The sequence below is a fragment of the Streptococcus infantis genome (assembly GCF_047464415.1).
Classification (GTDB): domain Bacteria; phylum Bacillota; class Bacilli; order Lactobacillales; family Streptococcaceae; genus Streptococcus; species Streptococcus infantis_AE.
The window spans coordinates 173,014-230,684 of record NZ_JASHBX010000001.1 but is presented as its reverse complement, the minus strand read 5'-3'; the positions used below and the strand labels follow the sequence as shown (position 1 = coordinate 230,684).

General features: G+C 37.6%; 61 protein-coding genes, 1 tRNA gene, 1 pseudogene and 1 other annotated feature (2 of these 64 only partly in view). Of the genes and pseudogenes, 10 read left to right on the top strand and 53 right to left on the bottom strand.

What is annotated here, in order from left to right:
* Window positions 1–538: the 5' portion of a DNA gyrase subunit A gene (gene gyrA, locus QM460_RS01175; protein ID WP_223141089.1), read on the bottom strand. Its footprint begins 1,931 nt before the window's first position; 538 of the gene's 2,469 nt are visible here — the first part of the coding sequence; it begins with the start codon at window positions 536–538; the stop codon falls past the left edge of the window.
* Between the two features lie 195 nt (window positions 539–733).
* Between gyrA and QM460_RS01170 the strand changes: the two genes are divergently transcribed.
* Window positions 734–1,720, top strand: a complete 987-nt coding sequence (locus tag QM460_RS01170) for an L-lactate dehydrogenase (protein WP_070461050.1) — start codon at window positions 734–736, stop codon at window positions 1,718–1,720.
* A 57-nt stretch (window positions 1,721–1,777) separates the two neighbouring features.
* Here the strand turns inward: QM460_RS01170 and sdbB are convergent, their stop codons facing one another.
* The 10 genes from sdbB to QM460_RS01120 all read right to left on the bottom strand — a co-directional run bounded on the left by sdbB (window position 1,778) and on the right by QM460_RS01120 (window position 9,568).
* Window positions 1,778–2,341 (bottom strand): thiol-disulfide oxidoreductase-associated lipoprotein SdbB, encoded by a 564-nt coding sequence (gene sdbB, locus QM460_RS01165; protein WP_414288899.1) that lies wholly within the window; start codon window positions 2,339–2,341, stop codon window positions 1,778–1,780.
* A gap of 12 nt (window positions 2,342–2,353) precedes the next feature.
* The gene (gene ccdA2, locus QM460_RS01160) at window positions 2,354–3,061 is read right to left on the bottom strand and encodes a thiol-disulfide oxidoreductase-associated membrane protein CcdA2 (protein ID WP_414282712.1); all 708 of its coding nucleotides are present in this window, start codon (window positions 3,059–3,061) and stop codon (window positions 2,354–2,356) included.
* A gap of 126 nt (window positions 3,062–3,187) precedes the next feature.
* A complete protein-coding gene (locus tag QM460_RS01155; protein ID WP_049525847.1) occupies window positions 3,188–4,048 on the bottom strand; it encodes a methionyl aminopeptidase in 861 nt (286 codons plus the stop codon).
* A 14-nt stretch (window positions 4,049–4,062) separates the two neighbouring features.
* Window positions 4,063–5,340 carry a CBS-HotDog domain-containing transcription factor SpxR gene (gene spxR / locus QM460_RS01150; RefSeq protein WP_045763437.1) on the bottom strand — a complete coding sequence of 426 codons (1,278 nt, stop codon included), beginning with the start codon at window positions 5,338–5,340 and terminating at the stop codon, window positions 4,063–4,065.
* A complete protein-coding gene (locus QM460_RS01145) occupies window positions 5,333–5,884 on the bottom strand; it encodes a GNAT family N-acetyltransferase (RefSeq protein ID WP_414288897.1) in 552 nt (183 codons plus the stop codon). Before QM460_RS01145 ends, spxR begins: the two co-directional genes overlap by 8 nt.
* Before the next feature lie 16 nt (window positions 5,885–5,900).
* Entirely contained in the window at window positions 5,901–7,160 is a 1,260-nt protein-coding gene (locus tag QM460_RS01140) for a UDP-N-acetylglucosamine 1-carboxyvinyltransferase (protein ID WP_045763439.1), read from the bottom strand.
* Between the two features lie 457 nt (window positions 7,161–7,617).
* Complete coding sequence (gene rpmA / locus QM460_RS01135; RefSeq protein WP_000916509.1) at window positions 7,618–7,911, bottom strand: 50S ribosomal protein L27; 294 nt, start codon at window positions 7,909–7,911, stop codon at window positions 7,618–7,620.
* 16 nt (window positions 7,912–7,927) lie between these two features.
* On the bottom strand, window positions 7,928–8,272 hold the full coding sequence (locus QM460_RS01130; protein WP_049503223.1) for a ribosomal-processing cysteine protease Prp: 345 nt from the start codon (window positions 8,270–8,272) through the stop codon (window positions 7,928–7,930).
* Between the two features lie 15 nt (window positions 8,273–8,287).
* Entirely contained in the window at window positions 8,288–8,602 is a 315-nt protein-coding gene (rplU, locus tag QM460_RS01125) for a 50S ribosomal protein L21 (RefSeq protein ID WP_000109141.1), read from the bottom strand.
* A gap of 35 nt (window positions 8,603–8,637) precedes the next feature.
* Window positions 8,638–8,817 (bottom strand) — a sequence feature (ribosomal protein L21 leader region).
* A gap of 64 nt (window positions 8,818–8,881) precedes the next feature.
* On the bottom strand, window positions 8,882–9,568 hold the full coding sequence (locus QM460_RS01120) for a YoaK family protein (protein ID WP_320692092.1): 687 nt from the start codon (window positions 9,566–9,568) through the stop codon (window positions 8,882–8,884).
* Between the two features lie 145 nt (window positions 9,569–9,713).
* Here QM460_RS01120 and QM460_RS01115 point away from each other — a divergent pair, with 145 nt between their 5' ends.
* Together QM460_RS01115 and QM460_RS01110 are read left to right on the top strand one after the other, a co-directional pair.
* Window positions 9,714–10,691: a Gfo/Idh/MocA family protein gene (locus QM460_RS01115; RefSeq protein ID WP_414288894.1), complete on the top strand. Its 978-nt coding sequence runs from the start codon at window positions 9,714–9,716 to the stop codon at window positions 10,689–10,691.
* Window positions 10,688–11,770, top strand: a complete 1,083-nt coding sequence (locus QM460_RS01110; protein WP_414288893.1) for a DEAD/DEAH box helicase — start codon at window positions 10,688–10,690, stop codon at window positions 11,768–11,770. The genes QM460_RS01115 and QM460_RS01110 overlap by 4 nt, the downstream gene beginning before the upstream one ends.
* A 112-nt stretch (window positions 11,771–11,882) precedes the next feature.
* Here the strand turns inward: QM460_RS01110 and QM460_RS01105 are convergent, their stop codons facing one another.
* Window positions 11,883–12,260 (bottom strand): DUF1934 domain-containing protein, encoded by a 378-nt coding sequence (locus QM460_RS01105; RefSeq protein ID WP_414288891.1) that lies wholly within the window; start codon window positions 12,258–12,260, stop codon window positions 11,883–11,885.
* A gap of 71 nt (window positions 12,261–12,331) precedes the next feature.
* Between QM460_RS01105 and QM460_RS01100 the strand changes: the two genes are divergently transcribed.
* Both QM460_RS01100 and yidA read left to right on the top strand, forming a co-directional pair.
* Complete coding sequence (locus tag QM460_RS01100; protein ID WP_049504521.1) at window positions 12,332–13,636, top strand: HD domain-containing protein; 1,305 nt, start codon at window positions 12,332–12,334, stop codon at window positions 13,634–13,636.
* Window positions 13,637–13,648: 12 nt separating this feature from the next.
* Window positions 13,649–14,455 (top strand): sugar-phosphatase, encoded by an 807-nt coding sequence (gene yidA / locus QM460_RS01095; protein WP_414288890.1) that lies wholly within the window; start codon window positions 13,649–13,651, stop codon window positions 14,453–14,455.
* 39 nt (window positions 14,456–14,494) lie between these two features.
* On the opposite strand, the gene QM460_RS01090 is transcribed toward yidA, so the two are convergent.
* From QM460_RS01090 to QM460_RS01040, 11 genes are all read right to left on the bottom strand, one after another.
* A complete protein-coding gene (locus QM460_RS01090; RefSeq protein WP_075227672.1) occupies window positions 14,495–15,097 on the bottom strand; it encodes an AbiV family abortive infection protein in 603 nt (200 codons plus the stop codon).
* 346 nt (window positions 15,098–15,443) lie between these two features.
* The gene (locus QM460_RS01085) at window positions 15,444–16,229 is read right to left on the bottom strand and encodes an ABC transporter permease (protein WP_003013947.1); all 786 of its coding nucleotides are present in this window, start codon (window positions 16,227–16,229) and stop codon (window positions 15,444–15,446) included.
* Window position 16,230: 1 nt separating this feature from the next.
* The gene (locus QM460_RS01080) at window positions 16,231–17,025 is read right to left on the bottom strand and encodes an ABC transporter permease (RefSeq protein ID WP_003013825.1); all 795 of its coding nucleotides are present in this window, start codon (window positions 17,023–17,025) and stop codon (window positions 16,231–16,233) included.
* The gene (locus QM460_RS01075; protein WP_003010129.1) at window positions 17,022–18,008 is read right to left on the bottom strand and encodes an ATP-binding cassette domain-containing protein; all 987 of its coding nucleotides are present in this window, start codon (window positions 18,006–18,008) and stop codon (window positions 17,022–17,024) included. The genes QM460_RS01080 and QM460_RS01075 overlap by 4 nt, the downstream gene beginning before the upstream one ends.
* 532 nt (window positions 18,009–18,540) lie before the next feature.
* A complete protein-coding gene (locus QM460_RS01070; protein WP_075227674.1) occupies window positions 18,541–18,744 on the bottom strand; it encodes a hypothetical protein in 204 nt (67 codons plus the stop codon).
* 202 nt (window positions 18,745–18,946) lie between these two features.
* Window positions 18,947–19,018, bottom strand: a tRNA-Arg gene (locus QM460_RS01065).
* Window positions 19,019–19,060: 42 nt separating this feature from the next.
* Window positions 19,061–19,408: a 50S ribosomal protein L19 gene (gene rplS / locus QM460_RS01060; RefSeq protein WP_001068670.1), complete on the bottom strand. Its 348-nt coding sequence runs from the start codon at window positions 19,406–19,408 to the stop codon at window positions 19,061–19,063.
* Window positions 19,409–19,526: 118 nt separating this feature from the next.
* Window positions 19,527–19,856: a fluoride efflux transporter CrcB gene (crcB, locus tag QM460_RS01055; protein WP_414288888.1), complete on the bottom strand. Its 330-nt coding sequence runs from the start codon at window positions 19,854–19,856 to the stop codon at window positions 19,527–19,529.
* Window positions 19,850–20,224, bottom strand: a complete 375-nt coding sequence (gene crcB, locus QM460_RS01050) for a fluoride efflux transporter CrcB (protein ID WP_414288887.1) — start codon at window positions 20,222–20,224, stop codon at window positions 19,850–19,852. Before crcB (QM460_RS01050) ends, crcB (QM460_RS01055) begins: the two co-directional genes overlap by 7 nt.
* A complete protein-coding gene (locus tag QM460_RS01045) occupies window positions 20,221–20,487 on the bottom strand; it encodes a chorismate mutase (protein WP_320692123.1) in 267 nt (88 codons plus the stop codon). Before QM460_RS01045 ends, crcB (QM460_RS01050) begins: the two co-directional genes overlap by 4 nt.
* 115 nt (window positions 20,488–20,602) lie before the next feature.
* Window positions 20,603–21,046, bottom strand: a complete 444-nt coding sequence (locus tag QM460_RS01040; RefSeq protein WP_001162134.1) for a flavodoxin — start codon at window positions 21,044–21,046, stop codon at window positions 20,603–20,605.
* A 103-nt stretch (window positions 21,047–21,149) separates the two neighbouring features.
* Here QM460_RS01040 and QM460_RS01035 point away from each other — a divergent pair, with 103 nt between their 5' ends.
* Both QM460_RS01035 and QM460_RS01030 read left to right on the top strand, forming a co-directional pair.
* A complete protein-coding gene (locus QM460_RS01035; protein WP_414288886.1) occupies window positions 21,150–22,085 on the top strand; it encodes a DHH family phosphoesterase in 936 nt (311 codons plus the stop codon).
* Window positions 22,086–22,181: 96 nt separating this feature from the next.
* Complete coding sequence (locus QM460_RS01030; protein ID WP_000710764.1) at window positions 22,182–22,424, top strand: type B 50S ribosomal protein L31; 243 nt, start codon at window positions 22,182–22,184, stop codon at window positions 22,422–22,424.
* Window positions 22,425–22,467: 43 nt separating this feature from the next.
* On the opposite strand, the gene QM460_RS01025 is transcribed toward QM460_RS01030, so the two are convergent.
* The 5 genes from QM460_RS01025 to QM460_RS01005 all read right to left on the bottom strand — a co-directional run bounded on the left by QM460_RS01025 (window position 22,468) and on the right by QM460_RS01005 (window position 26,915).
* On the bottom strand, window positions 22,468–22,788 hold the full coding sequence (locus QM460_RS01025) for a heavy metal-binding domain-containing protein (RefSeq protein ID WP_000587311.1): 321 nt from the start codon (window positions 22,786–22,788) through the stop codon (window positions 22,468–22,470).
* 343 nt (window positions 22,789–23,131) lie between these two features.
* A complete protein-coding gene (locus QM460_RS01020) occupies window positions 23,132–23,407 on the bottom strand; it encodes an HU family DNA-binding protein (protein ID WP_001284633.1) in 276 nt (91 codons plus the stop codon).
* Window positions 23,408–23,513: 106 nt separating this feature from the next.
* Window positions 23,514–24,350: a DegV family protein gene (locus QM460_RS01015; RefSeq protein ID WP_414288884.1), complete on the bottom strand. Its 837-nt coding sequence runs from the start codon at window positions 24,348–24,350 to the stop codon at window positions 23,514–23,516.
* A 182-nt stretch (window positions 24,351–24,532) separates the two neighbouring features.
* Window positions 24,533–25,762, bottom strand: coding sequence for a tetratricopeptide repeat protein (locus QM460_RS01010; RefSeq protein WP_414288882.1), 1,230 nt, complete (start codon window positions 25,760–25,762; stop codon window positions 24,533–24,535).
* A complete protein-coding gene (locus QM460_RS01005) occupies window positions 25,752–26,915 on the bottom strand; it encodes an AI-2E family transporter (RefSeq protein ID WP_281334925.1) in 1,164 nt (387 codons plus the stop codon). Before QM460_RS01005 ends, QM460_RS01010 begins: the two co-directional genes overlap by 11 nt.
* A 209-nt stretch (window positions 26,916–27,124) precedes the next feature.
* Here QM460_RS01005 and QM460_RS01000 point away from each other — a divergent pair, with 209 nt between their 5' ends.
* A complete protein-coding gene (locus QM460_RS01000; RefSeq protein ID WP_414288880.1) occupies window positions 27,125–28,132 on the top strand; it encodes a lactonase family protein in 1,008 nt (335 codons plus the stop codon).
* Between the two features lie 41 nt (window positions 28,133–28,173).
* Here QM460_RS01000 and QM460_RS00995 read toward each other — a convergent pair whose 3' ends face one another.
* From QM460_RS00995 to QM460_RS00935, 13 genes are all read right to left on the bottom strand, one after another.
* Entirely contained in the window at window positions 28,174–28,593 is a 420-nt protein-coding gene (locus QM460_RS00995) for a F0F1 ATP synthase subunit epsilon (RefSeq protein ID WP_049503620.1), read from the bottom strand.
* A 10-nt stretch (window positions 28,594–28,603) separates the two neighbouring features.
* Window positions 28,604–30,010, bottom strand: coding sequence for a F0F1 ATP synthase subunit beta (gene atpD / locus QM460_RS00990; protein WP_000094353.1), 1,407 nt, complete (start codon window positions 30,008–30,010; stop codon window positions 28,604–28,606).
* 81 nt (window positions 30,011–30,091) lie between these two features.
* Window positions 30,092–30,970 carry a F0F1 ATP synthase subunit gamma gene (locus QM460_RS00985; protein WP_045763457.1) on the bottom strand — a complete coding sequence of 293 codons (879 nt, stop codon included), beginning with the start codon at window positions 30,968–30,970 and terminating at the stop codon, window positions 30,092–30,094.
* Window positions 30,971–30,985: 15 nt separating this feature from the next.
* Window positions 30,986–32,491, bottom strand: coding sequence for a F0F1 ATP synthase subunit alpha (gene atpA / locus QM460_RS00980; protein ID WP_414288878.1), 1,506 nt, complete (start codon window positions 32,489–32,491; stop codon window positions 30,986–30,988).
* 14 nt (window positions 32,492–32,505) lie between these two features.
* Window positions 32,506–33,042 (bottom strand): F0F1 ATP synthase subunit delta, encoded by a 537-nt coding sequence (locus QM460_RS00975; RefSeq protein ID WP_000359024.1) that lies wholly within the window; start codon window positions 33,040–33,042, stop codon window positions 32,506–32,508.
* A complete protein-coding gene (gene atpF / locus QM460_RS00970) occupies window positions 33,042–33,536 on the bottom strand; it encodes a F0F1 ATP synthase subunit B (RefSeq protein ID WP_000366310.1) in 495 nt (164 codons plus the stop codon). The genes QM460_RS00975 and atpF overlap by 1 nt, the downstream gene beginning before the upstream one ends.
* Window positions 33,537–33,554: 18 nt before the next feature.
* Window positions 33,555–34,271, bottom strand: coding sequence for a F0F1 ATP synthase subunit A (gene atpB, locus QM460_RS00965; protein WP_000392935.1), 717 nt, complete (start codon window positions 34,269–34,271; stop codon window positions 33,555–33,557).
* A 32-nt stretch (window positions 34,272–34,303) separates the two neighbouring features.
* Entirely contained in the window at window positions 34,304–34,504 is a 201-nt protein-coding gene (locus QM460_RS00960; RefSeq protein WP_001054551.1) for a F0F1 ATP synthase subunit C, read from the bottom strand.
* A 229-nt stretch (window positions 34,505–34,733) separates the two neighbouring features.
* Window positions 34,734–35,045: a CHY zinc finger protein gene (locus QM460_RS00955; RefSeq protein WP_414288876.1), complete on the bottom strand. Its 312-nt coding sequence runs from the start codon at window positions 35,043–35,045 to the stop codon at window positions 34,734–34,736.
* A 13-nt stretch (window positions 35,046–35,058) separates the two neighbouring features.
* The gene (locus QM460_RS00950) at window positions 35,059–36,345 is read right to left on the bottom strand and encodes a peptidase U32 family protein (RefSeq protein WP_006148665.1); all 1,287 of its coding nucleotides are present in this window, start codon (window positions 36,343–36,345) and stop codon (window positions 35,059–35,061) included.
* Between the two features lie 125 nt (window positions 36,346–36,470).
* Window positions 36,471–38,690, bottom strand: coding sequence for a ComEC/Rec2 family competence protein (locus QM460_RS00945; RefSeq protein WP_414288874.1), 2,220 nt, complete (start codon window positions 38,688–38,690; stop codon window positions 36,471–36,473).
* Window positions 38,674–39,315, bottom strand: a complete 642-nt coding sequence (locus tag QM460_RS00940) for a helix-hairpin-helix domain-containing protein (protein ID WP_414288872.1) — start codon at window positions 39,313–39,315, stop codon at window positions 38,674–38,676. The genes QM460_RS00945 and QM460_RS00940 overlap by 17 nt, the downstream gene beginning before the upstream one ends.
* Window positions 39,316–39,381: 66 nt before the next feature.
* Window positions 39,382–39,951, bottom strand: a complete 570-nt coding sequence (locus QM460_RS00935) for a GNAT family N-acetyltransferase (RefSeq protein WP_414288870.1) — start codon at window positions 39,949–39,951, stop codon at window positions 39,382–39,384.
* Window positions 39,952–40,120: 169 nt separating this feature from the next.
* Between QM460_RS00935 and ald the strand changes: the two genes are divergently transcribed.
* Window positions 40,121–41,233: an alanine dehydrogenase gene (gene ald, locus QM460_RS00930; RefSeq protein WP_414288868.1), complete on the top strand. Its 1,113-nt coding sequence runs from the start codon at window positions 40,121–40,123 to the stop codon at window positions 41,231–41,233.
* A 344-nt stretch (window positions 41,234–41,577) separates the two neighbouring features.
* Here ald and QM460_RS00925 read toward each other — a convergent pair whose 3' ends face one another.
* Window positions 41,578–48,156, bottom strand: a complete 6,579-nt coding sequence (locus QM460_RS00925) for a S8 family serine peptidase (RefSeq protein WP_414288866.1) — start codon at window positions 48,154–48,156, stop codon at window positions 41,578–41,580.
* Window positions 48,157–48,428: 272 nt separating this feature from the next.
* On the opposite strand from QM460_RS00925, the pseudogene QM460_RS00920 reads away from it, so the two are divergent.
* Window positions 48,429–49,366 (top strand): annotated as a pseudogene (locus QM460_RS00920) (transposase); the annotation flags it as partial.
* Window positions 49,367–49,372: 6 nt separating this feature from the next.
* On the opposite strand, the gene QM460_RS00915 reads toward QM460_RS00920, so the two are convergent.
* The 11 genes from QM460_RS00915 to proC all read right to left on the bottom strand — a co-directional run.
* Window positions 49,373–50,359 carry a PhoH family protein gene (locus tag QM460_RS00915; RefSeq protein ID WP_075228694.1) on the bottom strand — a complete coding sequence of 329 codons (987 nt, stop codon included), beginning with the start codon at window positions 50,357–50,359 and terminating at the stop codon, window positions 49,373–49,375.
* A 154-nt stretch (window positions 50,360–50,513) separates the two neighbouring features.
* Window positions 50,514–50,729, bottom strand: coding sequence for a YozE family protein (locus QM460_RS00910; RefSeq protein WP_414288865.1), 216 nt, complete (start codon window positions 50,727–50,729; stop codon window positions 50,514–50,516).
* A 7-nt stretch (window positions 50,730–50,736) separates the two neighbouring features.
* Window positions 50,737–51,591, bottom strand: coding sequence for an RNA-binding virulence regulatory protein CvfB (gene cvfB, locus QM460_RS00905; RefSeq protein ID WP_414288864.1), 855 nt, complete (start codon window positions 51,589–51,591; stop codon window positions 50,737–50,739).
* Between the two features lie 60 nt (window positions 51,592–51,651).
* On the bottom strand, window positions 51,652–52,209 hold the full coding sequence (gene frr / locus QM460_RS00900; RefSeq protein ID WP_006152642.1) for a ribosome recycling factor: 558 nt from the start codon (window positions 52,207–52,209) through the stop codon (window positions 51,652–51,654).
* A gap of 9 nt (window positions 52,210–52,218) precedes the next feature.
* Window positions 52,219–52,956: a UMP kinase gene (gene pyrH / locus QM460_RS00895; protein ID WP_004253279.1), complete on the bottom strand. Its 738-nt coding sequence runs from the start codon at window positions 52,954–52,956 to the stop codon at window positions 52,219–52,221.
* 83 nt (window positions 52,957–53,039) lie between these two features.
* Complete coding sequence (trmFO, locus tag QM460_RS00890) at window positions 53,040–54,374, bottom strand: methylenetetrahydrofolate--tRNA-(uracil(54)-C(5))-methyltransferase (FADH(2)-oxidizing) TrmFO (RefSeq protein ID WP_414288863.1); 1,335 nt, start codon at window positions 54,372–54,374, stop codon at window positions 53,040–53,042.
* A 237-nt stretch (window positions 54,375–54,611) separates the two neighbouring features.
* A complete protein-coding gene (gene rsmI / locus QM460_RS00885) occupies window positions 54,612–55,490 on the bottom strand; it encodes a 16S rRNA (cytidine(1402)-2'-O)-methyltransferase (RefSeq protein WP_414288862.1) in 879 nt (292 codons plus the stop codon).
* Between the two features lie 2 nt (window positions 55,491–55,492).
* Window positions 55,493–55,810: a DNA replication initiation control protein YabA gene (gene yabA, locus QM460_RS00880; protein WP_001034369.1), complete on the bottom strand. Its 318-nt coding sequence runs from the start codon at window positions 55,808–55,810 to the stop codon at window positions 55,493–55,495.
* 24 nt (window positions 55,811–55,834) lie between these two features.
* Window positions 55,835–56,731 (bottom strand): DNA polymerase III subunit delta', encoded by an 897-nt coding sequence (locus tag QM460_RS00875; protein ID WP_414288860.1) that lies wholly within the window; start codon window positions 56,729–56,731, stop codon window positions 55,835–55,837.
* Window positions 56,728–57,366 carry a dTMP kinase gene (gene tmk / locus QM460_RS00870; RefSeq protein ID WP_045763718.1) on the bottom strand — a complete coding sequence of 213 codons (639 nt, stop codon included), beginning with the start codon at window positions 57,364–57,366 and terminating at the stop codon, window positions 56,728–56,730. The genes QM460_RS00875 and tmk overlap by 4 nt, the downstream gene beginning before the upstream one ends.
* 119 nt (window positions 57,367–57,485) lie before the next feature.
* Window positions 57,486–57,671, bottom strand: partial view of a pyrroline-5-carboxylate reductase gene (proC, locus tag QM460_RS00865; RefSeq protein ID WP_414288859.1) — the end only. The gene runs 612 nt beyond the window's last position; the window shows 186 of its 798 coding nt (coding positions 613–798); its start codon lies off the right edge, out of view — the gene reads right to left on this strand; its stop codon occupies window positions 57,486–57,488.

The following is a 57,671-nucleotide window of genomic DNA, read 5'->3' as shown; positions in this document are numbered from 1 at the left end:
TATTGGTTGCCATACCAACAGCAATCCCTGTAGCACCATTGACCAAAAGGTTTGGGAAACGAGCTGGGAGAACCAGGGGTTCACGTTCATTGGCATCATAGTTATCTACAAAATCAACGGTATTTTTATTGATGTCGCGAAGCATCTCAAGAGCAATCTTACTCATACGTGCTTCAGTATAACGCTGAGCTGCGGCACCATCACCATCCATAGAACCAAAGTTCCCATGCCCATCTACAAGCATGTATCGATAACTCCACCATTGCGCCATACGAACCATAGCTTCGTAGATAGATGAGTCACCGTGTGGGTGGTATTTACCCATGACATCCCCTGTAATACGAGCAGATTTCTTATGAGGTTTATCTGGTGTCACACCCAATTCGTTCATACCGTATAGAATACGACGATGAACTGGTTTCAAACCATCTCGAACATCAGGAAGGGCCCGCGATACGATAACACTCATGGCGTAGTCGATAAAGCTGGTCTTCATCTCCTTTGTCAGATTGACATTCACTAAATTTTTATCTTGCATTAACAAATGCCTCATTTCACTATTAGTAACTAGATATATTATACCATAGTTTGTCTCTTATTTCAGTGTTACAGTATGACTAAAACGTTTACATGGCTAAGTGGATGTTATATTCGTGACAAAGCTATTTAAAAGTGATAGAATGAAACTAAACAGGGTATTACCCTTAAAAAAACAAAGGAGATGTTTAGACTAATGACAGCAACTAAACAACACAAAAAAGTTATCCTCGTTGGTGACGGTGCCGTAGGTTCATCTTACGCTTTCGCTCTTGTTAACCAAGGAATTGCCCAAGAACTTGGTATCATTGAAATTCCTCAATTGCACGAAAAAGCTGTTGGTGATGCGCTTGACCTTAGCCACGCCCTTGCTTTCACTTCACCTAAGAAGATTTATGCAGCTGAGTACGCTGACTGTGCGGATGCTGACCTTGTTGTAATTACTGCAGGTGCCCCTCAAAAACCAGGTGAAACTCGTCTTGACCTTGTTGGTAAAAACCTTGCAATCAACAAATCTATCGTAACACAAGTTGTTGAATCAGGATTTAACGGTATCTTCCTTGTAGCTGCTAACCCAGTTGACGTTTTGACATACTCTACATGGAAATTCTCAGGATTCCCTAAAGAACGCGTTATCGGTTCAGGTACTTCACTTGACTCAGCTCGTTTCCGTCAAGCCCTTGCTGAAAAATTGGATGTAGACGCTCGTTCAGTTCACGCCTACATCATGGGTGAACACGGTGACTCAGAATTTGCCGTTTGGTCACACGCTAACATTGCTGGTGTTAACCTTGAAGAATTCCTTAAGGACACTCAAAATGTTCAAGAAACTGAATTGATCGAATTGTTCGAAGGTGTTCGTGACGCTGCTTACACAATCATCAACAAAAAAGGTGCTACATACTATGGTATCGCCGTTGCCCTTGCTCGTATCACTAAAGCAATCCTTGATGATGAAAATGCAGTACTTCCACTTTCTGTATTCCAAGAAGGCCAATACGGAATCAATGACGTCTTCATTGGTCAACCAGCTGTTGTTGGAGCACACGGTATTGTACGTCCAGTGAACATCCCATTGAACGATGCTGAACTTCAAAAAATGCAAGCTTCTGCTAAAGAATTGAAAGCTATCATTGATGAAGCTTGGAAAAACCCTGAATTCCAAGAAGCTTCTAAAAACTAATTTAAGTTAGAAAAAATGTCTAGACGGTTTGTCTAGACATTTTTATATTTCATTACTTTATTTCATTTGAGCAAAAGCTGCTTCTGCATCTGCGTTACTAATCGCACCTAATTGAATCTTAGCAATTTTACCCTGTGAATCAATTAGATACTCTGTAGGGATGCTTCGAATTTGATAATCTTGAAAAACAGCTCCTTTTGTATCATACAAAACTGGGATGTCTTTATAACCTTGTTCTTCAAACCACTTTGGAAATTGGTCTATCGTTTTTTCACCTTGAAGCCCTGGCGCAATGACAGATAAAATTTCGAAATCACGATCTTCCTTAGCAGCAAGCTCCATCAATTCTGGCATACTCTTCTTACATGGTCCACACCAAGATGCCCAAAATTTAAGATAAACTTTTTTACCTTTAAAATCAGATAATTTCACTTCTTTTCCATCCATTGATTGAAGCGTAAAATCAGGTGCTTCTGCTCCTACAGCCACTTGCTTCACAGTTGCTTGCTGCTGTGTCTGAGTCGTTTTGTTTTCTTGACTCGATTTTTTCTCTTCCTTGCCACAAGCAATCAGAAGAAAGAGAGACAAGAAACTAAGCCCAAAATAGATAATTTTTTTCATAGATAACTCCTTTTATCCTAATATTCCAGATAAGACATTTAACTGTCCCAACATTAATAAAATTCCCATGAGAATAATCAATAAACCACCAATTTTCTTCAATAAAAGTATGTGGGATTTGATTCTACTAAAATAAGGCATGACAAGACCTGATGCCAAGGCCAAAACTAAAAATGGAAGCGCCATTCCGAGAGTGTAAATGAGGGTTAATAAGGCCCCCTGAAGAGCTCCATTTCCCCCTGAGGCAGCCAATGCTAAAACAGAACTTAAAACTGGGCCTATACATGGAGTCCAGCCAAAGCTGAAGCTGATACCCAGTAAAAAGGCCGACAAATATTTGCTAGACTGTTTTTGCTTAAATGTTACTGTTTTTTGTACCTCTAATTTTTGTAAGTGAAGAATTTCCATCTGATGCAAACCCAGTATAATAATCATGATTCCCATAACATAACGGAACCAGTCAGCATAAAGTAAATTCCCAAGGAATCCTGCTCCAAATCCAAGAATAAAGAAGATGAGAGAGATACCCGCAATGAAACAGAGTGTCCGAATCAATCCTGACCAGGCAACATCTTTACCCAAAAAACGAAATGTCCTTGACTCCTCTTGATCATCTAGCAGAACACCTGCGTAGACTGGTAACAAGGGAAAGATACAGGGAGAAAAGAATGACAAGACCCCAGCTATAAAGACAGAAATAAAAAATAAAATACTTTCCAATTAAGAACCTTCTTTCATATAGTTATCTTTTATTTTACTATAAAAGAAAACGTTTGTAAGAAATCCGCTACGCAAATTTATTTTCAACTTGAAAGAATCAAAAAAGGAGCTCAGCTCCTTTTTTGATTAATAAGTTCCCTCTTCACCTTGACTTGTCAAGATTACAGGCCCATCTTTAGTAATAACAAACTGATGCTCGTACTGACATGATAGTCCACCATCGATTGTTTTATGTGCCCAACCTGTTTTCATATCTGTATCGATTTCCCAATCACCTGTATTGATCATAGGTTCGATTGTCAAAACCATGCCTTCACGAAGGCGGAGACCGCGACCTGCGATACCATAGTTAGGAACCATTGGTTCTTCATGCATAGTTGGACCAACACCGTGTCCTACAAGATCACGAACAACGCCGTAACCACGACTTTCAGCATATTCCTGAATAGCAGCTCCAATATCTCCAATACGGTTTCCTACAACAGCTTTTTCAATACCAATGTACATAGCTTCCTTGGTCACGTCCATTAAGTTTTTAACTTCTTCTGACGGTTTTCCAACAGCGTATGCCCAACAAGAATCTGCCAAGCCGCCCGTAAAGTTTTGAGTATATTTTTTCATCTGCTCAACGTTGTTAAAGTTGAGTTTAGAAACATTGAGGTCAGACTTAGCGATTGGCCCACCAAGAACCATATCAACCTTCAGCAAATCGCCTTCCTTCAAAATATAGTGGCGTGGAAAAGCATGGGCTACTTCGTCATTGAGCGAACAGCAAGTGGCATAAGGATAATCCATCATTGCCCCATCAACACCGATTTGTAGTGGAAGGAAATTTTCTTCTTTACAACGACGACGCACATATTCTTCTACTTCCCACATATCTACACCTGGTTTGATGATGTCACGCAAACCGATGTGAATACTGGCAAGAAAATCGCCAGCTTTATCCATTGCTTCGATTTCTCTAGCTGATTTTAATGTAATCATGTTTTCTCCTAGTTTTAATTAATTTTTACAGTAACATTTGCTTTTGATACGATTTGATGATTGATATAAATGTCATAGTCAATAATAGCTGACCTTCTCGTATGATGAATAATTCTAGCCTGAATCCGCAAGGTATCATCAATCTGAACAGCTTGTAAGAAATAAATCAACATTTGTTCAATGATGAGGTTACGTCCGCTATTCACAACCAGATCTTGCGTCATATGGGTCAATATTTCTGAAAGAACACCATTTGCAAGGACTCCATTTTTTTCCAACATAAATGGTTCAACCGTAATGACAACTTCGTCATGGTGGTAAGATAACTTCTGACCAACCTGTTCTGAAAATGTTGGTAAAGCTGAAACTTGAGAGCGACTCATCTTTTCCATGACATCCCGTCTAGTAATGACACCAAGTAAGGTTTGATTGCTTCTCACAACAGGTACCATTTCAAAGTCTTCAGCAATCATTCTCTGACTAACGTTAGCGATATTTGTCGCTAAACCAGTCATATAGACTGTCCTTGTCATGACCTTATCTATCGTTGTACCAGGTGATTTATCTCCAGCATCACGCATAGTAACTACACCAACAACAACCTGATGCTGATTGATAACAGGGAAACGGCTCGTTCTATTCTTACGAACCAAGTCTAAATAATCTTTGACAGTATCCGTTTCCTGTAGAAAACCATATTCATGACTGGTACGATAGATTTTTTCAACCGTCAAAATATCTGTCTTAATCTGAACATTAGACAAAGCTCTGTTGATCATAGTCGCAATTGTAAATGTATCATGCTTACTGCGCAATACTGGAATATTTTTTTTATTAGCATGGTTCAAAACATCTTCGTGAACTTCAAATCCACCTGTTACCAAGACAGCATTTTCATTTTCAAGTGCTAATAACTGAATACGTGTTCGATCTCCTACGATAAGTAAGCCACCATCATGAAGATAAGAAAGAATATTCTTTTCAGTCATCGCTCCAATGGAGAATTTACTAAATTCTCTATCCAATCCAGCTTGACCAGCTAAAACTTCCGAGCCTGTAACTTCTGCAATTTCTGCGAACGTTAATTTCTCAATAGCTACTTTTTTGGACTTTACACGTACTGTTCCACTTCGAGGACGTGTTTCAACAAGTCCCCTATTTTCAGCTTCTTTGATAGCCCGATATGCCGTACCATCACTTACTCCCAGCCGATTTGAAATACTACGAACACTGACACGCTTCCCAACTGGTAATTCTTCCAAGTAGGCTAATATTTCTTGGTGTTTACTCATTTAAATTTCCTTTTGTATAACGGAATTCTAGATAATCCCGCATCTTTCGGGTATAACGATCGCTTCCTTTAAAACGACGATAAAGAACAAAATCTGATTTTTCTGCTACTTTCTGACTAGCAACATTTTCTAGATGTGTCACAATCGAAAGTTGCTTCAAGGCAAACTCGTTCATGGATAAATCTCGTAATTTAGTAACTGCTTCAGTCATATAACCCTGAGACCAATAGTCTTTCTTTAAAAAATAGCCAATTTCTGCTTCTTTCTTAATTTCATCAAGTTTTTCAAACTTGATAGCTCCAATCATTCTTTGCTCTTTTTTATCACAAATAGCCCAAATCCCCAAAGGTGATTTCATAAAATAATTGGCAAGAGCATACTGACTTTCTTCAATACTTGCTTGTGTAGGAAAGATAAATTGAAGATTTTCAGGATCTGATGCAAGTTGATGAAAATCATCTACATCTGTAAAAAAGAAGGGACGGAAATATAAACGTTCCGTCTCATAGAAAGAAAATTTTGCTAATTTAGTCCAGATATTCATTGCAATCCTCAAATTACTAATCTTCGATTAGCTCAATATCTGCTCCAAGATTACGCAATTTTTCGATAATATTCGAGTAGCCTCGAAGGATGAATTCAACATTGGTAATCTCTGTTTTTCCTTCAGCCATCAAGCCAGCAATAACTAAGGCAGCTCCAGCACGTAGATCTGTTGCCTTAACTTTTGCACCCTGCAATGGATTTCCACCCTTATAAAGTATGTGGTCGTTTGTTGTTGAAATATCTGCATTCATTTTGGCTAATTCAAAAACATGGTTGACACGTTTTTCATAGATTGTATCAATCAATGTGCCACGACCTTCTGCTTTTAATAGCAAGGGAGTAATAGGCTGTTGAAGATCTGTTGCGAAACCTGGATAAGGAGCTGTCTTAATATTAACAGCCTTTAGATTTGTTTGCTCTTCGACGAAAATACTGTCTTCAGAAACAGTCATGTGAACACCCATTTCTTCAAGTTTAGCAATAAATCCTTCTAAATGCTCATAAAGTACATTATTAATTCGAATCCCATGACCTACTGCAGCTGCCATTGAAATATATGTACCTGCTTCGATACGGTCAGGGATGACTTGGTGGCGTGTCCCGTGCAAGCTATCCACACCATCAATTGTAATCATATCTGTACCTGCTCCACGAATGTGAGCTCCCATATTATTTAATAATGTAGCCACATCAATGATTTCAGGTTCGCGAGCAGCATTTTCAATAACTGTTCGACCTTTAGCTTTTACTGCTGCTAGCATTGTATTAATAGTTGCACCAACACTAACAGTATCCATATAGATATGCGCACCATGTAGACTTGATCCTTGGGTTGAGAGATTCATATTATCTCCCTCGTAGGTTGTCTTAGCTCCCATAGCTTCAAATGCTTTTAAATGCAAATCAATAGGACGTGGTCCTAGGTCACACCCTCCAGGCAAACCTACAGTTGCTTCACCAAAACGTCCTAAAAGACTACCATAGAAATAATAAGACGCACGCAAGCTATTAATTTTACCATAAGGCATTGGTTTATTTTGAACACCACGAGGATCAATCTCAAGAACATCGTCATAACGCTTGACACTAGCTCCCATGATTTCCATAATCTCAATAAGACTAGCTACATCAGAGATGTCCGGAACACAATCCAAAATCACAACATCATCTGATAAAATAATGGCAGGAATCAAGGCAACGACACTATTTTTAGCGCCACTAATCGTAATTTCACCTTTCAATGGTCTCCCACCGTTAATGACAATTTTTTTCATTTTATACTCTTTCACTATTTATTAAGAAGGTCTCACCCTATATTATACCATATTTCTTATTAATAGCCAATCCTATAAAAAAATTAGGCCCAGAACTATCTTGATATTAAAGACGATAACTGTGGTTATATCAGTTAGAATTATCTTACTTATCAAAGCTAGTAAAAATCTTCCTAGCCTGTAATTTTAAGGCTTGCAACAAAATTTTTACTATACATTTTTTGTTTGCGATTGGGTAAAGAAAGACAGGTTTAATAAGTATATCAATAGTATTCAACTTTTAAAAATAAGAAAATAAACCGATGATATTGTACAAAAATTTTACATAAAAATCATTTTGGGTACCAAAACAAAAAAATAGGCTCTCCGAAAACTCGGAAAGCCTTATTTAATGCTAATTCTAGCTTCCTCGCCTTTACATTTCAAGGCTCGGGATAAAAAGGTTCACTGGACCTTTTTATTTTGCGATTGGGTAAACAGAAACTTGTTTTTTATCGCGACCTTTACGTTCAAAGCGTACTACGCCTTCAACTTTAGCGAATAAAGTATCGTCTCCACCACGTCCAACGTTTACACCTGGATAGATGTGTGTACCACGTTGACGGTAAAGGATTGATCCACCTGTTACAGTTTGTCCGTCAGCTGCTTTAGCTCCAAGACGTTTAGCTTGTGAATCGCGTCCGTTTGATGTAGAACCTCCACCTTTTTTGTGGGCGAAAAGTTGCAAGTTGTTAAGAGTCATTTTTAACATAATGTTTTCCTCCGTGTTAGTTTTCTGTGATAACTCTGGTTTGGACGAACTCAGAAGAGTCCTCCGATAAGGTTGCCATACCTAAGAAAAATGATTCAAAGAATAATTGTGTCATTTCTCTCTGGTGAGAAGGAAGATCTCTGGGAATTTCAACCATAAGATAGCCACCTTCATCTTCGTTTAATTTTAAGATTGGTTCATAGCCTGCAAATTTCTCAATGGAATTGATAAAGTTAATGGCAAGCGTAGAAACCGATGCACACACGACATCAAAGCCGTATTCGCCACTCTCGGCGTGTCCAGTAATTTCCGCACTCCTCAGCTCGCCATCTTCGGCTCTCTCAAAGACTGCTTGTATCATGTGTTCTCCTTAAAATTAAGCGTTGATTGCGTTGATGACAACTTTTGTATATGGTTGACGGTGACCTTGTTTACGGTGGCTACCTTTTTTAGGTTTGTACTTGTAAGTAACAACTTTCTTTTGTTTTCCTTGTTTTTCAACAGTTCCAACTACAGTAGCTCCAGCAACAAGTGGAGTTCCGACAACAGTGTTTTCACCACCAACAAGAACAACTTCGTTAAAAGTAACTTCTTGACCAGCTTCAACGTTCAATTTTTCTACGTAGACTGCTTGACCAACTTCAACTTTAACTTGTTTTCCGCCAGTTTTGATAATTGCGTATGTGCTCATTATGCACCTCCTATGATTTTTTGGGGTTTCCCCGTATTTTTGTGAAGACTCGCCTAGCATCGTGGGACGAACCACTTAAAAGAAGAGCTCTAAGTATAACAAAGAATAAACTAGGAATTAAGCCGAAGACATAACTTACGTTAGGCAAGGCGATAATGACGAAGTTTAAATTTGTTATACGACGAGCAACGATGTTCGTGCGGTTGCACAGGACTGTGCATAGTCAACTCTTCAAGTATAGCATGATTCCTAATTTTTGACAAGTATTAATCATCGAATTTAAACTTTTTCTCCAACTTTTTTCCTCCAAGATGCAAAAAGCATACTTAGATAAAAAATACTCATCATGATTGGAATCCCTAAAATTGTTTTTTCTTTATAAGAAATACTCAGATAAGCTGATACAATAACTCCGAGAACGAAGCTAGATAGTAGACTGACAAAGATAAGACCTTCTCGTAAAAAAGGAGTATGTTTTGTGCGAACATATTCCCCAAACGCTAACATGGTTCGTTTGATATTACCAGTCATAAAAGCATTGTTATATGCGATTCCTGAAACTTCTCCAAATGCTGTTGTTACAAGTCCCATACAAAAGGCTAATGGTGGTACTATGTATATATTATCAACCGTCAAGGGAACAAATCCTATAATTAAAGATAAAATTGCTAGTGGAATAAGGGATAGAATTGGTTTTCTTACAATCCGTAACTTTTCTTTATAGACTGTCAAGAGGAAAACACCTACCATAAAGGAAATCAAGGTCATTACCTTGACACTGGCATCTGAAACATTGTCTTGAATGAGACCAACGGAAAGGAAAACGACATTCCCCGTTTGACCTGCAACTAGAGTATTCCCACGTATGATAAAGGTATAGGCATCTACATAACCCGCACAAAAAGTCAAAAAAAGCGCCAATCTTTTTGAATGACGAGAAATTTTTCTCATAGGTAATAATCTCATACTACACTCCTATTTTTTCTGAATCTATTGTACCATTTTTTGATGAAAATTCGAAGTGTCAAATAAAAGAATTGTCTCCCTTTGGCTAGTTTAGGCTATCTGTGATATAATGAAAGCAGTTATTACTTGTAAAAAAGGAGATTTCATGCTAAATCTTGGTATTATCGGCACTGGTGCAATCAGTCACCACTTTATAGATGCTGCCCTTTCTAGTCAGGAATTCCAGCTGATAGCTGTTTATTCAAGAAAGCTCACGACTGCCCAGCAATTTGCTAATTCCTATACAGATGTTAGTCTATTTGATAATTTAGAGGATTTTTTCCAATCTGAATTTGATGTTGTCTATATCGCAAGTCCAAATTCTTTGCACTATTCTCAAGCCAAGGCTGCCTTATCTGCTGGTAAACATGTTATCCTTGAAAAACCAGCTGTGACTCAACCACAAGAATGGCAAGAGTTAATTCAAATAGCTCAGGAGAATCATCGTTTTATCTTTGAAGCTGCTCGTAACTATCATGAGGAAGCCTTCACAACTATTAAAAACTTTTTAGTAGATAAGGAGGTTTTAGGTGCAGACCTCAACTTTGCCAAGTATTCTTCTAAGATGCCAGACCTTCTTTCTGGAAATACTCCGAATGTCTTTTCAGACCGTTTTGCTGGTGGGGCTCTCATGGACTTGGGAATTTATCCGATCTATGCTGCGGTTCGCTTGTTTGGTAAGGCACTTGATGCGTCCTATCAAGCTCAACAACTTGACAACACCATTGATTTAAATGGAGATGGTATCTTATCTTATCCTGAATATCAAGTTCACATCAAGGCTGGTAAAAACATTACTTCTAATCTGCCTTGTGAAATATACACAACAGATGGAACCTTGACGCTCAACACCATTGAACATGTTCGCTCAGCTATTTTTACAGATCATCAAGGTAATGAAACACATCTACCTATTCAACAGGCACCTCATACCATGACTGAGGAGGTCGCTGTTTTTGCTAACATGATCAAGCAGCCAAACCCAGAACTTTACCAAGCTTGGTTAGAGGATGCATCACACGTCCATAACCTAATTTACACTATGCGCCAGACTGCTGGCATTAGATTTGAGGCAGAAAAATGAAAACCAAACTACCTAAAGAATGGCTAGAGCTAACCGAAAAACTCGGATTTCAAGAATTCACACCCATTCAAACTCAGCTTTTTGATCCAATTTTAGACGGTCAAACCCTTCTTGGAGTTAGTCCAACTGGTACAGGTAAGACTTTAGCTTATCTCCTACCAAGTCTTCTTCGTCTCCAAAAGAAAAAAGCGCAGCAACTATTGATTTTAGCACCAAATACTGAACTGGCTGGTCAGATTTTTGAGGTAACTAAAACCTGGGGTGAAGCAATTGGCTTGACTGCTCAACTATTCCTTTCTGGTTCGAGTCAGAAACGTCAAATCGAACGACTTAAAAAAGGCCCAGAAATCCTTATTGGAACTCCTGGTCGTATCTTTGAACTGATTAAATTGAAGAAGATCAAGATGATGAACGTGGAAACGATCATTCTTGATGAGTTCGATCAGTTGCTAGATGATTCTCAGATTCACTTTGTCGAAAAAATCACCCACTACGCACCTCGTAACCACCAACTCATCTATATGAGTGCCACTACCAAGTTTGACCAAGATAAGATTGCGCCTAACACGCGCACCATTGATCTATCAGACCAAAAGTTGGACAACATTCAACACTTCTACATGCAAGTAGACCAACGACATAGAGTTGATATGCTTAGAAAACTGGCACATGTCGAGGACTTCCGCGGACTGGTATTCTTTAATAGCTTATCAGACCTCGGAAGCGCTGAGGAAAAATTGCAGTATCGCGATGTTTTAGCTGTTTCACTAGCTAGCGATGTCAACGTTAAGTTCAGAAAAGTTATTCTCGAAAAATTCAAAGACAAGCAACTAACACTGCTTCTTGCAACAGACCTTCTAGCTCGTGGTATCGACATTGACAGCTTAGAATGCGTGGTTAACTTTGACGTTCCTAGAGATATGGAAACTTACACTCACCGCGCTGGCCGTACAGGACGTATGGGCAAAGAGGGCTATGTAATCACACTTGTAACGCATCCCGAAGAAATCAAAAAGCTGAAGAAATTTGCAAGTGTACGTGAAATTGTCTTGAAAAATCAAGAACTGTATATCAAATAGAGGCTGGGACAAAAATCCCAACCTCATTTTTTATTAGCAAAAAACTTTGACCTGCTAGTTGATTTGAAACTAGGAAATCGAAACTTTATCTACTGATTTCTCCTCCACTTTTTTATCCCCAGGTAATTTCTAAGCGATAGTTTGCAAATGGATTTCCTTCTTTGTTTTGTAGTTGATAAGCTAGTTCAATCTTTTGTTGTTCAACTTGATAATGGCTTGTTTGGATGATAAACTCCTGTATCCCCATTGGTGTAGGAATATAGGATAAACTATCAACTTCCTTCAGAAAACGCATGATGGTCTTAGGATTGGAAAATCGAGACATCACCAACTCTGTATCATTAAACTTGAGTACCACTTTTTCTTTCTCTTCATTGTAAAAAAGGAGATAGGAAAAATCACCTTTCTCACGTAACTCAACGTCATAAAGTTGGTCAATCACTTCCAATTGTTCATCAAATTGGATGGTATTTCTCATTCGAATCTTCACTTCAAGTCCTCTTTCTTCACTCTTATCCTACTATTTTACCAAAAACTGTGGCTTTTTGCTATAATGGTTTTATGAATGAAAAAGTATTTCGTGACCCTGTTCACAATTATATCCATGTTGATAATCAGATTATCTATGACTTAATCAATACCAAAGAATTTCAACGACTTCGTCGTATCAAGCAGCTCGGAACATCCAGTTACACCTTTCATGGTGGAGAACATAGTCGTTTCTCTCACTGTCTAGGTGTTTACGAGATTGCACGTCGCATCACCGAGATTTTTGAGGAAAAGTATCCTAAGGAATGGGATCCTTCGGAGTCCCTCCTAACCATGACTGCAGCCCTCCTTCATGACTTAGGACATGGTGCCTACTCGCATACCTTTGAAAATCTCTTTGATACCGATCATGAGGCTATTACGCAGGAAATTATCCAAAGCCCTGAAACAGAGATTCACCAGGTTCTTTTACAGGTAGCTCCAGATTTCCCTGAAAAGGTAGCTAGTGTTATAGATCATACTTATCCAAATAAGCAGGTGGTTCAATTGATTTCGAGTCAAATCGATGCAGACCGCATGGACTATCTCTTACGTGACTCCTATTTTACAGGGGCTTCTTATGGGGAATTTGACCTAACACGTATCTTACGAGTTATTCGCCCTATCGAAAATGGAATTGCTTTCCAACGAAACGGGATGCATGCCATCGAAGACTATGTTCTTAGTCGCTATCAAATGTATATGCAGGTATATTTCCATCCAGCAACACGTGCTATGGAAGTACTTCTGCAGAATCTTTTGAAACGTGCTAAAGAACTTTATCCAGGAAACAAGGACTTCTTTACACTTACATCCCCACATCTACTGCCATTTTTCGAAAAAAATGTTAGCTTAGCTGACTATCTATCTTTGGATGACGGAGTTATGAATACCTATTTCCAACTCTGGATGACCAGTTCTGACAAGATTTTAGCTGACCTGTCACAACGCTTTGTCAATCGCAAGGTCTTTAAATCAATCACCTTTTCACAAGAAGATCAAGAACAGCTTGCATCTATGAGAAAACTGGTAGAAGATATCGGCTTTGATCCTGACTATTACACAGCTATCCATAAGAACTTTGACCTTCCTTATGATATCTATCGCCCTGAATCTGAAAACCCACGAACTCAGATTGAGATTATACAAAAAAATGGAGAACTAGCAGAACTCTCTAGCCTTTCTCCTATCGTTCAATCCCTTGCTGGCAGTCGCCACGGAGATAATCGTTTCTACTTCCCAAAAGAAATGTTGGATCAAAACAGCATCTTTGCAAGCATCACTCAGCAATTTTTACACTTGATTGAAAACGATCATTTTAAACCAAATAAAAACTAAAAGAGGAACTATATGAGTATTAAACTAATCGCCGTCGATATCGATGGAACCCTTGTCAACAGTCAAAAGGAAATCACTCCAGAAGTCTTTTCTGCCATCCAAGATGCCAAACAAGCTGGTGTTAAAGTTATGATTGCAACTGGTCGCCCTATCGCAGGAGTTGCCAAACTTTTAGATGACTTGAAATTAAGAGACGAAGGGGACTACGTTGTTACCTTCAACGGTGCCCTTGTTCAAGAAACTGCTACTGGCCATGAGATTATCAGCGAATCCTTGACTTATGAAGATTATTTAGATATGGAATTCCTCAGTCGCAAACTTGGCGTCCACATGCATGCCATTACCAAGGATGGCATCTACACTGCCAATCGCAATATCGGAAAATACACAGTGCACGAATCAACCCTCGTCAGCATGCCCATCTTCTACCGTACACCTGAAGAAATGGCTGACAAGGAAATCGTCAAATGTATGTTCATCGATGAACCGGAAATTCTCGATGCCGCTATCGAAAAGATACCCGCAGAATTTTACGAGCGCTTCTCTATTAATAAGTCTGCACCATTCTACCTTGAGCTCCTTAAAAAGAATGTAGACAAGGGTTCAGCTATTACTCACTTGGCTGAGAAACTAGGATTGACCAAAGATGAAACCATGGCTATCGGAGACGAAGAAAATGACCGTGCTATGCTTGAAGTCGTAGGTAACCCAGTTGTTATGGAAAACGGAAACCCAGAACTCAAAAAAATCGCCAAATACATCACTAAATCTAATGACGAATCTGGCGTTGCCCATGCCATTCGAACTTGGGTGTTGTAGAAAGAATAGACAAAGACCGCTCTGCTGAGCGGTTTTTGTCTATTTCATTTTAGAATTAGCAATAATTTCAAAAAACAAATCAGTTTTCTTTGATAACTCGATTGAGTAATTTGTCCATCCCACCAGATTATCATCAAATGATTCTATCGCAAATAAAAGTAGATTTCTTGCAAATTCTTGAGTAATTAAATCTTTTGGTGTCACAATACTGTTATTTTTTCTATCACAATAAATTACTTTTTCTCTTAAATCTTTCAATTCTCCAGAATAAATAAATTTAAAAATTTTTTCCAAATTTTCATTAGAAATTGCATTTTTAATCCTTTCGCCCATACAAATAGTGTAGCTCGCTCCAACAATTTGTTTAGACTTATGATCTCTTAATTTATCTTTTCTCACATAGGAATCTGAACCTTTAATAAATATTCCCATTTGAATTTTTCCAACCTCTTCTAGCACACTAATAGCTAAAAAAGAGGAGGAGGTATATGAATTATTTATATATAAAACATATGAATCCGAAATCAACTGAACAACATGATCTAAGCATTTATTCAATTCTTCATTTGAAGAAATATAAAAATTGCTAGTTCCGTTTAAGATAGATTCTATCTTATCAAAAGAAAAATCTTTATCGACCATTAGTACTCCAAATTTTATAATTCATGATAATTTGCCAAAGTAATTCTAGGGGTTGCTTATCAAACCTATGTCAACACTTTATATAATTCTTGTAATTTAGGGGCGAATTTGGGACGAAACACCTCAAACACCCAGCAAAATCAATAGTTTCTATGCCCCCTGCAGGAATAAAAATATCAGCCCTAAAGCCCTATTCTAAAGGCTTTTCCATCTCACTTGGTCAATTTTTGGTCAAAAATTTGCTTACTTTTTTTCAAACTCACTCTGGCAATTCCACCTTCAAGCTCATATCCGAAAGTACAGCGAATCACTTTCTTTAGTCAAACATATAACTGAACAACATTGTTTATCTTCCTGCACTTTCATATTTTTTCAATCCTTTTCTAAAAATTGTACGACTGATAATAATCAAAAAAACTGTAAAAACTATTTGATAGAAAAATAGGTTCAATGTATCTTTCCCTAAAAATATTAATACTGCAGGATTGGCAATTAATAAATTGGGAACAAATAACATAGTGATCAATCTGTTAATACCTGTAAAAATATTATATGGATACTTAGAAATTCCAATATAATTCAAAAATACATCTACTTTTGAAAATTTAGTTGGGAACCAAAATGAACTAATCGTTATTAGAAACCAAATTGAATAATATATAATACAACCACACATTAAAGAAAGGATATAAAATAATATTTTTAATGAATTTAAATGTACATTTAAATTTCCATAACTTATAAAAATGATCGCAAGACCAAAAAAAGTATTCACGAATTGAACTAAATTAAATGATCTAAAAATATAGAACAACTGAGTATCAAACGGCCTCAATAAAATTTGATCCAAGTTACCACTCAAAATATCTGATTCTAAAATTCCCATACTTCTAATTAACAATCCCATCATAACTCCATCTACAATAGTGTAGGAACCTACCAAAAATAAAATTTGATAATAGTCCCAACCATTAAAAGAGTCTATGTTTAAGAAAATCAATCTAAAAAATACAATAGGTAAACCAATCCACAGTATCGACGAAAATAGACCACAAAAGAAGTCAAAATGAAAATTCATATCAGATTTAAAACCAAAATGAAGTAGCCTAAAAATTACTTTTATTCTAAACATTTTATCCTCCCACATTTGAGAAGTGCTCCACTCCTTTTCTCAATATGAATCTTGATATAATATAAAAAATGATGCACCAAATCAATTGAATACAAATAATTCTCAAATAGTCTATTAATTTATATGTATCATTACTAAACATCTGAAGCGGTTCATATACTAAGTATTTAAAAGGTAATACATCTAAAAACAGACGAAAATTATTTGAAAAAAAACTTAAAGGCAATAATATTCCTGATAAAAACTGAATTACTATTTCTTTAACAGTAAGGACAAAAAATATATTTTCTAACCAAAAAGAAAGCATACCTACACAACATGATATTAAAAACCATAGAACCATAGATAGAATAATTGCAATACTTCCTAAAATAAGAATTTCAATGGTTAATAACTCATTCTTGTAATAAACACTGGAGAATAAAATGACAGGAATGATGATAAATAATAAATGAGCAAGCCTATCTCCAAGCATTTTACAAAAATAATACTTATAAAAAGTAACAGGTTTTATTAATATGCTAAAAAAATTTCCTGAATGAACATCGTCATTGATTTCCCAATCAACTGGATAAAAAACAAAATATGAAAAAATTATAGTCCCCAAATAGTATTGAACCATTGAGGTAAAATCATATCCTGCTATATTTATCTGGTTACTCTGATATATATACGTCCATAAAAATACTGATATCATAATTTGTATACTTGCCTGTAACATTAACAATAGTACACTTGATTTATAGTTCAAAATAGATCGAAATGATATCAGAATAATAGACATTTCTTTTTTCAATTGTGCTCCTTTTTTGTAAAATAGTTTTGTAAAATAATTTCTTCTAAAGAAAGATTTGATATTTCAAAATCTTCTATATCTACAAGCTTATTGATTGATTCTAATGTCTCAAAGACAAAATCTCTAGGTATTTTTAGTATACATTCCGATTTTGTTTGAGAAATGACTACTACTCCTTTAACAGAGCATAACTCTGGTACCAAATCTAATGTCATTTTTATCTTTAAATATTTAAAATCAGAAAATTTAGATAAAATAACATCCATTGACTCCTGCAAAATAATTTTTCCTTTGTCAATGACGATTAATTCGTCACAAACAGACGAAATATCATCCATATCATGACTCGTTAAAATAATAGTAGTATGACATTCTTCATTCATTTTCTTTAAAAATGTTCTGATATCTTTTTTAGACTGTATATCTAACCCTATAGTAGGCTCGTCTAAAAATAATATTTCCGGACTTGTTAAAGATGCCGCGATAAACTCCATTTTCATTTTTTGTCCAAGAGAGAGGGTCCGGACCTGCTGGTAAAGCTGATCTTTTACATTCAACAAATTGCTTAATTCCTGAATTCGTTCTTGTAAAATCGCCGGTTCTACCTCATATAAAGTACCAATCAATTGAAAATAATCCATAGCCGAAACATCTTGAAATAACTGTAATTTATTTCCTACTACTATTGAAATTTTTTTTCTAAAATTTATACTTCTTTTAAATGGAATTTCTCCATTCACTTCTAATTTTCCGGAACTAGGATAAAGAGTCCCAGTCAACATTTTAATCGTTGTGGATTTACCAGCTCCATTACTCCCAATAAAGCCAACTATACTCCCTCTCTTAATCGTAAAACTAATATCTTGAACAGCTCGAATCGTTATTTGATTACGTTTCAAAAATCTCTTGATAAATGGGAGTCTTGAATCAAAATTATAAAAATTTTTAGATAAATTCTGAGCATTAATAACTATTTCACTCATATATCTCTCCTTTCGATAAAATATATTTACTTGTACTTTTTCCATACTTTACCAAAATGCTAAAGATTGAGCTAAAATCTTCGGGATGGGTAAAATAATAGATGTTAAATATATGTCTTCGTGTACTTCTGTTATTAAATCAATAATCCTCTGACTACTCTTAGAAGATATCAAAAATTCCGACCACAACGTTTCTTATTGATTTTATAACGGTTATAGTAATCATACATTTAAAGATTCAAATTCCATAATCCATTCCTTGCTATTCATAAATTACCTCCATTTTTTATAGTCAGTCTAATATCTACAATTTTATATATAATATTATTGTATCATTATTTTATATATTCGTATATAAATAAGACAATATTCCTCATAACTAATTTACATTAAACAGAGATAAATCAGTCAAAAATTAATTATTTAACTAACATAGCGAGCATAAATAACTTATACCTATAAAGACTTACTCCTATGATCTACTTAACCTCATAATCATCAAAATCAAAACAAATATTTAGTCAAATTTTGGTCACACTTTGGTCAAAAATTCCAAAAATACTAAGTTATCATTAGATGGAGATAACTCAACCATTTCAGCAGAAACCTCTTTAGGAAGTAAACCGAAAAAATAGGACTTACCTTTTATAGTAGTAGAATCTAAGATATATTTTTTATTTTTAAACTCAACGATTCTAAAAACTGCTATATTCGAATATTTAAATTTTAATTCCACATTTACCACCCAAACTAAATCTATTCAGCGCAAAAAGTATCGAAAACATTAGCGTTTCACTAACAAGCCAAAATAAGCCTTTTTTCATTTCTTTCTCCTAAACATTCTATGTCCATTATACCACACCATGGATATCTTATGAATCGTTCAAAATTTGGTCAAAGAAAAAACACTGGTTATCCAGTGTTTTTGTGGCTAGTTTCGCTCCCTGCAGGGATCGAACCTGCAACTACTCCTTAGGAGGGAGTTGTTATATCCATTGAACTAAGGGAGCTAGAGAAAAACTCTGCCTAATGAGCAGAGTTTTTTGGTCGAATTAACGACGGATTTCTTTGATACGAGCTGCTTTACCTTGAAGAGCACGCAAGTAGTACAATTTCGCACGACGTACTTTACCGTAACGAACAACTTCGATCTTTTCAACACGTGGAGTGTGGATTGGGAAGATACGTTCAACACCTACACCGTTAGAGATTTTACGAACTGTGTAGTTTTCTGAGATACCAGCACCTTTACGTGCAATAACAACACCTTCAAAGATCTGAACACGTTCACGGTTACCTTCGACAACTTTCGCGTGTACACGAACAGTGTCACCAGGACGGAATGATGGGATATCAGTACGAAGTTGACCTTCAGTCAAGCTTTGGATTAATGGATTCATTTTATTCTCCTATCTTTGTCAATCTTGAGGAAGCTTCCTCAGCGGATAAACTGTATTTTTGTGCGTCCATTACACACAAGATACAGTTTACCAAATTTCTTAGAAAAAGTAAAGAAATTTACAGTAAAATTCCTAAAAAAATAGCAAGTAAACCACCTAAGTAGGTCAAGAGAAAATATCTGTAAAAGACCTTCTTATCAGTTAAGAGTTTTTGGAGTTCATCATTCAAGGTTGAAAAAGTGGTTAGACCTCCACAGAAGCCTGTAGCAAGGATAGCATAGAGCTCTTTATCTTCTACATAATTGTAAAATAAACCAATTAAAAAACAACCCAAAAGATTTGCTAGAAGTGTTCCTAATGGTAAAACTCTCTCTTGATTGAGGGTAGAAAGGAAATAACGAACAAGCGCTCCAACGCCACAAGCAAGTGCTAAATACATGATTACCATTTCTTCCTCCCTAAACAATAAGCAAATAAAAGCCCTCCACCAATGCTCAGAACTAGATAGATTATCAGACTTGGATAAGAACCTGTATCCAGCAATTTTACGGCATCTAACACGAGGCTAGAAAAAGTCGTTAAACCGCCACAAAAGCCAGTACCAAGTGCTAAAATCAGACCCTTACTGCTCCCCTTATAAACCAAATAACCTTTGACAAGATAGACTAAGCAGAAAATTCCTAAATAGTTAGCAAAGAGAGTCCCCCATGGAAAAGCTGGACTGGTTGGCAACCATTTGGAAATCAAATAACGGACAAGACCTCCTAGCATGGCAGCTAGAAAGATTCCTAGTGGGTAAAATTGTTCTTTTTTCATTTGATGTTTTTATCCTGATAATCTCGCGAACGTTTGAGAATGTCTGAAAAAGTCGCGACAATTGTCTCTTCGTATTTTTTATTGCTGACACGACTTCTGACTTTTTCAAAGATAGCTTCTTCTCTTTTGGTGTCCAAAATCGGTTTTCCTGAAGTCTTTTTATAAGCAACTACGCCTTCCACAAGATGCATTCTTTCTTCCAAGAGCTTCACGATTTGATCATCAATTTGATCAATTTCTTGTCTAATAATATCTAAATCCATAGAGTCTCCTTTTTATTTGAATGATTTTAGCAAAAATCTTCTAGATAGAATGGTACATTTTTAGGAACAACTAACAAAAACTGCACTGACAACTTTCATCAGTGCAACTTCATGCTTATCCTACTTTAGCAGCCAATTCTTCTGCAAATTGTTCCAAGCGTTCGATATCTTCTTCTTCTGCAGAGAGATCCACTTTGACGCACTCTGATCCCTTTTCAGCTCCTGTTGCCACAAATACACGATCAAAGTCATCAACAGCTTTACAGAACTCATCGTAGAATGTATCGCCTGATCCTACCACACCGTATATCTTGCCACTCAAATTAAGATCTGCTAGGTCTTCGTAGAAGTCCATCATCTCATCTGGTAACTCTCCATCACCATAAGTGTAGGTTGCAACGATTGCGATATCTGCTTCAAGAAAGTCAGACGCGTCAACAGTTGTACACTCATCAACATCTACCTCTAAGCCCAACTCACGCAATTTATCTGCTACAATATCTGCAATTTCTTCGGTATTACCGGTCATACTGGCAAATACAATTTTTGCTAATGCCATATCGTCCTCCTCAATTTATCTTCCTCCATTATATCACATCTTTTTCATTTTAAAAATAAAAACTCTTGTGCTACAATGAAATAAGAAAGAATTGAGGTTACTTATGGAAATTTGCCATCAAATTTTAGAAAAAATTAAAGCATACGATACCATTGTCATTCACCGTCACATGAAACCCGATCCTGATGCCTTAGGAAGTCAGGTTGGACTCAAAGCACTTCTGGAACATCATTTCCCAGAAAAAAAAATCAAGGTAGTCGGTTATGATGAACCTACCCTAACATGGCTTACAAAGATGGATCAGGTAGAAGACAAAGATTATCAAGGGGCGCTTGCTATCATTTGTGATACAGCAAATACTGCTCGTATCGATGATAAACGTTATATCAATGCTGAAACCATTATTAAAATTGACCACCATCCAAATGACGAAGTATACGGAGATCTTGTTTGGGTAGATACCAACTCGAGCAGTGCCAGTGAGATGATTGCTCTCTTTGCTGAAGCAACTAATCTTGAATTATCTGACTATGCAGCTAAAATGCTATGCGCTGGAATTATTGGCGATACCGGCCGTTTCCTTTATCCGTCTACTTCTGCTCGTACCCTTCGAATTGCTAGTAAACTAAGAGAACATAACTTTGACTATGCTGAATTAGCACGTAAAATGGACACCATGAGCTTTAAAATTGCTAAACTTCAAGGTTATGTCTATGATCACTTAGAAGTTGATGAAAACGGTGTTGCGCGTGTCATCCTGACTCAAGAAATTCTAAAAACATATCAAGTAACAGACGCAGAAACAGCAGCCATTGTTGGTGCTCCAGGTCGTATTGATACTGTTAACCTTTGGGGAATATTTGTGGAACAAGCAGATGGCCACTATCGCGTTCGACTTCGCAGTAAATTCGTTCCAATCAATAGTGTTGCAAAAGAACATGATGGTGGAGGTCACCCACTTGCAAGTGGTGCTAACTCCTATAGCCTAGAGGAAAATGAAGTCATCTACCAAAAATTAAAAAACTTACTGAAAAAATAGATAAAAAGCTTGCCAAACTTATCAGAATCTGATAGACTAGTATGGTAACAATCTATGGCTCGCAAAGAGACCATGGCAGAAAGGAAATATTGCAAAATGAAAAAAGATATCCATCCAGAATATCGCCCAGTTGTCTTCATGGACACAACTACTGGTTACCAATTCCTTAGCGGTTCAACAAAACGCTCTAACGAAACTGTTGAGTTCGAAGGCGAAACTTACCCATTGATCCGTGTGGAAATTTCATCAGACTCACACCCATTCTACACTGGACGTCAAAAGTTCACTCAAGCAGATGGACGCGTGGATCGTTTCAACAAAAAATACGGTCTCAAATAATCATAAAAGAACAGTTTCGACTGTTCTTTTTTGTTTCGTCAAATCAGGAGTCAACGACTACTGCTGTTCCACTACAAGTGACCATCAGCATACCATTTTCAGCACCTAACGTTTCATAGTCCATTTTTATACCTATAATAGCATTTGCTCCACGTTCACTTGCACGCTCCATCATTTCTGCTATAGCTTCTTCTCTTGCTTGAGTCAATTCACCTTCATAACTACTCGCTCGACCTCCAAAAACATTACGGAAGCCAGCAGCCATATCTTTGAACATATTAACTCCAGCAACTACTTCACCAAAGACAATTCCTTTGTAGGCTAGGATTTTTTTCCCTTCAATTCCCGTAGTTGAAATAATCATCTTCCTTTCCTCCTAACTTCTTTTATATAATTGTAAACCCTTTCACTAACTCTGTCAAGAAATACTATAAGGGGCTCAATACTTGAAAAGAAACTCTTCTCACCATCCTTGTTTGCTATCCATTTAGTGCCAATTGTATGGATGGTGGCCTAAATCTTTTCTTTGCAAGCCTAACTTGAGATAGCTTTCTCAGCTTCATCAATCTTACCAATGGGTATAGCTTGGAATTCATAACTGGCATAAAAGAGACTGTTCTCTCCTTCCCCCTTTTTGCCCCAAAACTACAAAAAAAGCCTATCGACCAAGCTAGAAAGCTTGATACAATAGGCTTTTTCTAAATTCATTATTTAACAGCGTCTTTAAGAGCTTTACCAGCTTTGAATGCTGGAACTTTTGAAGCTGCGATAGTGATTTCTTTACCAGTTTGTGGGTTGCGACCTTTACGTGCTGCACGCTCACGAACTTCGAAATTACCAAAACCAATCAATTGAACTTTTTCACCAGCTGCAAGGTAATCAGCTACTGCTGCAAATACAGCATCAACTGCTGCTGCTGAGTCTTTCTTTGTCAATTCTGTAGCTTCTGCTACTTTAGCGATCAAATCTTGTTTGTTTGCCATGTTAATAATTCCTCCAAATATTTTCTAATTAACAATTACAATCATATCCTAAATTCTCTTGTAGGTCAAGTCAAAAACGCTATTTCTTGCTATTTTCTTTATTTTTTTAGGACTCATATCTGACTAAAATAGCCCAAGCATTTTCACCTGTATGTGTCTGAATAATCGAACCTGTTTCAAGTACAGAGATTGGTCTTTCAACGAATGGTTGTAGGATTTCTTTCATATCTTCTGCCCAATCCCTAGTTCCAGAATAGGAAATACCAATCTCAGAAACAGAACGCTCTGACAGTTTTGAAACTAGTTCATCCAACCATTTCTTAAAGGTTTTTGCTCCACGTCCTTTCACGATTGGTTGTAATTCGTCATCCTTCATCTGCATGACTACTCGGATATTTAATAGAGAGCTTAAAAGACCTGTCACTCGACCAATACGACCACCTTTAACAAGGTTTTCTAAGGTAGAAACACCGATGTAGAGCTCTGTATTTTTCTTGACTTCTTCAACATGAGCCACAATTGTTTCTATGTTTTGTCCTTCTTGAGCTAACTTAGCTGCTTCAACCACTTGAAATTTTAGGGCTTGGTCTGTAAAGGAACTATCCAATACGGTCACATTAGCCGTTGACAAACTTGCACCCTGACGAGCTGCTTCGACAGTTCCTGATAAGGCATGAGACATATGAATAGCTAAAATTTGACTACCGTCTTTACTTAACTCATCAAAAATCTCAGCAAAGAGTCCAACTGGAGGTTGACTTGTTTTAGGCAGATTTTTACTCTCTTTCATCAAGCGAAGAAATTCCCCTTCTTCAAGATCAGCATCCGAATAAAGAACACTATCAATCATTACAGAGAGCGGAACGACGGTAATATTTAATTCTTTGACCACTTCTGGTTCAATGGTAACAGAAGAATCTGTTACGATTTTTACTTGTGTCATAATTCAAATCTTTCTATATTTCACTTTTTGAGTGAGTTTTTTCAATTTAACTATAACAATTATATCAAAAAAATGCTAAAAATTCATACTGTATCTATTCATTTTTATGATGGAATTTATAGATTTTTAAATCTTTCATTTTATAAAAATAGTCGCCTGCTAAGACGACTATTTTAGTATCATCATAAACGTTCATACAAATCTTGCATCTGTATGTCATCAGGAACCAACTTGAGATAGTGTTGGATCTGTTCTTTTGCTTCTTCAAACCTTCCAAGTTCGCGTAATAGATGAATGTATTGCTCTAAAAACTCAGGATTTTCCTTGAGTTCTGAAACCAATGCCTGATAAGATTCATAGGCGACATCCAAATCTTCAGTTTCTTGGTAACTCCGTGCAATCATCCACTTAGTCAAGAGATTTTCTGGCTCATATACTTCTAAGGCTAGAATATCCTCATACCGTTCTTGCTCCTGATACATGGTTGCTAGCCGCAAGAGGATTTCTTCTTGGTCTTCCGCATCTTCTTGAGCTTGAAGAAGATAAGCTTCCGCCTGCTCGGGTTGATGCAATTCGTAAGATAATTGTGAAGCAAGGAGTAGTAAACGTGTTTCGAATGGATTTTTTTCCAAACCTTGTTGAGCTATCAGTAAGGCTTGCTCAGTCTGGTGTTCCTTATGTAGAGCCTGACTATAACCATACTCATACCCTTCAAAATCTGGAGAAATAGTATCCAGCTGTTTGAAATATAAAACTGCCTTGTGATATTCCTCTTGATCAAAGTAAAGACTTGCTAATTCAAATGCAGTCTGATCTTCATAATCTAACTCTAAAGCTTTTTCTAAAAACTCTATGGCTGATTCAAACTTTCCAAGTCGAGCATAGGCAGCTCCAATTCGTTGATAGGTCGAAATCCCTGTCTGCTCATATATTTCACGATTATCCAGTTGAGCATAGCCCTTAATCGCTTCTAAATCATTTCCAAGTTCACTATCTAACTCTGCTAGCCCAAAAATCAATAAAGGATCATCAGAGTAATTAAGAGCTTCTAAGAGCTTCTCACGAGCTACATCCGTCAATCCTTCCATTTGATAGAAATCAGCCTTTAAAACAAGCGCAGATACATAAGAATCGCTATTGGGTTGAATATCTTCTAGATAGCCAAACGCTTCTTCAATTTGTCCATCTTCACTTGCGATACTAGCTAGATTGAGATTTACTTCTGGAAATATTGGAGCTAGTTTTTCATAGATTTGACGAGCTTGTGGATAAAAACCAATACCTTCTAGATAATAAGCCAGTTCCAGAAGAAGATCATCCGAGTCTTCTACCAAGGCTTTTTGAAAATAGTGATCAGCTTTTGTTAAATCTTGCTGATCCAAAGCTTCAAGCATTTCTTGACTATTGCTCACCTTCAACCTCCTCTTCTAACTCATACAGACCACTAACTTTTTTATACCATTCAAAAATCGCTGAAATAACAACTTTTGCTGAAGCATAAACAGGAATTCCTAGTAAGACTCCCCAAACACCAAACATAGAACCAGACGTCAACAAAACAAATAGAATAGTGATTGGATGGATGTTTAATTGACTACCTAAAATCAATGGAGACACAAAACGACCTTCAATTGTCTGCTCTACGATAAAAACGATAATAACTTTCAAGAGCATAACTGGTCCAGCAATTAAGCCTAAGACCAGAGCTGGTATCATAGCAAGGAAACTTCCAAGATAAGGGATAAGATTTAAGACCCCCGCAGTAATACCAAGAGTCACCGCATATCTCAAACCAATAATTTTAAAGAAGATGATAAACATAATTGCCACGATAATAGCAACAGTAATTTGTCCTCTAACATAGTTAGAAAGTTGTTGGTTCACATCCGTTAGAACCTTACCTACTGGTTCTCTCAATTTATTTGGTAAGAATTGAGTGATATGATTTCTCAAGCCTTTTCCATCTCTAAGGAGATAAAAGAGCATAAAGGGCATGATAATCAAAGCAACAATGACTTGTGACGTTCCACTGATAATAGCACTCACCCAGTTCACAGCCTTAGAAGATATATTACTTGCCCAAGCAGTTGCTTGTGTTGAAAACTGAGCCAGAACCTGTTCCAGTTGAGGTCTAAAGTCATCTGGCAAACGCTTAGTTACAAGATCATCAATAACTCTATCAGCATCTTCCAGATAATTTGGTACATTTTGCGCAAAAATAACTACTTGACGTTGAAGATTTGGAATCGCAACAGCCAGACCAATAATCAAGAGTATGGCAATAATGACAAAAATAATACTAATGGCTAAGACACGATTTATCTTGTACTTCTCCATCAAATCCACCAGTGGATTTAAGAGATAAAAAAGTAATCCTGATAAAATAACAGGCAACATAACCACTGATAAAAAATCAACGACAGGGATAAATAAAAAACTAATCTTACTTAAAATAAAAATATTCAAACCTAGTAACAAGGCTACCAAAAAAACTGTAACAGCCTTATTATCTAAAAACCATTTAAAAAACCAAGATAAATTAAAATGTTTCTCTTTTTGTTCCATATCTACTTCCTTTCCTTTGTCCTTTCATTATACCATTTTTATAGGGAATAAACTGTTTTTAAAGTGTTGAGGTGACGATTGAGAACTTTAACAAAGCGACCTTGCTTTTTACTAATTTTATACTTAGATGTTTCATACTTTTTTCACTATTTTCTTCAGGTCTCCCAATTTATGATATAATAGAAACATCTTTATTTAGAGGTATAGCTATGATTGAAACAATTTATTTCGGAACTTACACACGTCGTTTATCCCAAGGGATTTATCAAGCTGATTTTGATACAGAAACTGGGAAACTATCCAATCTGAAACTATTTGCAGCTGAGCCAAGTCCTACCTATCTTGCATTTGATCAAGAAAATCACCTCTACACTGTCGGTAGCAAAGATGGACAAGGTGGAATTGCTGCCTATCAAACAGATGGTACTTTGCTAAATCATGTTGTGACAGAAGGTGCTCCTCACTGCTATGTGGCTGTTGACGAGAAACGTAGCCTAGTATATGGTGCTAACTATCACAAGGGACAAGCTTTGGTCTATAAACGTAAAGAAGATGGTAGTCTAGAATTGGCTGATACAGTTCAGCATAGCGGTCATGGTCCTCATGAAAATCAAGCTTCTCCACATGTACACTTTACAGATTTAACACCAGATCAGTATTTAGTCACTTGCGACTTAGGTACTGATGAGGTTACTACTTATGATGTCAATCCAGAAGGAAAACTAAATAAGCTAACTACCTACAATTGTAGTCCTGGTGCTGGTGCACGTCACCTTGTTTTTCACAACCACTACAAGATTGCTTATCTCATCTGTGAACTCAATAGTACAATTGAAGTATTGATTTATGATGGTGTTGGTGCATTTGAAAAAATGCAAGTTATTTCTACCCTTCCTGAAGGATTTAATGACTTTAATGGAACTGCTGCTATTCGTCTCTCACAAGATGGAAAATATCTGTATGCATCAAACCGTGGTCACGATTCTATTGTAGTTTACACTGTTCTCGCTGATGGTAGTTTAGAATTGTTGGAATTCGTTCCTACAAACGGGAAAACTCCTCGTGACTTTATTCTCTCACCAGACCAAGAATTCCTCATCGCCGTTCACCAGGATTCTGATAATGCAACTGTCTTTAAACGTAATCCAGAGACTGGTCGTCTTGCAGAACTTTCCAATGATTTCCACGTTCCCGAAGCGGTTTGCGTCACATTTTAAACATAAAAAATGAACTTGATTCTCAAATCAAGTTCATTTTTTTATAATTTATTTCCGACATTGATTCGGTTAATAGCACGTTGTAATGCAATCTTAGCACGACGCTCTTGGTCAATCAAGTGTTTGTCTTGCGCTTCTTCGATTTCACGTTCTGCACGAAGTTTGGCACGTTCTGCACGGCTAATATCGATATCACGAGCACGCTCAGCTGAGTCTGCAATAATGGTAATGACATCATTAGCAATCTCAATGATTCCTCCGTTTACTGCTATCCAGTTGACATGAGAATCATCATCAATACGTTTGACTTTAACTTCATCAACTGCTAATACCGCAATCATATTTTGATGTCGTGGCAAGATCCCCATCTCACCATCCAGAGTTCGAACCGATACAAAGCTGGCATGGTGATCATAGACGAGGCCATCTGGTGTCACGATCTGGACAGTTAACTGAGCCATAGATCACCTCTTAAAATCCCATTTTTTCAGCCTTAGCGATAACATCTTCGATTGAACCTACTCCACGGAAGGCATCTTCTGGGAGATGATCGTGTTTACCGTCAAGAATTTCCTTAAATCCACGAACTGTTTCGGCTACTGGAACATAAGAACCTGGTTGACCAGTAAATTGTTCCGCAACGTTGAAGTTTTGTGAAAGGAAGAACTGGATACGACGGGCACGAGCAACCAAAGTCTTTTCTTCATCAGAAAGTTCATCCATACCAAGGATAGCGATGATATCTTGCAACTCATGGTAACGTTGAAGAACACGTTTAACCTCAGCCGCAACTGCGTAGTGCTCTTCTCCAACGATTTCAGGTGCCAAGGCACGTGAACTTGAAGCAAGTGGATCAACGGCTGGGTAGATACCCAATTGAACCAATTTACGTTCCAAGTTTGTTGTTGAATCCAAGTGGGCGAAGGCTGTTGCTGGCGCTGGGTCAGTATAGTCATCCGCTGGCACGTAGATAGCCTGGATAGAGGTTACAGAACCTTTCTTAGTTGAAGTGATACGTTCTTGCAATTGACCCATTTCAGTTGCGAGTGTTGGCTGGTAACCAACGGCTGAAGGCATACGACCCAAAAGGGCAGATACTTCTGAACCAGCTTGTGTGAAACGGAAGATATTGTCAATGAAGAGTAGAACGTCTTGGCCTTCAACATCACGGAAGTATTCAGCGATTGTCAGACCAGTAAGGGCAACACGCATACGTGCTCCTGGTGGTTCATTCATCTGACCAAATACCATGGCTGTTTTCTCGATAACACCTGATTCTTTCATTTCCCAATATAGGTCGTTCCCTTCACGAGTACGTTCCCCAACACCAGTAAATACTGAGATACCACCGTGTTCTTGGGCAATGTTGTGAATCAATTCTTGGATCAAGACAGTTTTACCGACTCCGGCACCACCGAAGAGTCCGACTTTACCACCTTTAAGATAAGGGGCAAGAAGGTCGATAACCTTAATCCCTGTTTCGAGGATTTCTGAAGAGGTAGACAACTCATCAAAAGTAGGTGCTTTTTTATGAATTGGCTGGCGTTCTGCGTCTTCTCCAAAAGGAGCTTCCAAGTCAATGGTATCTCCCAAAACGTTGAAGACACGTCCCAAGGTTTCTTTACCTACTGGTACAGAGATTGGACGACCTGTGTCCAATACTTCCATTCCACGAGTCAAACCATCTGTTGATTCCATGGCGATGGTACGAATCATACCATCCCCCAACTCTAAGGCTACTTCAAGGACGATTTTTGTTTTCTTTTCGTCATTTTTGTAGACGACAAGTGCATTGTTAATCTCAGGAAGTTTTTCCCCTGCTGCAAACAAAACGTCTACAACGGGTCCGATAACCTGAGCAATTTTACCTGAACTCATCTCCTTCTCCTATTCTATATAAGATACTGTCGGTTCCTAGTTTTGCTAGGTCCTAAGTTCATTGATATGAGCAGGATGGCTTTATTCTAAAGCGCTAGCTCCTGCCACGATTTCTGTGATTTCTTGTGTAATCGCCGCCTGTCTGGCACGGTTATACTGAATGGTCAAATCATTAATCACTTTTTTTGCATTATCAGTCGCTGTTTGCATAGCTGTCATACCGGCAGCATTTTCAGCTGTCTTGGCATCAATAATAGCACCATAAATCATACTTTCTGCAAACTGTGGCAGCAATTGATCCAAGATTTCTTCTCGACTTGTTTCAAGGTCAAAGGTCAAGCTATAGTTATCATCTGCTTCATTTGGATCCAAGTCCACGATTGGAAGCATCTGCTCTACACGCATTTGACTTGTCAATGTATTCACGTGGTGGTTGTAGCAAACATAGAGCTCATCAAAAAGTTCATTTTGATACATTTCAATCGTTTTTGTGATAATCTTACGAACTTCATCAAAACTTGGTTGGCTTGCAAGTCCACGCAATTCATAGATAGGTTGAATACCACGTGATTTGAAGAAATCGGCTCCCATACCACCAATACAGATGACTTCAAAATCATCACCTGAAGGATGGTATTCTTGCTGAATTTCCATGACAGCTTTTAAGATTGAAGAATTATATCCTCCAACAAGACCACGGTCAGATGTAATGACGATATAGCCTGTTTTTTTGACGGGGCGACTGATCAACATAGGGTTAGTTGATCCACCAGCGCCATCTCCGTGGAGGATGTCTGTAACTAGTTTACGCACTTTTTGTGCATACACTTGGAAGTTACGAGCCGCTTCTTCAGAACGACCTAACTTAGCTGCAGAAACCATCTGCATAGCATTAGTAATTTGACTAGTATTTTTTGTTGAGGCGATTTTTGTTTTAATATCATTTAGAGATACTGCCATCTGACACCTCTATTCTTATTGGAAGCTTGATTGATTGAGAAACTCAGTAATCGCAGCATCCAAGACTGCTTCATCTGGCAAGTCTTTTGTTTCACGAATGGTTTCCAAAATTTCAGGATGTTGAGCATCAAAGAACATATGGAACTCTTCTTCGAAACGAACGATATCGTCTACAGGAATTGTATCCAAGAAACCATGGGTCAAAGCATAGAGAATAGTAACTTGTTTCTCAACAGGTAATGGTTTGTGAACAGGTTGTTTCAATACTTCTACAGTACGACGACCACGGTTCAATTTAGCCTGAGTAGCCGCATCCAAGTCAGAACCAAATTTAGTGAAGGCTTCCAACTCACGGTATGAAGCAAGGTCGATACGGAGTGTACCAGCAACTTTCTTCATGGCCTTAATCTGTGCAGAACCACCAACACGAGATACGGAAGAACCCGCATCAATAGCTGGACGGATACCTGCATTAAAGAGACTATCACTTAGGAAGATTTGTCCATCCGTAATAGAGATTACGTTTGTAGCGATATAGGCTGAGATATCTCCGGCTTGTGTCTCGATAAACGGAAGGGCTGTGATAGATCCTCCACCCAATTCATCCGAAACTTTAGCTGAACGTTCAAGTAGACGGCTATGAAGGTAGAAGACATCCCCTGGGAAGGCTTCACGACCTGGTGGACGACGGAGCAAGAGAGAAAGTTCACGATAAGCTACCGCTTGTTTAGATAAGTCATCATAAACGATCAAGACATGCTTACCTTGGTACATAAATTCTTCGGCCATAGCAACCCCTGCATAAGGTGCAAGGAAAAGCAATGGAGAAGGTTGTGAAGCTGACGCTGTCACAACGATTGTGTAATCTAAGGCTCCGTACTGACGAAGTGTTTCTACTTGTGTACGAACTGTTGATTCTTTTTGACCAATCGCTACATAGATACAGATCATATCTTGACCTTTTTGGTTCAAGATTGCATCGATAGCGATGGTTGTTTTCCCTGTTTGACGGTCACCGATAATCAACTCACGTTGACCACGACCGATTGGAACAAGGGCATCAATAGCTTTCAAACCAGTTTGCAATGGTTCTGATACTGATTTACGTTGCATAACCCCAGGAGCTGGTGCTTCAACTGGACGAGTTTTGTTTGTGTCGATTGGACCAAGTCCATCTACTGGACGACCAAGTGGATCCACGACACGTCCAATCAAGCTATCACCAACTGGAACTTCCATGATTTTTCCTGTACGACGAATGGTGTCGTCTTCGCGGATATCTGTAAAGTCTCCAAGGATGATGATACCAACATCTGTTGATTCTAAGTTTTGCGCCATACCATAAGAGCCGTTTTCAAAAATCAACAACTCTCCACTCATGGCATTTTCAAGGCCATGAGCACGCGCAATTCCGTCACCGATGTAGGTTACAACACCAGTTTCAGTCACATCAAAATTGGGTTTGAAATTTTCAATTTGTTGCTTAATTAAAGCGCTGATTTCTTGTGCGTTAATTGCCAAAAGAACACCACTTTCTATTTCAAATTTTCCTTAACAACTTTAAGTTGTTGTTTAATACTAACATCAATTGTCTTGTGATTGGCGATAATAACAAAACCACCGATTAAACTATCGTCGATTTCTTCTTTAATGCTACGCACTTTTAAAGACATCTTTTTCTCTATAATTGGAAGCAAACGTTCTTTTTGTTCATCCGTTAGAGGATGAGCAGACACAATCGTTACTTCAAAACGATTCGTTTCTCTCTCAAGACGGTTTAAACAATCTACAATCACATCATAAAAAAGATTTGAACGATGATTGTACAACAGAACTTGAATGAAGTTTTGTAATAATGGCGATGCAGAATCTTGGAAATAACTGACTGTTTTTTCCTTGTCAGACTCATCAACATCTACCTGAGCCAAAAAAGAAGGCAAGTCTGTTTCTTCAGCGACTTGCTTAATCTGGGTCAAGTCTGAGAAGATAGAATCTTCTTCTCCTTTTTCAATCACCAATTGGACAAAAGGCATGCTGTATTTTTCAATTACCTTTACTGTCTTTTTGTCCATTAAGCTTCTCCTAGCTGATCAATATACTGATCAATGAGTTCTTTATGGGCATGACCGTCAAGGTTTTGTGAGATGATTTTTCCAGCTAGACTAACTGTCAAATCTGCTACCTCACCTTTAACGCTTTGTAAAGCCTCAGCTTTATTTTGCGCAATTTCTTGGTTAGCTTTTTCTTTCAAGCGACCAGCTTCTAGCTTAGCTTCAGCCAGAATATCTGATTTGCTCTTTTCAGCTGTTTCCTTTGCATTCTCGATAATCGTTTTAGCTTCGGTACGGCTACCTGCTAGCTCAGCCTCTCGCTTACTTGCTAGTTCCTCAGCCTTTTTACGAGCTTCCTCAGCACCATCAATATCTGAAGAAATCTTTTCAGCACGTTGATCCAAAATACTGGTAATATTTCCCCAAGCATATTTCTTAACTAAAAAAATTAATAAAAGGAAGGAACCAGCGATAAGAATAAAGTCACCGATAATGGTACTAATAGTTAAATCCATCTTCTAATCCTCCTCTACTTACTCTTCCTCACCATTTACCTTTTTACCAATGTACATAGAAGACAACATGGTAAATACATACGCTTGAATACATGAAATGAAAATTGAAAAGGCTGTCCATAACATGTTTGCAATAAAGGCAAAAGGATACCAATAAAAGGCATATTGTGACAAGGCTAATAACAATCCTGCCAAGACCTCACCGGCGAAAATATTTCCGTAAATCCGAATCGCCAAGGAGGCAAAATTGGTGAACTCTTCTAAAACGTTCATCGGAGTCATAAAGCCAGGAGTAACAAATGCTCTCAAATATTCTTTAACGCCTCTACGACGAATTCCTTCTACATGGGCGATCAAAGTGATCAATAAGGAGAGGGATAAATCGTATCCAAGGTTGGCTGTTGGGGAAGTCCACAAGTTATAACCGTTTGTTGTTTGTACTTTTGCCATTAAGCCAATATTGTTGGCAACCAAGATAAACAGAAATAGAGAGAACAAGAACAAGGAATAATCCTTGATATATGAATCTCCAATGTTTGGTTTTGTAAAACCAATCACAAAGTCATAAATCATCTCAAGAGCATTCTGTTTGCCCTTTGGACGGATGGCCATTTTACGACTTGCCCAGTAGACAAAGGCAAAAACCATCAAAACAGTTACAAGAGACATGGCAAGCAGGGTCAAATCAAAGGATATTGGTCCAATATTAACGGTTGGATTCAAACTTTCTTCCATGGTTTGACACCTCCATTTCTAAATAGAGTTGTCTATTTGATAACGAATGACATCGCCAAGGTTACAAAGAAAGTTCCTTCGATAAAGGCAATCCCCATGATCATCAAACTACGCAATTGTGGAATGATATCTGGTTGGCGTGCTGCAGATTTGAACAAACCGTTCATCAAAAATCCTTCTGCAAGAGATACACCCATACAGGCAAGACATAGACCGAAAAATGTTAAATTCATGACGAATTCTCCTTTTTTAAATTAAATTTACTTCCCTAGTTTAGTCCTAAAATTTGCTTTTGTCAACTCTTTACTAGCATTGAAAGCGTTTCAAATCATTTATTTCTAATTTTACGATTTTCAAGACAATCATATAGAAAATTTTAATGTCTTTTCAGGTTATTTTCCTTATCTTTCCTATTTTTCTGAAAAGAAAAATCCAAGTTTTACAACTTGGATTTATCGTTTCTTATTTAAAATAATAAGAATGGTGACTCTGGCAAGCTGGATTAAAGAGTGCTGCACAATAAGGACAGCTCCCCTTTTCTCTATACTCCTCATAAGTTAGGATCTTCTTACAGGAACCACATAAGATAGGTTTATCCTCTTTTAGATTTAAAGGATAAGGAGAAAATGTGTGCGACTCTAGTTCATTGTGACACTGATAACAGGCATAGTATTTCTGACACTCATAACACTGGAGCGCTACGATATCTTTGTCACTATGGTAATGAACACATCTGCTTTCATCATCTACTAGTAAACCCTGAGCTTGAACCATGATTTTTCCTTATCTAGGCACGAACTGTGACGCTTGTTCCATCTTCTTTGTATAGATTAATCAAACCTTCTTTCAAAGCACGGACCATATCACCAGCTTCTACTGGTTGAGGAACCTTGATGGTTAAAAGTTCCATTGGATTTGGTGCACGGTCAATTTTATTACCTTTAGCATCATGAAGGTCTTCGATATAAGTTTCAAAATGGCGGAAACCTGGGCCATAAAACTCAACTTGGTCACCTTCGTTGATAACGTTACGTTGGCGAATAGTTGCTGTTTGCGTCGCAGCATCATAAGCTACTACTTCAGCAACAAACTTGTATTCTGGAATCTTACGACGAGCTCCGAAAAGTTGCTCATTTTCAGATGGTGTTCCGTAGTAGAAACCTGTAGCCAACTCACGTTGGGCAACCTTCCACATTTCATCAATCAAGTCTTGTTTGATAGCTTCAAACTTTTCAGGGCTCTCAAGGTAAGCATCAACGGCAGCTTTATAGCAGTTTGTCACAGTTGAAACATAGTGGATGGACTTCATACGGCCTTCAATCTTCAAACTATCCACACCATTTTCAATCATATCTGGAATATGGTCAATCATCGACATATCAACAGCTGACATTGAAAATTCTTCAGGAATTTCTCCCTTGAGACTCTTACGCTCTTTACCAAATGGCATATCGTAAAGGTCATATTTCCAACGGCAAGATTGTGAACATCCACCACGGTTGGCATCACGCATACTCATATGGTTAGAGAGCGTACAACGACCAGAGTAGGAAATACACATAGCTCCATGTACGAAGGCTTCAATCTCAACATCTGTACGTTTGCGAATTTCTGCCAATTCTTCCATAGAAACCTCACGCGCCAAAACAACGCGAGTCAATCCAAGTTCTTTCCAGAATTCAAGAGTTTCATAGTTGGTCGCACTAGCTTGTGTTGAAAGGTGGATTTCAAGTCCTGGTGCTTCTGTTGCTGCAATCATGATTAAGGCTGGATCAGACACGATAACCGCTGCAATCCCAATATCACGTAATTTACGGAACCATTCGCCGGCCCCTTCTTCGTTTCCTTCGTGCATGACCATATTAGCAGCTACATAAACCTTAGCACCGTACTTAGCAGCGAACTGAACTCCTTCTTCCATCTGTTCGAAAGTGAAGTTACCCGCGCGGCTACGAAGACCATAGGCCTGACCACCGATAAAGACAGCATCTGCTCCGTATTGAACAGCTACTTTAAGTTTTTCTAGTGTTCCTGCAGGTGATAGAACCTCAGGACGTTTCAAAGTTTTTGTCATTTTTTCTCCTATTTGCAATATAAAAGTTTGACACCAATCTTAACTATTTTATAGTAAACAGGGTTCAAAATCAAGCCTTGAATGATTGTTTAGACAATTTTAATTTTTAGATTTCTCTAAAAACGTTATTGAACAGTTTCAACATTCCAAGTAGTCCATCCCTTGAAACGAATGGCGCCCTTTTTGTCAGTTTTTAATACCAAATTCTCAAGTTCTTTATCTTCTTGGTTATTCTCCCCATTTTTAACTTTAAATGATTTTTTCTTGTCTATTGAAATAACAGTGATTTTAGGGTGTACAGTTTTGAAGATTTCGATATCTGTTTTTTTATTTGATACTTGCTGATGAGTTATCACTACATCTGCTTGTAGTCTTGGATAATAGCTTGTTAAAAACTTCTCCTCTATATTTCCAGTAACTAGAAAGGTTTGGTTTAGTAACTTTCCATACATTGTAATTGAATCATTTTTATCCTTATTTTGAGTTGTGATTACTTCCAAACCACTTCCAAAAATAGGTAACTGCTGTCCAGTTTTGATGGCAACTACCTTGACTTTGCTTTCCTTCAGCTTATCCATAAATTCTCTCTTAGATAAAGTTTCTTCAGTTACTAGAATCTCTCCAAGCTCGAAGTCTTTACTGATTTCTAACACATGATCTAACTGCTTAGTATCACTAGTCGTTAGAACCAGCTGATCAATCTTTGCGACTCCTCTACTTTTTAGATAAGGGATTAAGCTACGTTTGGCATTGCTCGTAGTGACTTTCTCCTGCCAGGCTTCTTTCTTTTCAACTTCAGGCTTCTCTCCGACATCCAGTAGAATGGTCTTGCCTGTCAGGTCTCTTAGGAAAATGCTCCGCCCCTGCTCCATATCTAAGACCGTTAGTTCATTTTCCAGTGGATGTTTGGTAATTAAAAAGAACGAGATGGCAACTATGCCAAGCATAGATATTTTTTTCAAATTCTTTCTATAATCATAAATCAGCGCCAAAGAAATTAAAAGAAATACCAGAACCCAAAGACTCGGTTGACCAAAGACAAAGGGCCTAGTAGATAGCTGAGATACATAGCGTATGATGTTTTCTAGCCATTCAAAGAGAAAGTTAAACTGGGTAATAGGATAGATGCATGACAGACAAAAGAGAATCGACAAGAGTGGTAACAAGACCATGTCAAATAAGAATGAAAAAACAAAAGTCAAGAGGATAGACCACGGTTGAAATTCTGAAAAATAGAATGATAAGATTGGCAGAATTCCCAAGGAAATAATGAAACTCTCTCTGGCAATAGCTTTTATGCCTTGACCTTCTTTACTTGTCATAGTTAGGATAAAGGCATAGGCGCAGGAAAGAACTCCTCCAGCTGTAAGGAAAAAATTTGGCATGACTATAAACAAAAGGAGGACTGTTATAGCGAAGTTATCCAAGCCCTTAAAACTATGCTGAGCCAAGATCTTTTGTAAAAGACTTCTAATCACAGAGGCTGAAAATCCTGTCAAACCTGCATAGAACAAAGAAAAGGGATAGGCAAGCCATTTGAACTTCTCTTGTGTCAAGCCCAATCGCAAGAGTGACTTTTTAAAAGCATTCATAAAGAATCCTACTTGCATTCCTGACAAAGCAAATAGGTGAATAATTCCGAGGCTAGAATAGAGTTCATTCATTTCCTCAAAGTCTGTGTCCAAGTGCCCTAATAACAGACCTGTCATGTAGTTGCGCATGGGGTCGGGAAAGTTCCTTTTTATCCAGACAACTGCTTTTCTTCGCAAACTAGATAAATTTTCTCCAATATCCCAACTGCTCGTGGCTGTCTTATCTGAAATTTTCGAAATGGTCAAGGTTTGATAAATCCCTTGACTTTTTAGATAATTGCGATAATCAAAATCAGCAAAATTTCTTGCACCTTGAGGGCTAGCTAATTTCCCTTCTAAAGTAATTTCATAAATATCCGTTAGTTGTTGAAACTCTTCTTTTTCTGCTTCTGATTGAAGTTTATAATAGACCTGAAACATTCTTCCTTCAGCTTTTCCACGAAAAGAAAGACTGTCGCCATTCACCTTGATAGTGTCAGGTAAGATTCGGACCGTATCAACCGAGTCAACGAGATGTTTACTCGCTTCTTCTTGTTGCCATTTTTGAAATATAAACCAGCTTCCAAAAAGACCACAAACAAAGAGAACCTTGACCACAGTCTTCCATGGAAATTGAAAAAAGAGGCAGAGCAGTAAAAAGACAAAGCCCAAAAGTGCTAATACACTTGCTGAAAAGATTGCATAGTAAAGCCATAGCAAAAGAAAACTGAGATAGATTTTTGGAATTGGAAAGCGACTAATCCACTGTGACATATTCTTTTAGCTTTTCTATCGTTTTTGCACCAATACCAGAAACCTTTTTGAGCTCATCTACTGACTTAAATTTACCATTGGATTCACGATGGTCAATAATATCTTGAGCACGTTTAGCACCTAAGCCTTTAACTTGTTTCAGTTCCTCTAAACTAGCTTTATTAAGATTGACTTTCTTATTTTCCTTACTGTTGGAAGTACTTGATGGCATTTCATGACTAGTAGTTTCTTCCTTAGTCGGGACATAAACAAGTGCTTCATCACTAATTCTTTGGGCAAGATTGATAGACTTGCTATCAGCATTATCTGTCAATCCACCAGCTTTTTGAACAGCATCATTGATACGACTTCCAACTGGCAAATCATAAATTCCTGGTGTTTTGACAGCACCTTTGACATCGACAGTAATTAGATCTTGCTCCACCGCTTCTTCCTTCTGATTTCCATCTTCCTTTTCATCCGTCGAATCCTTTGGAACTGCTGCAACTTCAGTCTGCACCTTTGTTTCCTTAGCAGGTGCTTGAGCGACTGGCTTCAGCAGGAAAAATCCACCCAAGACCAAACCCAAACCAGCACAGATAACAATGATTTTGTATTCTTTAATTTTCTCAATAAGTTCTTCCATATTTTCTCCTCTCTTAGCTAATTCGTAAGAGAAAGAAAAAAACAGCTGAAAAATCTTTTCAACTGCTTACTTATTTGCAAAATAATCTTCCTTGGTTAAGACATAATGGACATCTGTTACGAATCTTCCAGGTTCATTTTTATCCATTCTAGCATAAGGTTCTTCGTGAGAAAAGCGCATGCCTGATTTCTCCATAACCTTTCCTGATGCAGGATTATCCTTATCATGAAAAGCCGTCAACTTATTCATTCCTATCTTTTCAAAAGCCAGTTCAATCACGGCACGATTGGCTTCAGTTGTCAAACCTTGATTCCAATATTTTTGATTGATAATGTAACCAATGGCTGCCTTCTTAAGAACAGTATCCATCTTGTGCAGGTCAATAGTTCCGATAAACTCTCCAGTACCTTTTAGTTCAATTCCCCATCGGCCCAATGGATTAGCTAGATAAAATTGAGCAATATTGTTCTTAGTTTCCTCTAGACTTTGATTGGTCGGAAAAGTAAATCGCGTATTTTCCTTGTCTGAAGCATATTCAAACATGGCTTCTGCATCATCAAGTGTTACAGGTCTAAGTACTAAGCGTTCTGTTTCGATAATTTGATGCTTAGCTAGTTTGATAAATAGTGATTCCATGATTACACCTCCCAAAATAGGTTGCTAAAAGAATAACATAAAAGAAATAGGTTTACAAGTTTTTCTTGCAATTTAAAGCGGTTTCATATACAATAAAGTCATCACAAAAACTCTGAAGAATGATGTGATACATAAATCGAAACAGCTTAATAGAAAGTGAGTTATCTCTATGCTAATTGGAATTCCAAAGGAAATTAAAAATAATGAAAATCGTGTTGCTCTGACACCTGCTGGTGTACAAAGTCTCGTTGGACGTGGCCACCGTGTCCTCATCGAAACGAATGCTGGACTTGGATCTGGTTTTACTGATGCTGACTATGAAAAGCAAGGAGCTGAGATTGTCGCAACTGCTGCTGAAGCCTGGGCTGCAGAGTTAGTTGTTAAAGTCAAGGAACCCCTTGCTAGTGAGTACCAGTTCTTGCGTGAGGATTTACTTCTCTTCACCTACTTGCACATGGCAGCTGCTCCAGAATTGGCAGATGCTATGCTTGCAACTAAAACAACTGGTGTTGCTTATGAGACAGTCCGTGATAGCCAAGGACAACTCCCACTTCTTGTTCCAATGAGTGAGGTTGCAGGTCGTATGGCTGTCCAAATCGGTGCTCATTTCTTGACGAAACAAGCTGGTGGTTCAGGAGTTCTACTCGGTGGTGTCCCTGGTGTTCCTAAAGGAAAAGTAACCATCATCGGTGGTGGTGTTGTTGGTACACATGCAGCCCGCATTGCGCTAGGTTTGGGAGCTCAAGTAACCATTCTTGATATCAGTGCTAAACGCCTCTCTGTCCTAGAAGATGTCTTTGGTCACCAAATCCAAACACTCATGTCTAATCCATTTAATATTGAAGCAAGTGTGCGTGAAGCAGACGTTGTTATCGGTGCTGTCTTGATTCCTGGTGCCAAAGCTCCAAAATTGGTGACAGATGAAATGGTACAACAAATGCGTCCTGGTTCTGTCATTGTTGACGTTGCTGTTGACCAAGGTGGTGTTATAGCGACAGCTGACCGTGTGACAACTCACGATGAACCAGTCTATGAAAAACACGGTGTTCTTCACTATGCCGTTGCTAACATTCCTGGAGCAGTTGCTCGCACATCTACGATTGCCCTTACTAATGTGACTCTTCCATATATCGAAGCCTTAGCAGGAAAAGGATTTAAGAAAGCTATCCTAGAAGACGCAGGCTTGCTTGAAGGTGTGACAACCTATCAAGGATACCTCACCAGCCAGCCTGTTGCAGAAGGCTTGGAACGTGACTTCACTTCAATCAGTGAACTGGTCTAAAATGATTTACATATTAAAACTACAAAAATAAGAAGCTACATAAAAACTAGCTTCTAAATCTCAAAAACGAGCATTTCCGTTCTTGGAGATGCTCGTTTTCTCATGTCATGGTTTATAATTTAAATTTTGATAGACTCTAGTTTCTAATCAATGTGATCAATATTTGTCAATACTAACCCTTTCAATCAATTCATTAGTTGTCGAAACTAAGTCTATTCATAAATCCAAAAAGAGTATCAATAGTAAAGTAAACTAAATAATTGAGTTATAAATGGCTATTTTCACAAAACTGTTTCATCATCACACTATCTCAGTACATAAACCATTTTTCTATAGCTTTTGTCTTAATCTTGATCTTTTTTCTTTAATCCAAGAAATGCACCTACGGTAAACATTATTCCAGCAACCAATGACGTGAAGACTTCGCTAACTGTTCCGGTTTTTGGTAGTCTATCAGTATTATTAGTAGTTGATTTACTATCAATATTGGTATGTTTATTAGCTATGTTCTCTGATTCATTAAAATAAACTTCCTTCTCATTTTCAAAGTTTTTATCATTTTTATCAGGAACTGGAGCTTTAACATCCTCAGTTGAATCAGATCTTTGACTTTCATCTAATTGACTATAATTTACTTGTACAGGAACTGTAGCTGTGACATCCTTAGTTGAATCAGATTTGTGTGAATGATTTTCTCTTTGTAAATCCTCCTTTTTGTAATTTTCATCTAATTGACTATGATTTGCTTGCACCTTATCTTTCTTTTTCGATACATCAAAAGTAGGTTTATTTTCCTCCTCCTTTTTCTCCTCTATTTTCTTGAATACAGGTTTTATAAGGGTATCTTTTGATACATTAATAACATAGCCAGCATCTTTTTTCCCTTCGAAACCAGAAATTTCCCAGCCATCAAATTGATATCCTTTTTCTAATTCACCCTTATAGACAGGTAAAATGAAATCTTCTTCCGACACTATCTTAGAACTCATTTCTTTTCCATTTTGAATGGTCACAGTTACCATCTGAGGTTTTAGTTCGCTCACCTCTCCCGTATCTTTGTTTAAAATGAATTCTTTTACGGTTGTATTTCTTGCAAAATCTTTTACAACAATCTTAATGTTTAGTGTCTTATCTGTTAGTTGTTTAATATCATCAAATGATTTATATTCTTTTCCATTTACATAAATATGTTTGTCTTTAATCTCACCATCGAATCCATTATTTCTTTTATCATTGATATTAAAGACTACAGATTTTCCGTCAGCATATTCGATACTAGTATTTCCCTTAGGATCAATGTTTACTTCTGGTTTAACATTATCATATAAAAATTGATAGTGTACTCCAACCGCTTTCGCGTTCAAATCGCTATAGCCAGTTTGAAGATAAACATTTCCATCCATATCTGTTACCTTATCTGGGAATCCGTTTGCTTTATAGTCTTTCATTCCCCAGTCCATGATGTCACCGTCTTTAACATTAAGCTTAATGTTAAAATCTCTAGTGTTATCAATGTGTAAATCTCCGTAGATTAAATAATTATCTACAACCGATTCATTAACTCTCAACTCCCAGTTAAAACCACCCTTATCAGAAATCTTACCTCTTAAATAAAATTCTGGATTTCGTACATAAATTTTATTAGATTTAGATGGATTAAAGTAGTTCTTGTCCATTGAAAGATTTACTGGTTTTGCATCAATAAATAACGTAGAGCCATCTTCTTTTATAGCTTCTACATTGGACTTATCCTCTCCAGTGTACTCTTTACCATCCTTACCAAATAATACCAGTTTAGAAGGATCTGTTACAAGATTTCCATCTTTATCGATTGCCTCCCCTTTATCGTTCATTTTAAAGGTAAACACTTGATATTTTACAATGTTAAAGCCGTCTAAAGCCGACATTAATACGGATTGAGTACTTCTTCCATCTTCAACATTTCTACTATCAGCATAAATTGTTGTTTCTGATAAGACTCTTAGATTAGGATTGGCCTTTTGGATTTTTGCTATATCTTCCTTATTATAGACTCCATTCCCTTCTAACATATCCGTTTTTCCAGGATTATAGGTAGTCACTTTTAGTGCATAGCCTTTTCTTAGAATGATGTTATCCTTTAATAGATATTGTTGTTTTTCTGAATCAGAATAGATTTTACCAGATTCCATGTCCGTTAAATTGTTTGGTTTGTTCTTTGAAAGATCACCTTCTCCTAATTCTATTACATTCCCATAACTTGATGCATAGGGATATTCTGTTTTAGTTTCCTTATTTTTTTCAGGCATTCTAATTTTAGTTTCAGCTTTTATCTGATCATCATCTTTAACAACGAATCTCATATCTCCTGCAAAAGCTAATCCATCCACAATATCATTAATATTAGCGTATAAATCAAATGTCATCGTTTTTGAATGTGAATCATACTTGGTCGTTTTGATTTCTATAGATTTATAGTTATTTCCATAATATACCTTGGCATTTTTAGAAACATTACTTATCTTTCCAAGAATTTCAAAGTGTCCATCTTTAGATGGGCTTAGAACACCATAAATTTTTGATTTGATTTCGTCAAGTTTTTCAGTTTCATATTGTAAGGCACTACCATCGTCATAAGCAATGATATTTCCCTTATCATCGTATTTATAATCGTATTCCTCTATTCTCTTACCAGTTTCACTTGTAAAGTCATCAACTTCTCTAAATTTCTTTTTAATGAGTTTCTTTAAGTCTTTGCTTTCAAAGTCTCTAATTGTTGAAATAGTTTTATGAATAGTCAAGCTAGATTTTTCTTCGATAGACTCTTCATTTTCTTGATGATGATGTTCTACCTCAGTTGTATCTTTTTTAAGACTATCCTCTTTTCTATTTTCTAAATTTTTAAATTTAGATTCGGAAATCTCGCCAAGTTTTTGGTATTTAGATGAATCTTGATCAGGATCTACTAGATAATAGGCAATCATCCCCTTTTCATCAGCATGATCAGCAAATTTAATTCTATGAATCTTTGTAAAATTGCTAGAGCCATCTAATGCAATGACTTCAATGATTTTTCCTCTTAAATCTCCTGCACCATTAATTTCATAAATGGTATTTCCGTCTTTGTCAAGTTTCCTATTTCTTCCTTGACCCTCACCTGCGTAAGTTACTTCAAGATTTTTCTCAACCTCTCCATCTTCATTAACAAGAGCGGCGCCAGCATACCAAACTTCGTTGGCAATCTCGTCAAATTTTTCAGGATGTTCTTTTTGATCTCTCGCAAATAGAGTTTCATTCTTGTATTGATCTTTTACCTTGTGATAAGTATCCTTTGTGATCAGCTTAATTTTTTCAGGATTTGAAAAATCAATCGAAACAATCTTAGGGGCTGTGTTATCAATTTTTACAGGAATATAGGAAACCTGCCATGGATAATCTTTAGTTAATCTATATTTAAATTTATAGAAATATTGACCTTCTGCAATCGGTTCAAATTGACCTCTTATCTTAGTAGCAGGATCTTTAGTATCCTTGCTTTCTGGTGCATTTTCTTCTCTACCTCTAGGGTTATAAATGAGTCCATCCCACTTCAAGTCACCCCAGACTTTTAGTTTAGAAGATTTGATTCCCTTTGCATCATTTCTCTTAGAGTTTAAAATTCCTTTAATAAAGTGTTCTCTCGAAATGACTTTTAAGTCGATTTGATTTTCTCCCTCTTTATTTGTATTTACTATTGAAATCAATCCTTCTTCTGCACTTCTTAATACAAGTGGAGAAGGTGTTAATCCTCTCTCAAGTTGAGCATCTTGAGGATTTCCATTTGAATCTAAAGGATAAATTTTAGCAATATTAGAACCACTTGATGATGGTGCGTTGATCCCTTCGTTATTGAAAGCAAATAATTCTGGATTTTGATCTAGGGATGTTGTATTTTTATCTTTTCTATTTTGTATAACTCCTGCTGGATTAAATTTATCTATACCATGTTCTCCACCAATCCCCTTATTTAAGGTCCCTGGAATTTTTGGTTTACCATCATCGTCATAACCTTCCATTGTTTTTGATTTTGAACCTTCTTCCCAGGCCCATTTATCAAGGATTGGTTCCTTATTCCAATCCCCAGCAAATCCCATTAGAGGCATCGATAAAGAAGGTTGGAAATTTGTTTTCTTCCCATTGGAGTTTAGAGCTTCCATTTCTTCCACAGACTCAAAATGAATAAATGATTCTACAAATTTATTTTTATTTTTAGCCTCCCCAACGTTTATAACCGCATTTAAATCAAAGCTAGAATTTGGGGCTATAGTAAAAGTGTCATGCTCAAATGTGATATTTGCATCTTTTACTTTCTCTGGGTGAATTTCTGGAACAATTTGCTTCCCATCTGGAGATTTTTCATCTTTGTATGTTTCATCCAGTTTTAGTCTATCAGTTAGAGCGTCTGTAGTTACCGCTGATGCTGAAACTTTAAAGGTTAAAGGTCTGTTTGATGTATTGTGAAGCTTAATTGTAAAGTATTTTTTATCTCCTTTTATTTCTTTAAGAGAAATAGAACCATAAGAGTTTACCAAACCTTTAGAATCTGTGTTTTTGAAAGTCGCTACAACTTCATTTCTCAAAGCATTGGCAACATTAATTAGCCCTGCTCCCTGTTGTCTAGGTGATGCAAAGTATTGACTTTTTTCTTTCCAAGAAGTCGCATCCATCATAGGCCGTGCAGTATTTTGTAGGGCAATTTTTGTAAGACTTGTAAGATCTATTTTGTCATCTCCCTTAAGATTTTTCAAGGCAGGTCTTTCAAGCATTTCCTTTAACTTTGGTCTAATCAAAACAGTAGAAGCTGCCACGATAGGAGTTGCCATACTAGTCCCTGACATATAACCATAAGTTGATTTCCCATTAATAACATTGAGAGTGGATTTAATATTTTTACCTGGTGCTGAGACATCAGGTTTTAAAAGTAAATCTGTTCTTGGCCCCCAAGATGTAGATCCTGCTGGAACTATGACATCTTCTTTATACAATTCTTTGTCTGTGTCAGGTGCAAACTTAAAGTCAATCTCTTTTTCGTCACCTACATTCGGTTTATTAGAATTATAGCTGGCCATATCAATTGGATAGTATTGCTCCAATTTATCTTTGAAATCTTCTTTATTATTCCTTTTAACTTCAGTTTTTTTATCAGGATTAATCATGTTCCATAGCTTTACACCATCATCTCCTGAAATTGAAAATACTTGACTTTTAGTCCCTTCATCCGCTTCATATCCCATGGCTGGAAGCTCTGTCCAATTATCTCTATTGTAATAATTGACAGTATTTACAACCATAATGGCGCGTGCGCCCTTATCCGTTGCTCTTTTAAAAGCATCTTTTAAATCCTTGGTATAAATTCGATCCATTACTGCAATTTTGCCCTTAAGATCCAATCCTATCAAATCTTTGTCTTGACCTTTGCCTATATATACAAAGTTTAATTTACTAGGAGCTTTTGAACCGTCTTCATTTGTTGTGATTTTATTCTTATCGAAAAAGGCCCCTATATTTCTGTATTTAAAATTTTCTCCACCTATGTTGACTTTATCAAACTCAACTGTCTGATTTTTAGCAGAAGCGACCGCTATCGCATCTTCATGTGCTGCAGTTCGCGTTACATTTCCAGTGTCGGTCATTTTCAGATTATTATTTGCCACTAAATCCCATGAAGAACTTGAAGCAGAAGTCGCATAGTTACCCGTAGCTACAACCATTGGAATGCCTGCTTTTCTTAACGCTCTAATAGCTTCCCAATATTTCTCACCTACAAGACCTGTTCCTGTAAAGCCAGATGATACCGAAACAACATCGACATTGTGTTTGATAGAATCTTCAATAGCATGAAACATTGTTTCATCTCCTGCGAAGCCAGATCCTGCGTCAGAGTACATTTTATAAGAGAAGATCTGTGCATTAGGAGCAATTCCATCTATTCCGTTAAAGTTTTTAATATCTTTTTCAGTATCATTTCCCGCAAGAATCCCTGCAATATGCATCCCATGTGGATCAAAATAATCGCTCCCATCATCAGCTTTTTCTACAGTTATTTTACCACCATTATAATAATTGAACGCATGAGGGATTTTATCACTCAACCAGAAATTTTTATCAGTACCTTTTAAGTCTTCTTTTTTAAATTTCATTGAGTCTTTAGCATCATCATCAATCCTCATGGCCTTATGCCTATAATCTATCCCGGTATCGATATTTGAAATGACCATACCTCTACCATCAAAGTTTTTCCCAAATGGTGCATTGATAGATTTTAGGTAATCAATAGCTTCCTCAACTCCAATTTCTTTTCTAGCATGATTCATCATAGGTTGGACTTTTTGTGACCTTTCAACCGATGAAATACCTTCTATTAGTTTAATTTTGTCCAGATTATCTGGAGTTGTTTCTATTGAAACACCATTAAAAACCGTATCATAAGTATATAAAACTTTTGTATCCTTAAGATTGGATAATTTCTTGATTGCTTTTTCTCCAGATTCTTTATCTTTAAATTCAGCAATATAGACAAGTTTATCCTCTTTTTTGGGACTTTCTGGGTCTTTACTTGCAGACGAGTCCGCTTTATCTCCTTGGGATTGATTGGAATCTTCTTTGATTGTTGCTTCTGCATTGCTAGTTTTATTATCTATCTCAGGATTTTTACTAACAACTTCTTTTTCCTCAATAATTGTTGTTTTCTTCTCTTCAGTATCCTTTGAAGTTTCTATAGCATTATCAATATTTTCATGTTTTTCTTTATTTTCTGTTTCCTTCTCTACTACTACTTTTTCTGTATCAGAGATATTTAAAGCATCTTCAGAGCTAGATGTGTCTGCTAAGACTACCTCATTAGGGACATATGCTGCTAAAATAACTGCAGCTGCAGTTAATGACAATACTGTACTTTTTTTCATTTTAATTCCTTACATATTTATTTAACTTCCAATAGATAGAAAACTTTAACTTTGCTAGCCTTTGTTATAAAAAGTTTTACTAAGTATTATCTAGGAAATAGAGTAGTACATTTATATATAATTGTTAGCTCTCTGAAAAATAGTATATCAATTAAAAAAATTTAAGTCAAGAAAAAATTAACACACATTAATTTGTTTTTTAACCTGTGTTAATTTTATGAAATCCAAAGCTTTCGTGGTTAACTGGAATACATTATAAGCACATTCACACCATCAAGAATAGTAGGAATCAAGTTGAACCACTACTAAAACCACCAAAAACTCAGTTAAGTTTGGAAGTGAATCTTGCCTACGATATTCCACTAATTCACGAACGAGAATGATTAGCCTCTATGTGGACAGTATTCCTAGTCAAGTTCTATTGGAAGAGACCTCCTACACTGGCCGACCTGCCTTTCATCCAGCCATGCTCATGAAGATGACCCTGTTAGCTTATGCTCGTCAAGTGTTCTCTGGACGTAAAATCGTTCAAATGAACGAAGAAGTCATTCCTATGAAATGGTTGAGGCAAGATACCTATGTTAGCTATAAAACGATTAATAACTTCCACTCCAGTAAACATGCCAACAACCTAATCAAAATTGACTAAAAAGTACTAAACGAGCACAGATAACCCAATGAACTGGGAATATCTTGAGGACACGGACCAGTTTATAAAGCCCGATGGCATAGTTTATTCCTTTAAGAACTACTCTAGTCAAACTGATAAGTATAGCTTTCAACGTGATTTCAAGATTTATGAGGCGAATAAAATTCAAGATACTCCTGAGTTAGAACAGTTGACTAAAACAGATAGTGGAAATCAGAAACAAATCCATTATAATCAAACTTGGAATTACTTTAAGGAACTCCTTACGCAAACATTACATAGTGAAGAAAGCTCTCAAATTTATGCCAAACGGAAAATTGATGTTGAACCCGTTTTTGGTAGTTTTCGGCGTTCGCAGAGTGCATGTCAGAGGCAAACAAACCGTCTCAACAGAGATAAGATTCATCTTTATGAGCATGAATCTCACCAAATTGGCCAAGAATCTAGCCTCTAAAACATTCAACTATTCAAAAACCACACAGTGTTTCTTTCAGCTTGATTGTATTCAAGACTGAAATCACTGTGTGGTTTTATTTAGAAGCTAGTTTTTGCCTAGGTTCTTTTTCCTTATTCTCTTTCTTCTTCACTTTCTTCAGCTTTGACAGGTCGAGGTTCATAGGCTCTGATAATTTGAGCTACAACTGGATGGCGAACCACATCCTTAGCTGAGAAATGAACAAAGTCAATCTGGTGAATATTCTTGAGTTTTTCTTGAGCATCAATCAAACCTGACTTGACATTACGAGGTAGGTCAATCTGGCTAATATCCCCATTGACAATCATTTTCGAGTTAAATCCAAGACGGGTCAAGAACATCTTCATTTGCATGATAGTTGTATTTTGCGCTTCATCCAAGATAACGAAGGCGTCATCTAAGGTACGCCCGCGCATATAGGCCAGGGGCGCGATTTCGATAATTTCACGCTCCATGAGACGAGTCGTTTGGTCTTTTCCTAGAATCTGATACAAGGCATCATAAACTGGACGAAGATAAGGATCTACCTTTTCTTTCAAATCTCCTGGAAGAAATCCTAGGCTCTCTCCTGCTTCTACTGCTGGACGTGTCAGTATGATTCGCTTGACTTGTCCACGCTTGAGGGCTGTTACGGCCAAAGTCACTGCTAAGAAGGTCTTACCTGTTCCTGCCGGCCCAATACCAAAGGTCACATCGTGTTGCTTGACACTATCCACATAAAGCTTTTGACCCAGGGTTTTAACACGGATGGGCTTACCTGTATTATCCTTGATAATCTCTTCTTCATAAAGGGCGACAAACTTATCGATTTCATTATTCTTAACCATTGTAATGGCTGTCACCACATCCGGAGTTCCAACGGTCATCCCACGATTGACCAAGACCATCAAGGCTTGGATAACTTGGCGGGCTTCCTCACAAGCCGACTCCTCCCCCAAGACTTGTACAATCTCTGTACGAGCATGGATGATGACATCTAACTCATCCTCCATCAAACGAAGGTGGCGCTCATTAGAACCAAAAAGATGAAACAAATCATCTGGATGACTAAGCTGAATGTCTATTGAATGTTCCTTCAAACAAAGAACCTCTCTAACTCTTTTATTTTTATAAAATGTTTCGTTTGCTTTTAGTAGTTAAAAAGTCGATTAGAAGCTAGTAAAAGTTAAACTGAATGACTATATTATAGCAAAGAGGCTGAGAAATTACTATCCCCAACCCAATCTAGTAGCCTTAATGTTCTAGATATTCTTGCCAAATTCGATCGAAGTCTCCCATATTAAAGGAAAAGCTTGCATGTTCCTCTAAAAAACGACTGACTAGATCAAAATCATCTGTATGTTTTGGGAAGGCAGACTCCTCAAAAGCCAGATCCGCTAAAATTGCCTTGGGACTATTGCTTTTAGGGTTGCGCTCGGTCATAAGCCAAGTATAAAATGATTTTCTCATAAGCCTCCTAAATCAACTCTGTGCCGAACTGATCTTGCTTGATTTTACCAGCCTTCATCAAACCACCGAGTGCTTTTTTAAATTGACCTTTCGAGATACCAAAAGTTGCTTTAATGTCATCTGGTGAAGATTTGTCATTTAAGGTCATAAATCCACCATTGCTTTCCAAGTAGGTCAAAATCATCTGTGCATCATTTTCTAACATCTCAAAAGAGCGAGGTTTAAGTGAAAGATTAAGGGTACGATCTACCTCACGAAAACCAATAACACGTACATCTAACACTTGCCCCAAACGAGGTTCTGCATAACGCTCACTTGGATAGATGAAGCCCAGCATATTATTTTCCGGTAAATAGACAAAGGTTCCTGATAGCTTAAGACGATAAACGATTGCAGGCCAGTTTTGGTTCTGCATATTATTGTAGGCAGGACGAGCCAGACGTTGGAAGTCCTCTTGGTAGGCTAAGAGTCCCCAGATACGGTCTTTCTTGTCTACTTCTAGACGAATATAGAGTTTATCGCCCTTCTTGGGCCAGAGCTCTTTTAGTTCAGGTAGGATATCCAGTGACACTACGATTTCCTTGTCAGGAAGTCCTGTATCAACAAAAACACCTAAATCCTTACGAACCTCTGTTACCGTTCCCCAACCAAATTGATCCTGAGTTGCAGTCACTTCTTGAGTTGTCAAGCGAAGTTTTTGCTTCATGTCTGTGTAGGCGAAACCTTTAACGGTATCACCAACTGTATGCTGACCTTCTTCCTTGGCAAGAGCATAGGTTTGACCATCCTTTTGTACAAAGTAAAAACGGTCATTTTCATCGATGATGAGTCCAACGATAAAACTTGCAAGATTTGTATTCATGTTTCCTTCTTTCGAATAAAACTCAGCCAGCAATGCCAACTGAGTTTTTCTGTTTATTTCTTAGACTTCCAAGATTTCTTTTTCTTTATTGGCAGTCATGTCGTCGATGTGTTTAACAGCATCGTCTGTCGCTTTTTGAATATCTTTTTCAAGAGTCTTCAATTCATCTTCAGTGATTTCTTTAGCTTTTTCTTGTTTTTTAGCTTCATCCATAGCGTCACGACGAATATTACGGATCGCTACTTTAGCATTTTCACCAACTTTTTTCACTTCTTTAGCGAGGTCGCGACGAGTTTCTTCTGTAAGAGCTGGGATTACCAAGCGAATAACAGAACCATCGTTAGCTGGTGTAATACCAAGATCTGAAGCGTTCAAAGCACGCTCGATATCCTTCAATGAAGATTTATCAAATGGTGTTACCAACAAGACACGCGCTTCAGGAATTGTGATAGAAGCGATTTGGTTAAGAGGTGTTTCGACACCATAGTATTCAACAGTAATACGGTCAAGCAAGCTAGCGTTAGCACGACCTGCACGGATACCACCAAATTCACGAGCAAGTGAGTGGTGAGATTGAGTCATTCTCTCTTTAGCTTTTTCTACAATTGCGTTTGCCATAATGATTTCTTATTCCTTTTCTTCGATATTGTTTGAAACAGTTGTTCCGATATTTTCACCAAATACAACACGTTTGATATTACCAGGTTGGTTCATATTAAAGACAACCAAGTCAATGTCATTATCCATTGATAGAGTTGAAGCTGTTGAATCCATGATACGGAGACCTTTATTAATAACATCACGGTGAGTCAATTCTTCAAATTTAACAGCCGTTTTATCTTTCTTAGGATCGGCATTGTAGACACCGTCTACACCATTCTTAGCCATCAAAATAGCGTCCGCTTCAATCTCAGCTGCACGAAGAGCCGCTGTTGTATCTGTAGAGAAGTAAGGTGAGCCAATTCCCGCGCCAAAGATAACGATACGTCCTTTTTCAAGGTGGCGAAGGGCACGTCCACGAATATAAGGCTCTGCTACTTGTTGCATGGCAATAGCTGTTTGTACACGAGTATCAACACCAGCTTGTTGCAATGAATCTGCCATCACAAGAGCATTCATGACTGTCCCAAGCATTCCAGTGTAATCCGCTTGAACACGATCCATACCAGCTTCTGCTGCAGGTTCTCCACGCCAAAGGTTCCCACCACCGATAACCAAGGCGATTTCAATTCCTAGCTCGTGAACTTCCTTGATTTCTTGGGCCATACTTTGGACGGTTTTGATATCAATACCGACACCACGTTCGCCAGCAAGGGCTTCACCAGATAGCTTGATTAAGATACGTTTATACTTAGGTTCTACCATTTTCTCTCTCCTTTTTTCATCCTACCTATTTTATCACAATTTCAAGGATTTTTATAGTATCATGAACAATTCTTTCAAAAAAATTAGACAGATAAAAATTTCTCTAAATCAGACAAGGCGCGTTCTGCGATTTTCTCATAACGAGCCTTTTTATCACGAATACGCTCACCTTCTAACTCCTTGATAATCCCGAAGTTGACATTCATGGGTTGGAAATGCTTGCTATCAGCATGAGTGATATAATGAGCTAAACTACCGATAGCTGTAGTCTCTGGGAAGATAGCCTCACTTTCTCCTTTAAAAAGACGAGCAGCGTTTATCCCCGCAACCAATCCTGAAGCAGCTGATTCAACGTAGCCCTCTACACCCGTCATCTGACCTGCAAAGAAGAGGTTTGGTTGTTTCTTAGAACGGTAAGTCTGTTCAAGAAGATTTGGTGAATCCATATACGAATTACGGTGCATAACACCGTAACGAACAAACTCAGCATTTTCAAGACCTGGAATCATTTGGAAAACACGTTTTTGTTCGCCCCATTTAAGGTGAGTTTGAAAACCAACGATATTGTAAAGACTACCTGCCGCATTATCCTGACGAAGCTGAACTACAGCGTATGGTGTCTTAAATTCTCCATCACGAGGACCTGTGTAATCGTCTGGATACTCAAGACCGACTGGCTTCATAGGACCATAAAGCATAGTTTTAATGCCACGCTTGGCCATGACTTCGATCGGCATACAGCCTTCAAAATATTTTTCTTTTTCAAAAGAATTCAGCGGCGCTTCTTCCGCATTTACCAAGGCTTCATGGAAATCCATAAACTCTTGTTTGGTCATAGGAGCGTTGAGATAGGCTGCTTCTCCCTTATCATAACGAGATTTGAGATAAACCTTGTTCATATCAATCGTATTAACATCCACGATAGGCGCTGCAGCATCGTAGAAATAAAAACCGTCACCGCCATTAAGTGCGTGAATTTTCTCAGCAAGGGCATCACTAGTCAAAGGACCAGTCGCTACAACTGTAATAGCATCTGTTGGCAATTCTGTAATTTCGTCACGTACCACTTCAATCAAGGGATGATTGGCAATTTTTTCAGTGACCATTTGAGAAAAACCATCACGGTCAACCGCAAGTGCACCTCCAGCAGGAACACGGGTTGCTTCAGCAGATTCCAAGATAAGAGAACCTAGGCGACGCATTTCTTCCTTGAGGAGGCCGACAGCATTTGTAAGAGCATCTCCACGCAAGGAATTAGAACACACTAATTCTGCAAAATTGTCAGTTTTGTGTTGCGGTGTTGACTTGACACCACGCATTTCATAAAGTTTAATTGGAATACCACGCTCTGCGATTTGGTAGGCTGCTTCAGAACCCGCCAAGCCCGCACCGATAACATTGATATAAGATTGAGACACGACACTAATACCTCTTTGGGAGTGTGAATTTCCTGAATCGGGTTAAAAAAGTTCAACGAACTTGCTTCGCTTTCGAATTTTTTGGCTCAGGCTGAAAAAGTCCCCCGGACTTACTTCGCTTTCGAGTTTTCAGGCTCAGGCTGAAAAAGTCCCCCGGACTTTTTCACTCCCACAAATCTTTCTATTTTTTTCTTCTTCTAGTATAACAAAAAAAGGGAAGAAGGCAAACTTCCCTGTTTAGTCATTGGATTGATTGTCTTCCCATTCGTGATAAGCAGCGTAGAGCTGGCTTTTGTTCCATTGGTAAATCTTTGCAACTTCCTTAATGGCCTGATTTTTCTTCATACCTTGATGAATGCGGTCCTGTATCTCAGAAAATAAATCCTCTTCATCCTTATCTTCTACTTCTTGACTAGCACCTTCCACAATCAGAAGACACTCGCCCTTAAGTGGTGTTTCAGAAATACTTTCTAATAACTCAGTAATAGTTCCACGCTGATATTCTTCAAAGATTTTGGTCAATTCTCTGACCAAAACCACCGAGCGATCACCATAGACTTCTAGCATATTTTCTAGCGTATCCGCCACACGGTGAGGTGATTCATAGAAAATCTGAGTTTCTGGATAAGCTTTTTTTGCTTCGAAAAATTGCTTTTGCTGACCTGACTTTCGTGGTAGAAAACCATAAAAGATGTGGGGTTGTGGTGCCAAGCCACTGGCAATCAAGGCAGAAATCCCTGCACTAGCTCCTGGAACTGTGACAACTGCGATATCTTCTTCAATGGCAGCCTTGACCAAATCATGCCCCGGGTCAGAAATACTAGGCATCCCTGCATCAGATACTTGGGCAAGATTTTGACCTTGTTTCAACAAACCAATCAAATCAGGAATTTTTTCCTTGGCGTTATGTTCGTGAAAACTAATTTGCTTGGTTGAGATCTCAAAATGCTTGAGCAAAAGTCCAGTATTACGAGTATCTTCTGCCGCGATCCAGTCGACCTCTTTCAAGGTATGAATGGCGCGAAAAGTCATATCATCTAGATTACCAATTGGCGTTGCGACTAGATAAAGCTTACCATAGGGAGTATGTCCCTTAAAACTCTTTTGAATCTGCATACTTACTCCCTAAATAACAATTCATCACAAAACATGCATTCCGCATCTTGCTCTCGACGTTGACCATAAAAGTCACGGCAAACATGAAAACCGTCCTCATAAATGCGACGGACATTTTCCCTTACATGTTTCGTTTTGGCTGGAGCTGTCTCCTCAACCTCTCCCAAACGTTCTCTCAGTTTATCATTTTCTAAACGAAGAGCTGTATTTTCCTCTACCAGACTCTTGAGATTTTTTTTGATGGCTTCGACGTCTGCCAAGGTTACCAACAATTGCTGTGAAAAGTCATCTAAAGCATCAAATAATTCTTTTTTATTCATTACAGCCCTTTCTATAATCTATCTTTACTTTAAATTTTTTTGTAAAACGAGGTATTCCAAAGCGTTTTGAAAGCTAACATTGGCCCGCCACATTTTTCGAGTTTGGACGAGATTTTGCAAAATATTTCGAGCTGAAACATTGAGAATCTCTTGACCAGCTAGTACCTCTAAAATTCTGAGCACCTGATCTTGCTTTTCTTTATCATCAGCCAAACTCGTTAATTTTGCAACTTGCAAGTAAGATTCTTTTTTATGGGCTAAAAGCCAAGAAAAGAGGCGTTCACTTTCATCTACTAGTGTCCAAAATCCTGCTTGATGGACAAGCTTATCAGCCTCTGCCTGCGATTGACTAAACTGAGCCAATAGCTTAGCTTTATTTTTTACTAAACCAGCCTCTTCAAGCTGTGACATTAAAGTAGAGATTTGCTTCTTAAATTGGAAAATCTGTGTCCGACTTCGAATCGTTGGTAACATCTGTTCTTCATCATCAGTCAAAAAGAATATGTAGATTTCGCTCTGTGGTTCTTCAATAACCTTTAAAAGAGAATTTGCAGCATTCACATGCATTTTTTCTGCTTGCTCGATAATAAAGACCTGACGTTGATTTTCAATACCAGACTGGGAAAATTGACCAACTAATTCTCGAATACGCTCCGTCTTAATGACTTGATTCAGAGGTTTAATTATGGTCACATCAGGAAACTCTTCCTGCTCAATCAATTTACAATTCCGACATTTTTCACAAGGAAAAATACCAGTTTTTTCACTACAAAAGAGACTTTTAGACAAGAAAAGGGCCATCTCTAAACTTCCAAAATTACCTGAAAAGAGATAGGCGTGATTGAGCTGCCCTTGCTCCAAGATATGGACAAAACGTTCAAATTGTAGAGGTTGACAAGCTCTTAATTGCTCTTGCTTCATCTCCTTAATCCCATCCTATCAAAAAGTAGCTGTTGCGTATTTTCAATCACTTGATCAAGTGGTAGGCTAGCATCGATTTTTTCGATGCGATTTCCTTCTCTTTCAATAAGAGAAAGGTAACCTTGACGAACTTTTCGGTGTAGATCCAGACCTTCCATGTCCAAACGATTGACTTCCCGATTACTGTTGGCAGCAATACGTGCCAGTCCCTCTTCGACCTCAATGTCAAAATAAAGAGTCAAATCAGGTTTTAGTCCATCTGTCGCAAACTGATTAAGCCAATCAATGGCATCGATATCTAAACCACGCCCAAAGCCCTGATAAGCAACAGAACTATCGATAAAGCGATCCATGATAACCAGTTTTCCAGCTGCAAGTGCTGGTAAGACCTTTTCCACCAAGTGTTGTCGACGACTAGCAATATAGAGGAGAAGCTCAGTCTTAGGATCCATTTCAGTATGACTAGGATCTAGGATAACTTCGCGAATTTTTTCTCCAATTAAGACCCCACCTGGTTCGCGCGTTGTTAAAACTTCTACTCCCCTATCCTCTAATACAGGGATTAGGGCTTCAAGAACGCTTGTTTTTCCTGCTCCCTCTGGTCCCTCAAGAGAGACTAAAAATCCTTTTGACATGTCTGACTCATTTCTATTTTTCTCTCTTCTATTCTATCAAAAAAATGGGGATTTGTGAAAAGCTTTTTTCATTTTCTACTTTGTAAGAAAAAAAGAGAGTGAGTTTTAATGCTCACCTCTTATTTGCCTAATTCTTGAGTTTTTTTGTAGGCTTGATTGACAGCATCCATAACGGTTCCTCTAAAAGCATGCTCTTCTAGACTTGCTACACCAGCAATGGTCGAACCACCTGGGCTACAAACTTGGTCTTTCAAGACTCCAGGATGTTGTTGACTTTCTAGGACCATTTGACCTGCACCAACTAC

Excerpts from the sequence above, each read along its gene's own strand:
- QM460_RS01170 (WP_070461050.1), top strand. The coding sequence starts at position 734 with ATGACAGCAACTAAACAACACAAAAAAGTTATCCTCGTTGGTGACGGT.
- sdbB (WP_414288899.1), bottom strand. The coding sequence starts at position 2,341 with ATGAAAAAAATTATCTATTTTGGGCTTAGTTTCTTGTCTCTCTTTCTT.
- QM460_RS01155 (WP_049525847.1), bottom strand. The coding sequence starts at position 4,048 with ATGATTACATTAAAATCAGCTAGAGAAATCGAAGCAATGGATAAAGCT.
- spxR (WP_045763437.1), bottom strand. The coding sequence starts at position 5,340 with ATGAGTAAACACCAAGAAATATTAGCCTACTTGGAAGAATTACCAGTT.
- QM460_RS01145 (WP_414288897.1), bottom strand. The coding sequence starts at position 5,884 with ATGAATATCTGGACTAAATTAGCAAAATTTTCTTTCTATGAGACGGAA.
- QM460_RS01140 (WP_045763439.1), bottom strand. The coding sequence starts at position 7,160 with ATGAAAAAAATTGTCATTAACGGTGGGAGACCATTGAAAGGTGAAATT.
- rpmA (WP_000916509.1), bottom strand. The coding sequence starts at position 7,911 with ATGTTAAAAATGACTCTTAACAACTTGCAACTTTTCGCCCACAAAAAA.
- QM460_RS01130 (WP_049503223.1), bottom strand. The coding sequence starts at position 8,272 with ATGATACAAGCAGTCTTTGAGAGAGCCGAAGATGGCGAGCTGAGGAGT.
- rplU (WP_000109141.1), bottom strand. The coding sequence starts at position 8,602 with ATGAGCACATACGCAATTATCAAAACTGGCGGAAAACAAGTTAAAGTT.
- QM460_RS01120 (WP_320692092.1), bottom strand. The coding sequence starts at position 9,568 with ATGAGATTATTACCTATGAGAAAAATTTCTCGTCATTCAAAAAGATTG.
- QM460_RS01115 (WP_414288894.1), top strand. The coding sequence starts at position 9,714 with ATGCTAAATCTTGGTATTATCGGCACTGGTGCAATCAGTCACCACTTT.
- QM460_RS01110 (WP_414288893.1), top strand. The coding sequence starts at position 10,688 with ATGAAAACCAAACTACCTAAAGAATGGCTAGAGCTAACCGAAAAACTC.
- QM460_RS01100 (WP_049504521.1), top strand. The coding sequence starts at position 12,332 with ATGAATGAAAAAGTATTTCGTGACCCTGTTCACAATTATATCCATGTT.
- yidA (WP_414288890.1), top strand. The coding sequence starts at position 13,649 with ATGAGTATTAAACTAATCGCCGTCGATATCGATGGAACCCTTGTCAAC.
- QM460_RS01090 (WP_075227672.1), bottom strand. The coding sequence starts at position 15,097 with ATGGTCGATAAAGATTTTTCTTTTGATAAGATAGAATCTATCTTAAAC.
- QM460_RS01085 (WP_003013947.1), bottom strand. The coding sequence starts at position 16,229 with ATGTTTAGAATAAAAGTAATTTTTAGGCTACTTCATTTTGGTTTTAAA.
- QM460_RS01075 (WP_003010129.1), bottom strand. The coding sequence starts at position 18,008 with ATGAGTGAAATAGTTATTAATGCTCAGAATTTATCTAAAAATTTTTAT.
- rplS (WP_001068670.1), bottom strand. The coding sequence starts at position 19,408 with ATGAATCCATTAATCCAAAGCTTGACTGAAGGTCAACTTCGTACTGAT.
- crcB (WP_414288888.1), bottom strand. The coding sequence starts at position 19,856 with ATGGTAATCATGTATTTAGCACTTGCTTGTGGCGTTGGAGCGCTTGTT.
- crcB (WP_414288887.1), bottom strand. The coding sequence starts at position 20,224 with ATGAAAAAAGAACAATTTTACCCACTAGGAATCTTTCTAGCTGCCATG.
- QM460_RS01045 (WP_320692123.1), bottom strand. The coding sequence starts at position 20,487 with ATGGATTTAGATATTATTAGACAAGAAATTGATCAAATTGATGATCAA.
- QM460_RS01040 (WP_001162134.1), bottom strand. The coding sequence starts at position 21,046 with ATGGCATTAGCAAAAATTGTATTTGCCAGTATGACCGGTAATACCGAA.
- QM460_RS01035 (WP_414288886.1), top strand. The coding sequence starts at position 21,150 with ATGGAAATTTGCCATCAAATTTTAGAAAAAATTAAAGCATACGATACC.
- QM460_RS01030 (WP_000710764.1), top strand. The coding sequence starts at position 22,182 with ATGAAAAAAGATATCCATCCAGAATATCGCCCAGTTGTCTTCATGGAC.
- QM460_RS01025 (WP_000587311.1), bottom strand. The coding sequence starts at position 22,788 with ATGATTATTTCAACTACGGGAATTGAAGGGAAAAAAATCCTAGCCTAC.
- QM460_RS01020 (WP_001284633.1), bottom strand. The coding sequence starts at position 23,407 with ATGGCAAACAAACAAGATTTGATCGCTAAAGTAGCAGAAGCTACAGAA.
- QM460_RS01015 (WP_414288884.1), bottom strand. The coding sequence starts at position 24,350 with ATGACACAAGTAAAAATCGTAACAGATTCTTCTGTTACCATTGAACCA.
- QM460_RS01005 (WP_281334925.1), bottom strand. The coding sequence starts at position 26,915 with ATGGAACAAAAAGAGAAACATTTTAATTTATCTTGGTTTTTTAAATGG.
- QM460_RS01000 (WP_414288880.1), top strand. The coding sequence starts at position 27,125 with ATGATTGAAACAATTTATTTCGGAACTTACACACGTCGTTTATCCCAA.
- QM460_RS00995 (WP_049503620.1), bottom strand. The coding sequence starts at position 28,593 with ATGGCTCAGTTAACTGTCCAGATCGTGACACCAGATGGCCTCGTCTAT.
- atpD (WP_000094353.1), bottom strand. The coding sequence starts at position 30,010 with ATGAGTTCAGGTAAAATTGCTCAGGTTATCGGACCCGTTGTAGACGTT.
- QM460_RS00985 (WP_045763457.1), bottom strand. The coding sequence starts at position 30,970 with ATGGCAGTATCTCTAAATGATATTAAAACAAAAATCGCCTCAACAAAA.
- QM460_RS00975 (WP_000359024.1), bottom strand. The coding sequence starts at position 33,042 with ATGGACAAAAAGACAGTAAAGGTAATTGAAAAATACAGCATGCCTTTT.
- atpF (WP_000366310.1), bottom strand. The coding sequence starts at position 33,536 with ATGGATTTAACTATTAGTACCATTATCGGTGACTTTATTCTTATCGCT.
- atpB (WP_000392935.1), bottom strand. The coding sequence starts at position 34,271 with ATGGAAGAAAGTTTGAATCCAACCGTTAATATTGGACCAATATCCTTT.
- QM460_RS00960 (WP_001054551.1), bottom strand. The coding sequence starts at position 34,504 with ATGAATTTAACATTTTTCGGTCTATGTCTTGCCTGTATGGGTGTATCT.
- QM460_RS00955 (WP_414288876.1), bottom strand. The coding sequence starts at position 35,045 with ATGGTTCAAGCTCAGGGTTTACTAGTAGATGATGAAAGCAGATGTGTT.
- QM460_RS00950 (WP_006148665.1), bottom strand. The coding sequence starts at position 36,345 with ATGACAAAAACTTTGAAACGTCCTGAGGTTCTATCACCTGCAGGAACA.
- QM460_RS00945 (WP_414288874.1), bottom strand. The coding sequence starts at position 38,690 with ATGTCACAGTGGATTAGTCGCTTTCCAATTCCAAAAATCTATCTCAGT.
- QM460_RS00940 (WP_414288872.1), bottom strand. The coding sequence starts at position 39,315 with ATGGAAGAACTTATTGAGAAAATTAAAGAATACAAAATCATTGTTATC.
- QM460_RS00935 (WP_414288870.1), bottom strand. The coding sequence starts at position 39,951 with ATGGAATCACTATTTATCAAACTAGCTAAGCATCAAATTATCGAAACA.
- ald (WP_414288868.1), top strand. The coding sequence starts at position 40,121 with ATGCTAATTGGAATTCCAAAGGAAATTAAAAATAATGAAAATCGTGTT.
- QM460_RS00925 (WP_414288866.1), bottom strand. The coding sequence starts at position 48,156 with ATGAAAAAAAGTACAGTATTGTCATTAACTGCAGCTGCAGTTATTTTA.
- QM460_RS00910 (WP_414288865.1), bottom strand. The coding sequence starts at position 50,729 with ATGAGAAAATCATTTTATACTTGGCTTATGACCGAGCGCAACCCTAAA.
- cvfB (WP_414288864.1), bottom strand. The coding sequence starts at position 51,591 with ATGAATACAAATCTTGCAAGTTTTATCGTTGGACTCATCATCGATGAA.
- frr (WP_006152642.1), bottom strand. The coding sequence starts at position 52,209 with ATGGCAAACGCAATTGTAGAAAAAGCTAAAGAGAGAATGACTCAATCT.
- pyrH (WP_004253279.1), bottom strand. The coding sequence starts at position 52,956 with ATGGTAGAACCTAAGTATAAACGTATCTTAATCAAGCTATCTGGTGAA.
- rsmI (WP_414288862.1), bottom strand. The coding sequence starts at position 55,490 with ATGCAGATTCAAAAGAGTTTTAAGGGACATACTCCCTATGGTAAGCTT.
- yabA (WP_001034369.1), bottom strand. The coding sequence starts at position 55,810 with ATGAATAAAAAAGAATTATTTGATGCTTTAGATGACTTTTCACAGCAA.
- QM460_RS00875 (WP_414288860.1), bottom strand. The coding sequence starts at position 56,731 with ATGAAGCAAGAGCAATTAAGAGCTTGTCAACCTCTACAATTTGAACGT.
- tmk (WP_045763718.1), bottom strand. The coding sequence starts at position 57,366 with ATGTCAAAAGGATTTTTAGTCTCTCTTGAGGGACCAGAGGGAGCAGGA.